Genomic DNA, 57671 nt, shown 5'->3' on the forward strand with positions numbered 1-57671 from the left:
AAGGATCAGATCGCAGGACTCGAAAAAGGTTCAATTGATTTAGGCAACAACGCCGTTACAAACTAGTGATAAGACCTCCTCAATAACGGTTACATTTCCACAACAGGTGAGCATGTTTTCTGTAAACCTTTCTAAGGAGTAACAGAGAGAAACTGGGGCACACCTCGGTTCTTTTGATAGAAACATGTACCAAATCAGTGAAACACAATGCATTAAAGTGTTATAAAGAGAGCATTAATAAAGTTACCCAGAATCTATGAAATTTCTATCAAAAGTCTCTTACTCCCTAGACGATAAAATCGCAGTAGATGAGTTGCTCAGCGGGGTGGAAAACCCTGACGATATTGCTTGTCTTATTTGCTACTGCACAGAAGAGTATTCGACACTCGCTGTGCAGAGATATTTCGTAGATGCTCTCCCGAACACTCCCATACATGGCTGTACTACTTGTCACGGCATTATGACCGAAACTGGTTTTCATTCTGGTCCAGTCATTGGCGTCCTCATTATTTATGACTCGGGGATCAACGCCTATGGTACGGGAATCGAACATTTCAGCGACTCCATAGACCGCAGTACCTTCAGCGCGATAGACAAAGCACTCAAGAACGCCAACCGAGAAGGTGAAATTCCTGATCTTATCTTGCTGCATTCCACACCGGGTAACGAAGAAAAGGTGATGGCGGCTATCGATAAGAAATTTGGTACTGAAGTGCCAATTATTGGTGGCAGTGCTGCAGACAACCAGGTTTCCGGAAATTGGAGTATCTTCACCGAAGAGTCGCTGTCTATAAATGGTGTGTCTTTAACGGTAGTGTTTGCGTCTCAGTCCATCTATTCCTCTTTCAGCGCGGGTCATACGCCTACGCGGTATTCAGGCACCGTGACCAAAGTAAGAAACCGAATTTTGTTGGAGATAGACCACAGGCCAGCCGTCACCGTTTACAACGAATGGACTAATTTCCACTTAGATGGCAGTGATGATGGCTACATATTCGAAAAGTCGTCAGTCTACCCATTAGGCAGGAAAGTCGGCTCTTCTTACGATTACCCATATTTCAAATTGTCTCATTCGATCAGAGAGACGGAGTGTAATGGGATTGAGCTGTTCACAGACATCAGTGAAGGCGACACCATCTACCTGATGCAAGGGTCTAAGCAGCAGTTGATTAGCCGCGCCGCGAATATCATTCACTCCTCATACTACAACGACATGGATCTTGAAGAGAAACTAGGGGCGATCAATATCTTTTGTGCAGGCCCAATGTTGAACCTTAAACAAGATATGGATGAGGTTTGTGACCAAATAAATCAAGCACTTAATGGGCTCCCATACATATGTCCATTTACGTTTGGTGAACAAGGCAGGCTCTCTGGTGGCGAGAATGCACACGGGAATTTAATGGTATCGTCTGCAACGTTTTATAGGTTGAAAAAGTAATGGGTTCTGAAGGTCAAGAAGCGCTGCAAGAAGCACGTATTGAACTGCAAAAACTAAAAGCCCGTGAGCGAAAGCTGGCTGAAGAGAACAGGGTGATCTTATCAACCATCTCTGCGATCAGTAAGGCAAGTAACATATCTGAGATATTCTCCAGTCTCGAGTTCGTGCTCAAAAAATACATTAAGTTTGATGACTTTATCGTGGTATCAAGGGTAGGGAACGAAGGCAGTTTCAAAACCCTGCTAAGCAATAACAAAGTCTTCGAACAGATGAATTGGAGTGATTGTGGCAAGTTATCTCGAGTGATCAATGGAGAATGCGCCATCCTTTTTGAACCCAAGTCTCTGGGTGAATTCAATTCCTTACATCCCATTATCCTCGATCAAATCAACTCTGTTCTAATTACTGGTATCGATAGCGGACTAACACAATCCGTCATCATCTTTATCCACTCGAATACCAAGCACTTTAGTATTGAAACTAAGGCCACACTAAACCGTTTTCGACCGTTGATAGAGCGTGCTGTTTTCGATATTGAGAACAAAGAAAAGCTTGAAGCAACCGTTCGAGAACGTACCGCAGAGCTTGTCACAGCAAGAAAAGACGCAGAAAGAGCCAACAAGGCCAAGTCTGAATTCCTCGCGATGATGAGTCATGAATTAAGAACACCGCTAAATGCCATAATTGGCCTAATAGACACCCTAAAATCCACATCATTGAACGAAGAACAACAGTCTATACTGCTTAATATGAGCACATCATCTGAGCTATTGCTGGCAATTATCAGTGACGTATTGGATTTTTCTAAGATTGAATCTGGGTGTTTCTCGTTGGCTCCTCAATGGAGCAACGTAAGAGACACTGTAACTTTTGTATTATCTGAACAAAAGAAGACAGCAGACGATAAAGGTTTGCCGCTAACAGTAACTAGCGATATCCCTGAAGGTGAACTTCATTACATCGACCCAAGTCGCTTGGCACAGATCCTATTTAATTTGATCGGTAACGCGATTAAGTTCACTGAGCGTGGGCATGTCCATGTTTCTATAAAGTACCAGCAGAGCTCTTTCTATATAACGGTGGAAGACACAGGGATTGGCATTAGCTCGCAACAACTTTCGTCGCTGTTCAGTCCATTTGTGCAAGCTGATAGCACAATCACACGTAGATTTGGTGGCACAGGTTTAGGCTTGGCCATCACTAAAAGACTGGTTGAACTGATGCGCGGGCGCATATCGGTAAAGAGTGAGCCTGGAAAAGGCTCCAAATTCGAAGTACAGTTGCCAGTGCTTACTAGAGTTACGAATAATCTGGCTAACAAAGAAGACGAATCTTCACGAGAGTTAAGAAGCCGTTATTCAGTGTTAGTTGTCGAAGACAATCCAACGAATCAAATGGTGATAAAGTTAATCCTTACAAGACAAGGCCACGAGGTTTTCATCGCAAGTAATGGTGAAGAAGCGATTGGCTTTATTGAAAGAGGCAACGAATCAATAGACATTATCTTAATGGATGTGTCGATGCCGGTCATGGATGGATTAACCACAACCAAATACATGAGAGACGCAAACATCAAAACACCAATCGTTGCGCTAACAGCACACACATCAGTAGAAGACAAATGTTCGTGCTTAGATGTCGGCATGAATGATTTCGTGACCAAGCCAGTAAGAACTAAAGAGATCACAGAAGCAATTGATCGATTAATGCTTGAAGTCTAATAAACGTATTCTTAATCGAAGATTAGGAAATATGTTTATTAGGTATTTTATGGTAAATAGCCTTACTGTTAAATAGAACATCGATTTGGTAGATAAACAAGAGGCAGGGCATCGCACAAAGATACCTGCCTTATAAATACCAAACACCATTTAACATAATATACATAATACGCACCAAAAATGAGATTGAAATCTGAGAGGTTTCAGGGCCTGTTACTCGCGTAATTTTACGTACAGCGCCGCATGAATCTATCTATTTAATTACTGGCTGGCTTTGACTCCGCGTTAATTGGATTAAATCGTGATGGCTTTATCACATGTCTGCTCAAACTTAATTAAGACTTCTAATTACGGATGCCTCTCCAAAGTTAGTCCAGAGTCTCTGCTGGTTGAGTGTTAAAAGCTATTACCCTGATTTTGCTTACCAAAAAAAGAACCTAGATGATTAACGCTTCCACTAACTCTCGGTCTATTGTCCGTACTACCAATAAACTGAAAAGACTTGGTTACTCTTGTTCGCTAGATTTAACGGTCCCAAAAGACCAAGCGAACTCCCGAATCATCTAGTCTTGTTTACCTATGTTGGCTTGTTCTTCACCAAATTGAATCAACTATCAACGTCATCAGTAACATCCGTACTCGTTTTTCAAACCACTAACTTTGAATTTTCTGATGCCCAACGGTCATTGTTACCAAACTGCGTTGCCATCCAAAACGAACTTCTATAAACGACTTGGCTAATCGCAAGTTACAGTGCAACATAAATTCTATTAACCTCTGTCTGGACTTTATTAACTTGTCTCATAACTGCGATAATGACACTTCTATTACCAACAAGTCTTTAAAATCAGATCTTTAGGCTAGTTCTCAATTAGTTAGAGTATCTTTTGTTTGTTAACATATTCTGGAACAGAATAACTTATTATCTTAGAAGGCTTTACATGAAAATCAGTACAATCGCCCTATCGCTATTCACCGCTTTTTTTGGCATCAGCTCGCAGGCGCTTGCTAGTGAAAACGAAAACTCGCCTAGAGAGCATGGTCATTTTTATGCTGGTGTTGATATCGGCTTTTATAATGAAACTGAATTAGAATATCGTGGCAGCGCCATTGAAGATTCATCTGATCTATCAGACTTTAGCTATAACTTGGTTGGAGGCTACGAATTCAATACACATGATGTCGTCAAACTGGGGCTAGAAGCCGAGTACCGAAAAATCGGAAAAGTTAGCTATAACGACTTAATGGATATTGAAGGCCATGCTTTCTTCGTAAACATTAAACCAAAGTTTATTGTTGAAGGTGACGTATTAGATCTGTATGTATCTTTATTAGCCGGTGTTGGCTCTATGGATATGGAAGCGAAAGCTTTTGGAGTATCAGACTCTAAGTCTGAAGCAGCCTACCAAGTTGGTGCTGAGCTTGGTGCGATGGTAACAGACAACATCGATATCCATATTGGTTACCGCTATGCAAACGTTGAAATTGAATCCATCGATGTGTCACCTCAAACCGCTTACCTAGGTGCAAGGTACCACTTCTAAACTTGATTCACTCGTAGGCTCAATACTACTAAAGCCGTCCTTTTAAAGCTCGGCTTTAATTTTGATCACCTATTTCCCTACTCGACCTCTACTTTGACAAGACAATTCAACCATAAATAAAGTTACGTTGTATCTTCTGTAAAAAGTTACAACTTGAAAGCTTTGCCCTAACGCAAAATAAACCACTTTAACAGGCTACTATTTCGTGTTTAAATTTTTATCTATCAAACAGTTATACGAATAAATTTGGTGATTAAGCAATCAAATGCTATGCATTCAATCCTTAAAAGTAAATTAAAGTGTTAACATCAGGCAATTTTGTAAACTAGGTGTTTGATATGTTGCCTAAACTTTATAAGTTCAGATCGCTCCACGACAGAAACATACAATCTATTTCCGAGTGTTCGTTGTGGTTTGATTACGCTAAAACTTTTAATAACCCTTTTGAATCTAACCACGCATTCAACAAAGAGCTTCAACAAAACTTTAAGATCATGTGTTTCTCTCAGTCGAACGACCACCCAATACTATGGTCGCAGTATGGTGACAACTTTAAAGGCATGTGTATCGAGTATGATCTCAACTGCTATAACGGCGAGGCCAATCTCAACTGTTTTGAAGTCCAGTATGAAGACGAACCGAATATGTTCCGCCCGGCATCGCTAAGAGGTTTACAAACATCAAGACTGGGAGCTGAGATATTCAAAATTAAGCATTCTAATTGGCGTTATGAAAAGGAATACCGCTGGGTATTACCTGATGACGAGATGATCGGAAATAAACTCTACCTTAATAGAGAGTGCCTAAGCTCGGTGATTCTGTCAGAGCACGCTCCTGCCGACAGGAAATTGAAAGTTCTGATGACTTGCCAGCGCCTTGGTATCCCTGTTAAACACGCAATAGCAAAGCAAGAGTCGTTTACCTTCGAAGTGGTCAGTTAAGTAGAGTGTAATCCTACTGTTTAGCGCCAAAACAAGACATTCACATAAAGTTACAGCGCAACAAAAAAGAGAGCGACATTAATGAGACTCTCTCTTTTTATTACATGTTCACCGTAAGCTTTCCCAATCCTTTATCTTGCATCTGCTCAATCGTCGCGATAGACATTTGAACAGTTGAAAACCAATAAGGTCGGTGCTTAACGTTAAATAGTTCACTATTATCTAACGCCTCGAAAACAGAATATTTTCTACCTTGAGCCAAAGCTGCACCATAAACCGTTCGCTCAAGTACTGGAATGTCATTCACTTCCTCTAGAAGTGCCCTCTTGATGAACTGATTTCCAGGGCTCCAATCTATAAATTCAACGAGGTTTTTTAGTAGCTTAAGCTCTAGCTGCTCGACCATTGATTCAAGAAACTGTGTGTTTGGCATCACCTCAGTACAAGCATAATATTCGTCATGCTTGTCACTTGCTTCACGATAACCAAGCATCGTTTTTACCAATGCGTCTTCAAACGTTGAAGAAAAGTGGTTACAAATTAAAAACAAAGGCAGAACTCTCAACACACCAAGTAAAATACCTACGTTAGGATCTTTAACCGACGTTTCTTGAAGTCGAATTCGAGTCGCATTTGACGTCACGACCAAGTGTTGCCAAACCTTAGGTGTGATGTGTTTAATGTTGCCATCATTCCACTTAATCAGCTGTTGACTCATTAACAATGGGAACAATAAACGACAATTTTCTATTCCTATTTGTCGTGCTGCAACTTTTGGATCGAGAATTACCTTAGATTTCTTTCCATATTTCTCTGAAAACTCTTGATTGGAAACAAACTCGATTAAACTTGAGCTCAATGGCCTACTTTTCGCGGATATTTCATGGAGTTTGGAAAAGTTTAAAGATGGCGAATACGCAACACTAGCGAACTGATTGTAATCGGGTAAGTCTGAAAACAACGAACTTATTAAGGTACCTTGAAGCTTCTCAAGCATTAGCGCAGAAGCGGCATTGCTGACATCATCGATAACGTATCGTAAGGTTTGTTGCTTCGCGTCGACTTTTTCACGATGAGCATTGACTCTATCCTGCTCGCAGCGCAATAAAATACGTTGATTGTGAGATATGCGGTCAGATTCATCAAATATGACACTATCACAATACCTATTTTCCAAACTTAGTAACGTGTCTACTGTAGATTGTGCGAGCTTATATTCAGGTGAGATTAACCATCGATTAAAGCGAGCTTCAACATTGATTGAGACCTTCCTTGAGATCTCAACTACTTCAGGGGTATAACTTTTATTTGCTAACAACAACCGTGACTTTCCTTTGCCGTAAATGCTCTTGTATCGGCATATCCTGCCTTTATAACAAAACTAATATTAATAGAAATTAGAGATTGGTTCACGAAATTGTTTCAATAAAATTAAGGATATTTAGTTATAGTGCGTTGAGAGTGGCTAGTGTGTGATATGTAGCCGGATATACTTTTCTGGAAAGCTGTATTTGAACCTTTTCTTCGTCGGGAGGTGTTTTTTCGCCTGCTTGCAAACTTTACTATCTCCAGACGTTCTCACCTTTTTGATTCTTGCATAACCTTTAGAGTGCTTCATCTCAATCATCAGATCGCAATAACCCTCGAAATCAACATTACTCTTGTTGAGCCCTTTCATGACGGTGACTTTTATCTTTTTAGCTACAGGATTAACCAATGCATCGTCGGGAAAAGCGACTGGGGATAAAAAACATAATAGTAATACTAGATATCTCATACTGCTCTCTCTTTGTTGAGGGTGAGAACAGTATGCGGAGATTTAAGAGAAATGAAGGATTAACTTAGTATGAGGATTGACCAGCTAACGCGTAACTCTCAACGATTACGCTTTCTTTGAGCCTTTAGACTTAAAACCATTATGCGGGAACACGTTACGAATACGTTGCTGTACGTTTTTAGGAACATCTTTAGTGAACTTGAGATTGTAACCAGAACGTTTTGCATACACTTTTAGCTCGCCTTTAAAGGTATTGTTATGACCAATCTCTTGAAGGTTGTGCTTAAAGCTCGGTGGAAGATGCCCTTTAACTTGTTCGATCGCCCCGTCGCTAAATTTAATTTTCAATACCGGTCGGTCGACTGCTACTAACCAAAAAACTAATACCGCACCGATTAAGATTACGTACATCATAATGTCACCACTACTGTTGATGGTTATTTATCGTCAGAAAGGAGCTTGCTTAAGTCTTCTTTGAGGCTAGTCACCGTCTTGCTGGCCTGTTCACTACGAGACGCTTCGCTAACCAAATACTCGATGGCATCTGAGAGCGTACAACCTAGCTCGTTCGCACGTTGAGATAGCTTTTCCCATACACGGTAATCAAGGTCGATTGATTTCTTCTTTGTATGAACTTGTTCAGCATTGAAGTGGCGTTTTCGCTTAGCTCTGATCGCTTGTTTAAGCTTGTTATCGAGCTCAGGAGACATGTTGTTAGATATCCACTCAAGGACACCTGTAGGTTGGTGTTCAAGCTTCAATAAGGCTTTAACAGCAACGTCAGCTTCACTTGAATCTATGTGGCAGGTGATCGACTCGCCTTCTTTCCATTTTTTGACCAGATAGTTCCATTTCCAACCACATTCCAAGTTTTCAAGTTGCTGATATTTCATGTCTAATCTCGAGAGTTAATCCTAGTGACAGCGTAACCCAAAATAGGCAATTTAACAATTATGATCTTGAAAGAATAGACCAAGATCATACTTATATTAGCTTAGTGATTAGTAACTACCACATAGAGCTACAAGCGAGATCGGTTTTTCTATATACTCCCTACCTCATTATCATAATCAGAAACTTAAATGACTCAAGTAGATTGGCGACATGTTACGCCTCAGTACGACGAATATAGCGCTCAATTAGAGCAATTCCCTGACATCTCGCCTTTCCCGTTTTCAGATATTCAACATAGATTCAAAGATGCGTTAACCCGCTTTGTCCGTTTGTCTAACCTTTCGCGTGTTTTACTTGTAAACGCTCCAGACAATTCGATCTATCGTCAAATGATTGTTGAATCTCTAGTCACTGCTTTAGATGATCACACTCTACCGGTTATAAAAACTGAGTCTTTAAATGCTGTCTCTCTGTTTGACCAAGTTCAGTCAAAAGACGGTAAGGTTGTAGCGACAAAGCCCGGCCTACTGGCTAGAGCAAACAACGGCTATCTGATCGTTTCAGCAAACTTGATCTTGGCAAACCCTGGAAGCTGGTTACTACTTAAATCAGCACTGCTTGGTGAAGCCGTAGAACCAATCAGCAGCAATCCAGAGCACTTGAACCAATCCCCGACTTTGCCTTTGACTTACAACATTAAGTTGATTGTTGTTGGAGACAGAGCTCAACTAGGTGACCTTGATTACCTGGACAGCGATATTCAAACCGGTTTTTGCCTATTTAGCGAAATTGAACAAGATATCAAGCTCTCTGAAGAGACTTTGACTCAATATCTTGGTTACCTTAAGTGGCTTCAACAACGCTATGAATTGCCAACCATCACGCAACAAGCGTTGACGGGCATTCTCACGGCCGGAGCAAGAGAGACTGAAGATCAAAGTTATATTCCATTATGCCCTATTTGGCACAATGCGTTATTGAACGAAGCTCTGATTGAAGCCGACAATGGTGAGATTGATATTCACCATATCCAACAAGCTCAACAGCACAAATATAACCGCGAATCTTACCTACCAGAACGCGCCCTTGATGATATTCGAGATGGCCAAGTCATTATCGAAACCGAGGGCGAACAAGTTGGTCAAGTTAATGGTCTGACGGTTATCGATGTTCCAGGACACCCGATCTCTTATGGTGAACCTGCACGAATTTCCTGCGTTATTCACTTTGGTGATGGGGATATTGCCGACGTTGAGCGCAAAGCCGAGTTGGGTGGTAATCTTCATGCTAAAGGTATGATGATCATGCAAGCATTTGTGAGCAGCGCACTAAACCTTGAAGATCCGTTGCCATACGCTGCTTCTGTTGTGTTTGAGCAATCGTATTGCGAAGTAGACGGCGATAGTGCTTCTCTTGCTGAGCTTTGTTCTCTGGTGAGTGCTTTGTCTGAATACCCTATCAATCAACAAATTGCGGTTACAGGTGCAGTTGACCAATTTGGACGTGTGCAAGCTGTTGGCGGGCTAAACGAGAAAATCGAAGGCTTCTACCATGTGTGTAAGCACAACGGCTTAACAGGCGAACAAGGTGTGATCCTTCCAAGATCGAACTTAAGGCATCTTGCACTAAAGCCTGACCTTATTGAAAGCATTAAGAATGAAGAATTCCATATTTGGTCTGTGTCTAATGTAGACGAAGCAATTCCTCTCATTATGAACAAGCCATTTAGAGACGATGAACAAGAAAGCGTTCTGAGTAAAATCGCGGAACGTATTGAAAACTTTGAAAGACATGAGCACCCTATTGGAATCGTTGGACGCATTAAAAACTGGTTTGTCTAGTACTGATCGGACTTGTTTAGCGTACACCTGTTCACTAATATGCACCTATCAAAAATCGGAGTAATTGATAATGCAAAACAAACGTGATTCTTACACTCGCGAAGAGCTTCTAGCATCAAGCCAAGGCGAACTATGGCCACAAGGCCCTCAACTACCAGCACCGAACATGCTAATGATGGATCGCATCACTAAGATGTCTGAAACTGAAGGTGATTACGGTAAAGGTTTAGTTCTTGCTGAGCTGGATATTACTCCTGACCTATGGTTCTTCGATTGTCACTTCCCGGGTGACCCAGTAATGCCTGGTTGTCTAGGTCTTGACGCAATGTGGCAGCTTGTTGGCTTCTACCTTGGTTGGGTTGGCGGCGAAGGTAAAGGCCGTGCTCTAGGTGTTGGCGAAGTGAAATTCACTGGTCAAATTCTACCTACTGCGAAAAAAGTAACTTACGAGATCCACATGAAGCGTGTTGTTAACCGTCGTCTAGTTATGGGCCTTGCGGATGGTCGCGTACTTGTTGATGGTAAAGAGATCTACGTTGCTAAAGATTTGAAAGTTGGCCTTTTCCAAGATACGTCAGCATTCTAATCTAATAGTTAGATTTTTAGTAAAGCAGCCCATGGCTGCTTTATTTTCGTTCCAATAAATTTAGTTATAGTGCATTAAAGTATCCCGTATTAAGCTTGAAACAGGATAAATCCACCAGCGATACGCTTATGATAGCGAAACTAGAATGCTACATAGCTCTGGGAGTCTTTGTGTTGTTCTGAAACTAACAAGGCTCCAGCCGTTGTAATCAACAGACAATGGAGCCCTGACCTTGAATTCTTTACGCCCTATCTACTTATAGAGACCTGATTGCTTGTCATCTTTGGCGTCACGCCATCCACCTAACCAATAAGACCGAGAATCCATTTGGCTATATGGGCAAGCTTCTTGCGACCGTCCATTTAAACCAGCCTTGTAGCCTTGAGATTGTGCTCGTTCTAGTCGATCACGCTTTTGTCTCTTCATAGTGCAGTCCTCATACGGGTGTTCCATTTACTAACATACAATGATTACAACTTTACGGAGTTTTTGTGACTCCAACTTTAAGAATCGGTCAAATTTTCACTTTTCTCAAGGCGAAAAAAAGCCCGAGTTCAGAATTGTGAACTCGGGCTCAGGAGATAAAATTATTTAAATTTTCTACGGAACCCTAATAGACCAAGAACAGTCAAAGTTAACCAACCTAGACTACCGCCTTGACGATCAACTTTTTCTGTATCAGCGCTGCGAGTTTGGATATCAGCTTTACCTTTACCAGCGATAGGAATCAACTTAACAGCAACAACCTCTTCAACTGCATTAGTTGCTGCACCGCCACAATACGAGTTATGTGACGTTGTATCGTATGGTTGTGTTGTTCCACCAACGGTACACTTGATAGCTGTAGCTGAGATCACACCTGCATCATTGATATCGGAAGCATCAATAATTCTGAACTTGTTGTTATCTCCAGACGCGTTGCCGTCATTTGTTAGATCATCTAACCACCAAGCTTGGCCATTAAAGATGTCTACACGACGCTCATCTTTCGAGGAGTCGACATTGTATGGGTAGATAAAGCCTCTATGTCTACGCTCACTACCATCAACTTCACGAGTCGTTTCCGCATCAATTTGGCCTACAAATTCATTGTAGTTATTTACCGCTTTAGCTTCACCGCTTGAGCCACTGAAGAAGATACCGCCAGACAAATACGTTGCTGTTGGGTTTTTAGCATCCGTTACAATAAAAGGCTTATTACCTGCACTACCGTTCTCTGGCACATAACCATTACGTTTGGCATAACCAACAGCGAACAAGTTGTCGTTAATATCAGTCGCGACAGAGTTACTGTATCTCGCATCATCGTTAGACGAGCCTGACTTAACTTCTGCACCACTAATAACTTTCGTTGTCCAAGAACCTGAAATATCTAATGAGTCACTCACAAAGACACTAGCGTTCATGTCTTGAAGATCGCCACTACCATCAACTGTGTTATAGCCTACACCATAAAAAACAGAGCTTGACGTATCAATTGCAATTGACCGCATGCTGCCTTGGGCAAAGTAGTCACCTTGTTGGGCGTTGCCACCTCTAACCCAATCGATTTCCTTTGTATCAGTTCCATCCCAGATTGCTGCTTTTGAACTAAATGTTGTATCCGATGTGCCTGTCTTAGGCCCTTCCGTAGATACACTACCTACGTTATAAACAGTACCGCTTACCGTTATCGCTCGCCATGCACGCGTTTCAGAAGATCCGGTAGGTTTCGCTGTCGTCGTAAGCAACGCGTTATTGCGAATGTCGCCTTCAGATTTAACACCTAGCGGTTGAGCATTATCATCTAGAGAGTTAATTACCGTATTACGAGTGTCAAAAGTATCACCACCTTCTACAAATGCTTTTGCATTGACGTAAGTAAGGTCATTTCTTTCCTTACTCCAAGTATCGTTCCAACGGTTTTGCGCCCAGCTTTCACATGTAGAATATCCTAGTTCTCGGTAGCAATAGTTTTCGAAATCATCGAACTCTTGAATGTATTGGAACGGAGCATCCATGGCAAAAGGCACTTCTTCGCGATAACTTACAGCCTCGACCGTATTGCGAGTTTCACCAGCTAATTTAAATGTCGTATCAGCACAGTTAGTTGCGGTAGCGTCAAAACATCCTAGTGCAAGGTCGTTCGTTCCGTCTGTAGCAGTACCAGGCTGAATAGCTACACCGAATATCTCTGATGTGCCAGTAATCGAAGGCGTCACTTCAACTACCTTGTAAAGCGCAGCGTTCGCGTTAGTTGCAGCAAAAACTAATGCTGCAACTGTTGTTAATTTAAATTTAGTACAAGTCATTATTACTTCTTAACTTTCCTGTTGTAGTGCCTCGAGCTCTTCCCAGCGCTCAAAAGCAACTTCAAGCTCCTGCTCTGCTGCAGATAGCTTATCTAATACTGGTTGTGTCTGCTCTACAGATTTTGAAAAGAAGCTTGGATCGTTGACTTCTTCCTGAAGAGTTTCAATTTGAGTTTCCAATTCTTCCAAACGCATTGGTAGCGCTTCTAGTTCTCGTTGTAGCTTATACGATAACTTCTTAGGTTTAGCCTTAACTGGCGCAGTTTTGGGAGTTTCCTCAACTACTTTCTCAGGCTTTGATGGCTTTTCAACCTGTCGGTACTCTAATGCTTGCTTTCTTTGCTGCTGAGCATCGTGGTAACCACCAACAAATTCTTCAATAACGCCATTACCCTCAAAGATCCAACTTGTCATCACTGTGTTATCAACAAACTGACGATCGTGACTCACTAAAAGCAGCGTACCCTGATAGTTGGCAAGCAAATCTTCTAAAAGTTCCAAAGTTTCGATATCTAGATCGTTGGTTGGCTCATCGAGAATCAACAAGTTGTTCGACTTAAGGAAAATACGCGCCAATAACAGACGGTTTTTCTCACCACCAGATAGTGCTTTAACAGGAGTGCGAGCACGTTTTGGAGAGAATAAGAAATCTTGTAAGTAGCTTAGAGCATGACGCTCACGGCCACCTACGGTCACTTCTTGCTTACCATCCGCGAGGTTATCAATTACAGACTTCTCAGGGTCTAGAATTTCGCGGTATTGGTCAAAGTAAGCGACTTCAAGCTTAGTGCCACAATGCAAACGACCTGAATCAGGCTTAAGCTGGTCAAGAAGCAGCTTAAGTACCGTACTCTTACCACAACCGTTAGGACCAATCAGAGCGATACGATCGCCACGCATGATGTTGAAGCTGAAGTCCTTAACAATTTCTTTGCCTTCAAAGCCAAAGTTAAGATTCTCAGCTTCAAATACAATCTTGCCTGAACGCTGGCCATCGTCGATTTGGATAATCGCTTTGCCCTGCACTTCACGACGGCTCAAACGTTCTTCACGTAGCTTCTTAAGCGCACGAACACGGCCTTCGTTACGAGTACGACGAGCTTTGATGCCCTGACGAATCCAAACTTCCTCTTGAGCAAGCTTCTTATCGAATTCAGCGTTTTGCATTTCTTCAACACGAAGCGCCTCTTCTTTCTCAACAAGGTAATTTTCGTAATCGCCCGGGAAAGAGCTCAATTTACCGCGATCAAGATCGACAATACGTGTTGCCATCGATTTAATGAACGCACGGTCATGCGAGATAAAGATGATTGAACCGCGGAAGTCTTTCAGGAAGCCCTCTAACCATTCAATGGTTGCAACATCCAAGTGGTTAGTCGGTTCGTCGAGTAGAAGCACGTCAGGGTCACATACAAGCGCACGAGCAAGTGCCGCTTTACGTTGCCAACCACCAGACAAATCTGTCAGTTTGGTTTCAGCAGTCAGCTTAAGTGCTGCCAATACGTTACTTACACGATCTTCAAAACGCCATGCATTAGCATGATCCAGTTGTTCTTGAACGCGAGTAAGGCGGTTTAGATTCTTTTCACTTGGGTCTGTCGCGATGAGATCCAGAAGATCATGATAGATCTTCAGCTGTTCGCCGATTTCAGCAAGGCCACCAGCAACATAGTCATAAACTGTACCTTGTTCATTACGCGGTGGATCTTGTTCTAGACGAGACACAACCACATCTTGCGTGATTTGCATCTTACCGTCGTCCATGATGATGTTTCCAGATAGGATTTTCATCAATGTCGACTTACCAGCGCCATTGCGCCCTACTAAACATACACGCTCGTTTTCTTGCAGCACGAAGTCCGCACGATCTAATAATGGGTGATCACCAAACGCTAATTGCCCATTATGAATTGTAAGTAATGCCATTCTTCTTTAACCAATCATTAAGTTCTAACAAGCCAAATGGCCAGTTAAGCTCTGAGCTTTGAGAAAGGTCAGAGCTTTCAAATTTGAGCACCGGAATAGTGACCCCGTAACGGGAAAAGAGCTCATCATCAAATGCAATGTCAACAACGTTGACGTGATGGCTAATGTTTAACTGTTCCGTGAGTTGGAATGCCATCTCACATAGATGGCACTCTTCTGTACTGTAGAGAGTCAGCACTATATATCCTTATACGATCTCTTAACTACTTATGTGTAATCAACCAGCAGTTATGAATGTGCTTATTGCGAGAGAAGTCCAATGGAAGTGTCTTCGCTGAGATATTCTGAGCCTTAAGACCTAACTCATCTAGAGCTTCCAAGTCCATTTTGAAGTGACGCTTGTTGTTAGAGAACACAATCGTGCCTTCTTCACGAAGAAGACGTTTAAGGTTTTCCATCAGCTGAATGTGATCACGTTGAACATCGAAAGATTGATCCATACGCTTAGAGTTTGAGAACGTAGGTGGATCAATAAAGATCAGGTCGTAAGAACCCTGCTCTTTAACCAACCACTGTAAGCAATCAGCTTGCACAAATTGATGTTGACGACCAACACGGCCATTAAGCTCCATGTTCTGTTTTGCCCACTCAAGGTAGGTATTAGACATATCAACCGTTGTTGTAGAACGAGCGCCACCTACAGCAGCATGAACAGATGCACTGCCTGTGTAAGCGAACAGGTTTAGGAAATCTTTACCTGCGGCCATCTCACCGATACGACGACGAGTGATCTTATGATCTAGGAACAAGCCTGTATCTAGGTAATCATGAAGATTAACAATCAGCTTAACGCCGTATTCGTTCACTTCTAGGTTAGATGAGTCTTGAGCCATCTTCTGGTATTGAGAACGGCCTTTCTGCTTCTGACGAACCTTAAGAACCACATTGTTTGCTTCAACGCCCGTTACTTGAATAGAAGCACGGATGATATCGGTTAAGCGACGTTTTGCCTTCTCTTCCGGAACATCTTTAGGCGCTGCGTATTCTTGAATCACAAGGTGACATGGGTATACATCAATCGCTACATTGTATTCTGGTAGGTCAGCGTCGTAGATACGGTAGCAATCTAATTGCTCTTTCTTAGCCCACTTGCCAATTTTACCGATGTTCTTTTTAAGACGGTTCGCGAAATCAGGTGCAATCAATTGTTCTTGCTCGCCTGATGGACGCTCTGACATCGGACGATCTGAAATTGAGTAGTTCTTTTGGTGACACGGTAACGCACCGTTGTTCAACTTGAACTGTTTATCTGCACGCATGCGTAAGCAGCTTAGTAGCTCGTCTGAGCTAGAGAAGATAGATGCGTTACAGCCACCAAATTCAGCTTTAAGCTGTGCACCGAATGCTGTGTAAAGTGCAATAAGACCCGGCTCTGTACCTAAACGCTCACCATAAGGTGGGTTAGAAACAATCACACCATCAGTAAACTCGGTAGGACGCTTAAGTTTTGCAGCATCACCTACTTCGAATTCAATCAACTCTTCAACACCAGCACGACGAGCATTGTCACGCGCTGTTTTGATCATGCGTTCGTCATTGTCATAGCCATAGAACTTACATTCTACTTTCTTAACGCCACGACGGCCTTGGACGTTCGCTTCTGCTTTAACTTCAGCCCAAAGCTCAGGCTCGAAATCTTCTAGTGATTCAAAACACCACTTCTGACGTTTAACACCCGGTGCTAGGTTTGCAGCCATCATTGCAGCTTCAATCACTAACGTACCTGAACCACACATAGGATCTAAGAAAGGTTTCGTTGCATCCCAACCACTACGAAGAAGGATTGCAGCAGCTAGTGTTTCACGCAGCGGAGCACGACCTGATTCTGGACGGTAGCCACGTTGGTGAAGACCGCTACCCACCATATCAACACCAAGAATCGCTTTATCACGGTGTAAACGAACGTGGATACGAATGTCTGGGTTCTCTTTGCTAATAGAAGGACGAGGTAAAGACTTCTTCTCAAAGCAATCAACAACGGCATCTTTTACTTTCATCGCACCGTATTGGCTATTACGGATTTCGTTGTTCGTACCATTGAAGTCAACAACAAAACGCTTAGAGCTATGGAATTGATTTACCCAGTTAACCGCAGTGGTTGATAGGTACAAATCCATGTCGTCCATACAAGTGAATTCAGAAAGGACACGTACAAATCGAGAAGCCAAACGGCTCCACAAACAACAACGATAAATTTGCTCATTGGTCGCTTTGAATTTAACACCTGCTTGAACAGGTTTTGCGTTTGTAATCCCTAGTTGGGTTAGTTCTTCAACTAATAAATTCTCAAGGCCGTTTGAGGTAACCGCTAGATATTGATTCATAGTGTTCTTTTATTGATAAAAATGAGTTCGATTATACCTGAATTTGTAACTAGAGCATCACACTAAACACGTCTTTTCATTGAATCTTTCGACTAACTGGCTAGCAAATGCACAGTCTTGAAGCGATCGCTTACCCACATCCCCTTAGAACATAAGACCTATCAAACCAACTTCATTTCTGACCACTTATTAACCAAAGTAGCAATGTGAATTTATATTCACCTCAGAACTGGTATATACCAAAGGAGATTTATGGATGAAATTTAGCTACAAAAGACCAAAAACAGGGAATAAAGACGGTAGATTTACTCTTCTGGCGATGAAAACGGACAGAAATTAAGGTGAAAAAATAGTCGTAAGTTCACTATTTAAATGGTTAAGCCGTGATGTATTTATCAGGATGAGGTTTTTTAGGCACAAAAAAATCGGCTAATGAGCCGATTCTGAGGAAGGTTTATACGTTTGTGTGCTGCGATGCGTGGTTGAAATGATGTGCTAGATTAGAGGTTAACCTACCATCGCTATGTGTGTCTGATGAAGGATAGCGTTCGCGTCTACCATTCTATCGTGCATCACCTTGATTGAGTCTCCAAATCGCAGTCCTTTTGAAGGCGTTAACAGGAACTCTTCTAGGTCAACAAATGCACATAGGCTCGCACACTCTCCCACTTCTAATACAATGAAATACCCTAAGCTATGCTCGTTATTCATTTGTACAATATCCCCTTCTTGAGGATATTCATGGCCAGTACCTTGTGAGTCGAAGAACCAACTCTTAGGCTGTACAGGCTTATGGAAACGCTTTGCTGCCACACAATAGAGTGCTAATTCAGCTTGACGAGGCTCAGACAGTTCTAAGCCAGAAATTTGTTCTTTGAAGGTTTGGTATGAAGATGCGTCATCAACGGTGAATTCATTATCTCGAAACGCGCAGTCCACCAGCTTATTGCGGACCAGATTCGTTTTGAAAATCATATCCTCTCCGAGGTTTAGCATTAATAAACATTGCTGCTCATCGTAATACCAACTCCATGTATCGCTAGGTTTAAGCATCATTTCGTCTCACACTGTTGAACCATTCCATTAGGTAAAACGCAAAATTACCTTCAATTACAGTAATTTTACTGAGCAATAGGCAAAAAAAAAGAGGAAATGAATTCCTCTTTCTTGTCGCTTTTCTCTACAACTCAGTGAGTTACAGTGTCTCTTTTATTAAGACGATGCCAGATTGCGCTTTTCAGAAATAAAAGCGTCTTGCCGTTTAAAGATTTTTAACGATGTCGCCAACTAGGCCTGGGCCTTTGTAGATGAAACCAGAGTAAACCTGTACAAGCTTCGCGCCCGCCATCATTTTCTCTTTTGCAGCAACATACGAGTCAACACCACCTACTCCAATGATCGGCAGTTTGTCACCCAGCTCTTCGTGAAGTTTACGAACTACTTCAGTACTACGAGATTGAACAGGACGTCCACTTAGGCCACCCGCTTCATCACAATGTTTCATACCTTCAACGATTGAACGATCCAATGTTGTGTTTGTTGCGATCACACCATCGATCTTATTTTTGATCAATGATTCACAAATTTGGCGAATTTCGTCGTCGCTTAGATCCGGAGCAATCTTAAGAGCAAGAGGAACATATTTACCATGCTTCTCTTCCAGTTCAGATTGTTTCGTTTTAAGTTCAGACAATAGATCGTCTAGAGCTTCGCCGTATTGTAGAGAACGAAGTCCTGGAGTGTTTGGTGAAGAGATGTTCACAGCAATGTAACCAGCGTATTGATATACCTTCTCCATACAGATCAAGTAATCTTCAGCGCCCTTTTCAATTGGTGTGTCTTTATTCTTACCAATGTTAATGCCTAAGATGCCATCGTAGTTCGACTTCTTAACATTCTCAACAAGGTTGTCGACGCCTAGGTTGTTAAAACCCATGCGGTTGATGATACCTTCAGCTTCAACAAGACGGAATAAACGAGGTTTGTCGTTACCCGCTTGCGGACGCGGAGTCACTGTTCCTACTTCTACGAAACCAAAACCCATTGCGCCAAATGCATCAATACATTCGCCGTTTTTATCTAGGCCAGCAGCAAGGCCAACTGGGTTTTTAAAAGTAAGACCCATGCACTCTACAGGTCGGTGAGGTAATTGTTGGCGATACAAAAGATCAATAGGTGTGCCTGTGAAGCGCTTGAAATTTTGAATTGCAAGATCATGTGCCTTTTCGGCATCAAGTTGGAAAAAGCCAGTTCTGGCTAGACGGTAAAGCATTGTGCCTCCGATAGAAAAAAGCCCCGTGTAAACGGGGCGCTATTATTTACTTATTTACCCAACTATTCAATCTATTACTGTCTGTAAGGGTAAGATAATCAAGTTTGCTAACGAATGAGGTTCATTATTAAGCAAACGTTATCGTTTCTTCAAGTTATTAAGCCATTTCTAATCTCAACCTTAGTACAGCCATCAGGTCACTTAACAACAAACAACGTTTGCGTCGAAGTTTGTTCTTCAAAAGTCGTTAGGCCTATTGTTTCCACTTTACCGAAACGAAAAAGGCAGACCTTTTGGCCTGCCCTTATACTTTTTCGTCTTATCTAGTAACTAGTCTTTTGACATGCAGTTTAGATTCAACAGCATCAATTCACGCAGTGCTACTGAGAACTTAGCAAACTCATGAACAGAACCTACTTTGAATTCGTTTAGGATGCTTTCCCAACGATGTAGAGAAACAGAGTTACTTTCCATCCAGTCATCAAGCGCTTTAATCACATCGATATCTGAAGCACAACCACAGTTAAGTACTTGACCAGTTAACTGGCGTTGCTGCCAATCCAGATCTTCTCTGAATGCTGCACGCGCCAGTGCTTGCCAGTTGTTTTCTATAGCTTGGCCATTGATTTGCTTCAAGAACCAGTGCAGTGACAAACGGTCGCCTAGGTTGAAGTAAAGCTTAGACGCTTGCTGTACTGTTTTACCTGTTTCACGAGCCACTGTAGATATATCCAGTGCTGAGTACAGGCTAGACAAACGAGCCACTGAATTAGCCAGCTCAGCGTTTACACCTTGGTCAATCCATACTTGAGCCATTGCTTGATGCTCTTCTACTTCTGAAGCCACTAGGTTTTCATCCAGCTTCTCAGTAATTGCGACGACATCACCTTGGTAAAGCTCAATCAATGCATTCACTGACTGTTTACCGGTACGGTTTCTTAGCAACCAGCGTGCTAGACGACGAAGCGTACGACGTACATGGTAAAGCAATTCGTATTGAGCTTCAGAACTTGAGATGTTGTCCAGTTCACGGATGCTCTTCAATACCTTACCCAGGCCGTAGATTTCACGTGATGCCGCGTAAGCATTCGCAATATCAACGATGTTCGCGCCCGTCTCTTCTTGCAAGCGAGTCACGAAGTTACAGCCCATCTCGTTAACCATTTGGTTAGCAAGCGCAGTCGCAATGATCTCTGCACGAAGTGGATGGTTATCCATGTGCTGAGAGTAGTTACGGCGTAACTCTGTTGGGAAGTATTGCATCAGTTGTTGAGCATGGAACTCATCATTCGCAATGTCATCACTCACAAGATCTTCTTTTAGAACCATTTTACCGTAAGCGATCAATACTGATAGCTCTGGTCTTGTTAGTGCTTGGCCCTGCTTCTCACGTTCTAGCAGCGTTTCGTCATCTGGGATGTATTCCAAACCACGGTCTAAGTACCCGGCTTTTTCCATTGTGTGGATAAAGCGGATTTGCTCTTTCACTAAGCCTACACCTTGATGCTCAGTAACAGAGATAGACTCAGCTTGGCAGTAAGCGTCGTCTAGTACGATTTCACCTACTTCATCTTCCATAGATTCAAGAACTTGGTTACGTTGCTTAACGGTAAGATCACCATTAGACACCAAGCCATTCAAGAAGATCTTAATGTTAACTTCGTTATCCGAGCAATCTACACCACCAACGTTATCGACAAAGTCAGTATTAACTCGACCGCCCGTTAGAGCGTATTCAATACGACCCAATTGAGTCATACCCAAGTTACCGCCTTCACCAACAACCTTAGCTTTCAGGTCACGGCCATCGATACGTAGCACGTCATTTGCACGGTCACCCACATCGGTATGAGTCTCACTAGAAGACTTAACGTAAGTACCAATACCGCCGTTCCAAAGTAGATCAACTTTCATAGACAAGATCGCTTTGATCAAGTCGTTTGGTGCCATTGATGCTTTCTTGGTACCCAGCATTTTCTGAATTTCAGGTGTCAAAGAGATAGACTTCGCTCGGCGAGAGAAGATGCCACCACCTTGAGAAATCAGGTCTTTATTGTAATCTTCCCAACTTGAACGAGGCAGATTAAACAGACGGTCACGCTCTACCCAGCTTGATGCTGATTCTGGATTCGGGTCAATGAAGATGTGCATGTGGTTAAACGCAGCTTGCAAGCGAATGTGCTTAGATAGCAGCATACCGTTACCAAATACGTCACCCGCCATATCACCCACACCAATGGCAGTGAAGTCTGTGCTTTGACAGTTAATACCCATTTCGCGGAAGTGACGTTTAACCGATTCCCAGCCACCTTTCGCCGTGATACCCATGGCTTTGTGGTCGTAACCGTTAGAGCCACCCGATGCAAACGCATCACCTAGCCAGAAGTTGTACTCTTCAGCTACTGAGTTCGCTAGATCTGAGAATGTCGCGGTGCCTTTATCGGCTGCAACAACCAAGTATGGGTCATCTTCATCGTGACGAACAACGCTCTTAGGTGGGATAACCTCACCTTCAATGATGTTGTCTGAAACGTCTAGCAATGCACGGATGAAGCGCTTGTAACAACGTTGACCTTCAGCAAAGATCTCGTCTCGGCCAGACATCATGTGTTGACGCTTACAAACGAAACCACCTTTAGCACCAACCGGTACGATAACCGTGTTCTTAACTTGTTGCGCTTTAACTAGGCCTAGAATCTCAGTACGGAAGTCCTCTTGACGGTCTGACCAACGTAAACCACCGCGTGCTACTTTACCGCCACGTAAATGCACACCTTCAATGTCTGGTGCGTAAACGAAGATCTCAAACGCAGGAACCGGCGCAGGGATATCTGGAATCTCGCTTGGTCTCATTTTCAGAGCCAACCAAGGTTTAGACTGCTTATTCTCGTCTACTTGGTAGTAGTTAGTACGAAGCGTTGCAGTGATCATTTCCATGTAGCGACGAATGATACGATCATCATCCAAGCTTTCTACATGATCCAACTGTTCAGTGATCTTCTTAATAAGATCTTGTTGGCCTTTTACGCTGCCCTTCAGTTTCGGGTCAAAACGCTTGCCGAATAGGCTCACTAGCCCTTTCGCTAATTCTGGGTAATGAGACAATGTGTCTTCAATGTATTGTTGGCTGAATGGGAAACCAACTTGACGCATGTAACGAGCATAAGCACGTAAGATTGAGATTTCACGGCCAGAAAGACCAGCGCCAAGTACTAAGCGGTTGAAACCATCGCTGTCTAACTCACCCGCCCAGATTGCCGCAAAGGCTTGTTGGAAAAGATCGCGAGCTTCACGAAGATCAATGGTCTTATCGCTCTTGTGCAGCATAGAGAAATCAAGGATCCAATAGGTCACACCGTTGGTTTTACGCACTTCATATGGAGATTCACCGATAACGCGTAGGCCAAAGTTTTCAAGCATTGGCATAACATCAGAAAGGTGAATTGGCTCATCGCTGTGGTAGAACAACTTCAAACGAACGGCTTTTGAATCTGCCGCTTCTTCTTGAGGACGGTAGAAAAGCATACCCAGTTTGTTGTCTTCACTTAGCGCTTCTAAACGTTCAATGTCGGCAACAGCAGAACCTGGCATCATGTCTTCTTTGTACGAACGTGGGAATGCACGCATGTACTCTTTCGACAATGGAAGACCTTTGCTTTCACCGAAGTTTGCAATGATAGATTCAGACAGACGGTCATCCCACGTAGACGATACTTCCATTAAATTTTGCTCAATTGTTTTCACGTCCACATCCATGTTGTTGTTATCAACACGAACAATATAGTGCGTTCTTGCTAGCGGGCTTTCAGAGAAGTACGTTGTAAATTCAACCTCTTCTTCACAACCAAAGTACTGTTTCAAGATGCGCTGTGTTTGGCGACGAAGCTCAGTGTTGTAACGATCTTTTGTCACGTAAACCATGCAGCTAAAGAAACGACCAAACGGGTCTTTGCGAACAAACAGACGCAGGAGATCGCGATCTTGCATTTGAACCACACCGGTACCCACTTCAAGTAGCTCTTCTTCTCGTGCTTGAAGCAGTTCATCACGTGGGTAATTTTCAAGAATGTTGTGCAAAGCTTTGTAAGAGTATGAACCCTCACGGTAACCACTCGCATCTAAGATTCGCTCTACTTTCTCACGAACAAGAGGAATCGTTTCAACGGTTTGGTTATAAACGGCAGATGTGTAAAGACCAGTAAAGCGGTGCTCACCAATGACCTTACCGTTCTTATCGAACTTCTTAATACCAATGTAATCATTGTAAGCTGGGCGGTGAATGCGTGAAGCCGTGTTGCCCTTGGTTACGATAAGAACATAAGGCTTTTTCGCTTCAAGGCGTGCCGAATCAGAAAACTCAGATAACTTAACGTTACGTACACGGTCTGAGTTCGCAAACAAACCAAGACCTTGCTCCTTGGTCGGTTGCAGCTCAGTGTCGCCGTTAACTGAAACTAGGTCATATTCCTTATAACCCATGAATGTAAAGTTGTGTTGGCCTAACCAACGAAGAAACGCCAACGTTTCATCAAAGCGCTGGCCGTCTACTGGAATGCTCTCTTTTTGCTGTTCAACTTGATTGGTCACTTCTTCAAGTCTTTCAACCATCTTCAACCAATCGTTCACGACTAAGCTAGTGTCGGTAAAGATATCCAGCAACTCCGTTTTAAGTGCTGTCATTTCAGCTTTACTACTCAGACGGTCAACTTCGATATGGAAAAGCGATTGGAATGCACCTTCGTTATTGCTTACACCGACAACACTGCCCTTATCTGAGCGAGAGATTTGTGTTGGGTTATGAAGCATAAGGTGAGAAGAAAGGTCTAGGCGAGTCAATGCCATTTTTACGGAATCAACAAGGAATGGACTGTCTGGAACGACTATCTCAACGATAGTATGAGTAGACTGCCAACCTTGACGACTTACCGTCGGGTTGAATACGCGTACAGAGATTTCGTCGGCTTTCTTTTCATTGATGTGATGCCATAAGCTAACTACAGCACCATATAAATCGGATTCGTTTCTCTGAGTTAGATCGTCGTGAGAAACGTTACTAAACAAGTGTTGAGCAAGTTGAGTTACGAGAGGTCGATGAGCAAGGTCAAGTTTGTCTTGAATCAGCTTGTAAACTTTTTCAAGTAAAACTGGAACCACAGTTTCACGTGCGGTCATAGTCACACTCCACAATTAGAATTATATTTTATTATTAGGGGGATCACTTAATCTGGTGTTTGAAACGTGCCGTTGAGCGCTTTTCTACTAACGAGTTAAGCAAAGGTAATGCATTCATTTATTGTAAAAGCATTATTGAGAAATAGTTAATTGTTTTGGAGGTGGTAAGAGGTGAAATGTTTGATTATGTGATTAAGATTCCTTTTAACTCACTAGGCATGCCAAGGTTTACAGAGCTTCTAACTTAATAAACTTATTTTTTTGGTCAGTTGTCAGCCTAAACTGCCCTCTAACCCCTATTTGTGTAAGAAATGGTCTAAATCGAGTTGCAGGTAACTGTAAGCGTAAACCTGTTGTTGTTATCACTTGAACTTTACTTGCCGTACCAGAATAGCTGGCCAAAAACTGCTGATATGAGATGTTAAGTTGGAAAATATAGCGATTCATACGATACCTGTATAAATATACAGTGCCAGTGTTTTTTGGCACTTTTAGATGTCTGACGGTGAAACTGAACTTGAAGCTGCTCTAGCTTATCGAAAATTCGATGAACCAGAAACAAAAAATCAGTGGCAGATATTCTCTACCACTGATGACCTTTCGTTGTAGCAAACAGTTTATTAGTAAACCGCTTATTAGCAAACAGTTACCTGAATGCGCGCTGACTTAAGCCTCTAGTGCTTTCGTCACTTTCTCAAACAAGTCTTTTGCTAGGTTGTCCATGTTCTTTAACGTCTCTAGTTCTTTTTTGATAAGAGCTTGACGTTCATCATCGTACTTACGGAACTTAAGTAGCGGGTCAATCAGACGTGAAGCCACTTGTGGGTTGCTGCTGTTTAGCTCACGTAAGATCTCGCCAGCAAATGCATAGCCTTGACCAGACTTGTCGTGGAATTGAACCGGGGTCATGTTTAAGAATGAACCGACCAAGTTACGGGTACGGTTCGGGTTCTTCAAACTGAACGCCTGGTGCGACATCGACGCTTTGATCACTTCAAGTGCGTTTGAACTTGGGTTTGTACCTTGCAATGCAAACCACTTATCCATAACAAGACCATCGTGTTTCCACTTGTCACTGTAATCCACCATCAAGGTTTCACGACATGGTAGTTGTGCACTGTTTGCCGCGCCCATTGCTGCCATCGTATCTGTCATGTTATTCGCTTGTTGATACATCGCAACAACCAAGTCATTACCCTGCCCAGTATGAGCTAAGTAACTTAAGCAAACTTTACGTAGAGTACGCTTACCAATCGAATCGTGATCGATCGTGTATTCTGTTAGTGCGTGGCTGTGATAAACCGCCGCTAACTCGTCTTCAAGTTCTGCAGCTAATGTAACTTTCATCGAGTTAAGAACCGATGCGACCGCATCAATATCAACACGCTCATACCAACCTGATACTTCATTGTGGCTTGGTAGAGAGAGCATTTCTGCAATAAACGCAGGCTCTAGTGAATCACTCAGCAGTACGCCACGGAATGCATCAACAACAGAATCAGAAAGCTCAAACGCTTGACCCTTTTGAACCTTCTCAACGTTACTGCGGATGTACTTCGCTAATAGCATTTGACCCGCATCCCAACGAGAGAACTCATTGCGTGCATTTACCATTAGGAAGATCAGTTCTTCATCTGAATAGTTGTACTCCAGTTTCACTGGCGCTGAAAATTCACGAAGTAATGATGGGATCGGTTGCTCAGAAACGTTTTCAAACACGAACGTTTGCTCTGCTTCTTTCACATCTAATACATTATGAACTGGCTTACCGTTACATTGTAACTCAACAACTTCACCCGCAGCTGTGTACAGCTCGATATCAAGAGGAATATGCAGAGCCTGCTTTTCCGTTTGCTCATGAGTTGGCGCTGTTACTTGGCGAGTTGTTAACGTGTACTGTTTCTTCTCTGCGTCGTACTTACTTTCAACAGACAGCGTCGGCGTACCAGATTGGCTGTACCATAAACGGAACTGAGATAGGTCGATGCCCGACGCATCTTCCATTGCCGCGACGAAGTCTTCACATGTTGCAGCCGTACCATCGTGACGTTCGAAGTAAAGCGTCATGCCTTTTTGGAAACCGTCTTCACCCAACAATGTGTGGATCATTCGGATCACTTCACTGCCCTTTTCGTACACAGTCAATGTGTAGAAGTTATTCATTTCTATCACTTTTTCTGGACGAATTGGGTGAGACATCGGACTTGCGTCTTCAGCGAATTGTGGCCCGCGAATAATACGAACATTGTTGATTCGGTTTACTGCGCGAGAGCCAAGATCAGATGAGAACTCTTGATCGCGGAATACGGTTAAGCCTTCTTTCAAGCTCAGCTGGAACCAATCGCGACAAGTCACTCGGTTACCGGTCCAGTTATGGAAATATTCATGGCCGATTACTGCTTCAATACCTAGGTAATCTGTATCCGTTGCAGTTTGGTCGTTTGCTAGAACGAACTTCGAATTGAATACGTTCAAGCCTTTGTTTTCCATCGCACCCATGTTGAAGAAATCAACGGCTACGATCATGTAGATGTCTAAGTCGTACTCTAAGTTGAAACGTTCTTCGTCCCACTTCATTGAGTTGATCAAAGAAACCATCGCGTGGCTCGCACGGTCTAGATTGCCTTTATCAACAAAGATTTCTAGGTCAACTTTACGACCCGATTGTGTAGTGTATGCGTCACGAAGTACATCAAAGTCACCCGCTACTAAAGCAAACAAGTACGCTGGTTTTGGATGTGGGTCTTGCCACTTCACCCAATGACGACCGTTTTCAGCTTCACCTTCATCTACACGGTTACCATTACTTAATAAGAATGGGTTCTCTGCTTTGTCTGCAATTACCGTTGTAGTGAATTTCGCCAACACATCTGGGCGATCCATGTAGTAAGTGATACGGCGGAAACCTTCAGCTTCACATTGAGTACAGAACGCGCCACCCGACTTGTACAAGCCTTCAAGTGCACTGTTCCCTTCAGGGTTAACTTCGGTAACGATGGTTAGAGTAAATTCTTTTGGAAGGTCATTCAGCGTAAGTTGAGTTTCAGACTGTTCATATTGAGTCCACTCTTTACCTTCTACCAAAACAGAAACCAACTTCAAGCCTTCACCATCAAGTACTAATGTCGTGCTGTCTTTCTCCTGCTTAACACTAGAAACAGCCGTAACAATGGATGCTGAGTCGTACAAATCGAAAGTAAGATCGATTTCAGAAATCGTGTGAGATGGTGATTGATAATCTTTACGATACTTGGCTTGAGGTGTATGTGCCATGACGGGTTCCTTTTGATCGTTATACGTAATTATTTTTTAACTGTATATATCTAAAGGTTGAGCGCCAATAAAACAAGGGGAATATTAAAAAAAGGAGGCATTGTAAGAAAATGCCTCCATGTTTTGCTATTTTATCAATCAAATCAGACAGGAACGCCTAAGAAATGAACTGTGCACAATATTATCAACGAGTACGCCGTTACTGCTAAAACTCACGATTATCGAATGCGATTGAGTACCGCAAACATATCTCCCTCTTCACCTTGCAGCGTTAACACATCGCTGTTCAGTGTATATCGAGTGCCGTGTTCACCGTTCTCATAAAGTAACACTAGTTGATCGCCTTCTGTGTAATACACCCCGCGACGAATGACTTCACCACCTTCTTCATCTGATACTCGGAACATGAATATAAAGTCCGGCTGAAGCACTAAATCCATTTTTTGAATGTTACTCGCACGTAGATCGCTTCCAGACAGTTGGGCACTTGACCAGATTCCCGCCAATGCATTTGGCAAGGCCTTAGTGAACATAACACCGTTAAGATTCAGCATGTTGTGATTACTGCTGTACGCGTAAACCTGAGGTTCTGAGGTATTCAAACCCAAAATAATCGTGTCTTCATTGGCGTTATACAAACCTTCCCAATGATCGACACTGTAGTCTTTCTTTTGGATATCGATAGTGAATGAGTAGTTTGAATCAAGAGTGAGCTTGATCGCTCTAAAGTTTTCAGTGCCTTGCTCAGGATCAGGATTCATCAAATACCAATCACCAAGCAGCAAAGGAAGGTCAAAATGAGATAGATTACTATCACTTTTTGATTGTTGGTTACTCGAAGCGACCTCGCTCCCAAAAGCCACAAAACTTAAACAAGATAAAAATAGTAGAATCCATTTCATAAGCGTCCCCTCGTTTTCTTTAAGCTTAGGCACGTAATGAATAGAAAGCGAAAAAATATGATCTAAGTCACTAAATTTTAAGTGCGAAGTAACTTAAATGTCATTATCACTCGAAAAATAATACTTAAGTTTAGTTATTTTTACAGTGTACTTCACAGCCGAAAATCAAATAACAGTGGTTCTGCAGCAAGTTAAAAAGCGAGGAAGCATGCCGTTAACATGACATTATTCGAGGCAAGAACACAGGTACAAAAAAAGCGAGCCTAAGCTCGCTTTTCAAATAGTACGTCTTTAAACAATCACCTTATAACAGGTATTTTGTTTATTTCTTGATCATATCCAGCATGATAGCAACTGATTCATCAAGATAAGCATCCGGGGCTTCGTAGTCTTTTGGAATATCATCCAACGTTTTAAATGCCTCTAACTTAGCGGCTTTTTGACGTTGATTGATACGATCTAGACGAAGCGCATCCGCATCATCGCTCTCTTGCTGACGTACCTTTTCATTCAAAGAAAGGTCGTTATCGTCTTTATCTGCCTTATATTTTTCAATATCTTGCGCGATAAAGCCAAATTCCATGTCTGTCGCAATACGAGCTTGGTGTTGAGCTGTTAAAGCAGCAATTTGCTCATCGTTACGCTGTAACACTGAGTAGTTTGCTTTATCAATGCTGTCCCAAGGTAGAGCATTGTCTTCAACACTTTCACCAGTATCTGCCGGGTCTATTGGCGTTGGGTAAGCAATATCAGGTACTACACCTTTGTTTTGCGTACTGCCACCATTGATTCGGTAGAATTTCTGGATTGTGTATTGAACGTAGCCCAACTCTTTATCGAACAAATCATAGATATGATTCAAAGAACGATGTTGTTGTACCGTACCTTTACCGAAAGAGTTTTCACCTAGGATGATTGCACGACCGTAATCCTGCATCGCTGCTGCAAAGATCTCAGATGCCGAAGCACTGTAGCGATTCACCAATACCGTTAACGGGCCTTGGTAACTGATTTGACCATCAGTATCGCTGTTCACTTTGACACGACCGTAGCTATCACGAACCTGAACAACAGGTCCTTCTTTGATAAACAAACCAGAGAGTTCAGTTGCTTCAGTCAGTGCACCACCACCGTTGTTTCGGAGGTCAACAATAATACCTTCAACACCTTGCTCTTTAAGCTCGGTGATCAGTTTATCGGTATCTTTAGAAAGGCCAACGTAGAAACTTGGTACTTCTAATACACCAATTTTCTTGCCGTCTTTCTCGATCACTTCTGATTTAACAGCGCGGTCTTCTAAACGAATCTTATCGCGAACAATTGTGACAACGTGACTTTTTTCATCTTTACCATCTGGCAAGATCTGTAGCTTAACTTTGGTCCCTTTAGGGCCTTTAATAAGTTGTACTACATCGTCTAAACGCCACCCGATAACATCAACAATTTCTTCGCCATCTTGACCAACACCAACAATGCGGTCTCCATCACTCAATTGTTTGCTATTTGACGCAGGGCCACCAGCAACTAAAGATCGAATAACGGTGTAGTCGTCTGTCATCTGAAGTACAGCACCAATACCTTCTAGAGATAGATTCATCTCGGATTGGAATTGCTCTGCATTTCTTGGAGAAAGGTAACTGGTGTGCGGATCAACTTCTCGCGCGAATGCGTTCATGTAGATTTGGAAAGCATCTTCGTTGTGCGATTGCGTAATACGCTTCATCGCATTGTTGTAACGCTTTTCCAAAACTTCTTGAATCTCTGGCCACTCTTTACCAGTAAGTTTTAGATTCAACGCATCGTATTTAACGCGTTTTCTCCAAAGCTCATTCACTTCAGCGATATCTTTTGGCCATTCCGCTTCACTACGATTGAGCTCAATACTTTCATCGGTATCAAACTTAATCTCTGTATCTAGCAAAGACAATGCATATTGAAAACGTTCAAAACGCTTCTGCATAGACAAATTATAAACATCGAATGCAATCTGGTTATTGCCTGCTTTCAGTTGATCATCAATTTGTGTAGATGACGCAGCGAAAGAGTCAATATCAGCTTGAGTGAAGATATTACGATTATAATCCAGCATCTCTAAGTAACGATTAAAGATAGCTTGAGAGAAATCATCGTTGAGATTGAAGTGTTTATAGTGAGAACGAGTAAATCGAGAAGTAACACGTTTACTAGCAGTTTCGTGTTGGACCTCAGGAGCGAGTAGAGGTAAATCGTCCTGATCTAATTTGGCTTCAAGAGCCTGAGCTGAAGCTGCTAGCCAAAAACTAGCAGCAATCAGTGTCAATTTTGAACGGCATTTCATGCGTAGGAGTATCTCCTTTAAGCGCGCAAGTGCTCCGCTTTAACAACCATTTGTAGGCCGTTTGCTAACTGAACACGCACATCTTCCTTATTGATTTCAACAATGGTCGCAGCCATGTTTCCTTTACCCATGTTCACATTTACTTCTTTGCCAGCGATGAATTCGTCAGCGTTCAAAGCGCGTGTTTCTACAGGCTTTTCTACTTTTGGTGCTTTAGGCGCTTGACGACGAGGCTGTTGAGCTTTCTTCGCCTTAGGTTTCGCTTTGCCTTCTTCACGAGCTTTTTGTGCTTGTTCTTTACGACGAGCCTGAACTTTCGCTTTGCTTTCTGCAAGTGTAGCTTTAGCGTGTTCAACGTGCTCTTCTTCTAGTGTGCCACACGCGTTGCCGTCTAGGTCAACACGTTCTGTGCCAGCTTTTACGCCGTGCAGGTAACGCCATGATGATGTGTACTGTCTTAACGCTGCACGAAGCTGAGTCTTACTTACTTTTTCGTCTTCATTTAGACGTTCAGCAAGATCTTGAAAAATACCAATTTTAAGTGGCTTCGCTTCACCTTCTAGAGTAAAGCATTTAGGGAAACATTCAGCAATATATGCGATAACTTCTTTGCTGTTTTTTAACTTTTCAGTGTTTTCCATGTGGGTTCCTGGTTTTTGCGGTTTTCCGCGAGCATTAAGAAAATATTTTTACGTATTATAGAGAGATGCTTGGGAAAAACCACAGTAAGAGAATAATTTATGCCTTGTTCGCGTGCGAATTAAGCAGCTTTTCCACTTCTGCCATGAAAAATGTCAATCCGTCCTCGTCAATTTGAGAAAAACGACCAACATTTGGGCTATCAATATCAAGAACGCCCGCGATTTTTCCGCCAATCGAGAACGGAATAACGATTTCTGAGTTACTTGCAGCGTCACAAGCGATGTGACCTTCGAACTCATGAACATCATGAATGCGCTGAACTGTATTCGTCGCAACCGCAGTTCCACACACTCCACGCCCTACCGGAATTCGCACACAAGCAGGTTGACCTTGGAAAGGACCCAGTACAAGTTCGTCTTTTTCCTTAGCTTGATCCTGCTTCATTAAATAGAAACCCGCCCAATTCAAGCCATCCAATTCCATGAATAATAATGAACTGATATTAGCAAGATTAGCAGTTAGATCGGTTTCTGATTCAATTAATGCAACGGCTTGTTTGGTTAAGCGTTGGTAATGTTCTATTTTCATATTAACTTCCAATTAAATTGAGACTTCCATTATCAAGAGAACGCAGTAGAATGCGGCCATCAAACTAAATAGGACTTATTCTCATTACAATGAACAATTCAGAAGACACTATTAGCCGTTCTTGGTTAATAACTCAAGTAAAAAAACACAAGTCCAAATTACTGTTTGCTAACATTATTGCCATATTTGCAACTCTCATTAGTGTCCCTATCCCGTTGCTCATGCCATTAATGGTTGATGAAGTATTACTTGATAAGCCCGCTTCAGGCTTAGAGATGATGAACCACCTACTTCCATCTTCATTACAAACACCGACTGGCTATATAGCACTAACTTTGTTGTTAGTGATTATCATGCGCTCCGTTAGCCAAGCGCTGAACATTCTGCAAGGGCGCCAGTTTACGCTTGTGTCCAAAACAATTACCTATCAAATGCGCAGCAAGATGATAGATAAGCTTGGCCGCATCAGTATTCGACAATACGAAACCAAAGGCAGTGGCGGTATTAACTCCCACCTAATAACAGACATAGAGACAATAGATAAGTTCATTGGCTCGACTCTTTCTAAATTTATCATCAGCTTCCTGACCGTGTTCGGGACAGCGATCGTGCTGTTGTGGTTAGAGTGGCGTTTAGGATTGTTCATTTTATTGGTCAATCCTGTTGTAATTTATTTCTCCCGTAAACTAGGCAGCAGGGTCAAACACCTTAAGAAATACGAAAACCAATCTTTCGAGCGCTTTCAAAACCGTTTGGTGGAAACCTTAGACGGCATTTACCAACTGCGTGCGGCGAATAAAGAACGTATCTTTCTCGATGAACTTAAGGTTCAAGCAAACCAAGTAAGAATCGATGCAGACAAATACGCTTGGCAATCTGAAGCTGCTGGCCGTGTTTCGTTTCTGCTGTTCTTACTAGGTTTCGAGCTTTTCCGTGCCGTCGCTATGCTAATGGTGTTATTCAGTGACTTAACCATTGGTCAGATTTTCGCGGTATTTGGCTACTTGTGGTTCATGTTAGGCCCGGTCCAAGAGCTACTAGGGATTCAATTCTCTTGGTATAGCGCGAAAGCGGCACTACAACGCATCAACGATCTTCTTCAGTTAGAAGAAGAGAAGCGCCCTATCAGTAAAGTGAACCCATTTACTGAAGATCAAGAAGTGACAGTTGACATCGAAGACGTTACATTCTCTTACACATTAGAAAACACTGTTTTAAATAGGCTATCGCTGCACATCCCTGCAGGTAAAAAAGTCGCTTTGGTCGGTGCGAGTGGAGGGGGTAAATCTACGTTAATCCAGTTGCTGATTGGGGTTTACCAAGCAGACTCAGGTTGCATTCGCTATAACGGTGAAACAACCGATGACATCAGCTTTGATGTAATACGCAATCAAATTGCCGTTGTTTTACAACAACCTATACTCTTTAACGATACATTAAGGCATAATCTGACCCTTGGTGCTGAATACGACGAAATGTCGTTGTGGCGTGCGCTTGAAGTCGCTCAAATGCAAGATGTCATCAAGCAACTGAGCAATGGCTTAGATACACAAATTGGTAGGAATGGCGTTCGACTGTCTGGTGGTCAACGACAACGCTTAGCAATAGCTCGTATGGTGCTGAGCAATCCTAAGTTTGTTATTCTTGATGAAGCGACATCTGCACTCGATACAGCAACAGAGTCAGCACTGCATAAAGCGTTGAGCGAGTTTTTGAAAGATCGCACAACTTTGATAGTGGCTCATCGATTATCAGCGGTGAAACAAGCCGATCTAATCTATGTTTTAGAAGATGGACAAGTCACACAGACGGGAACACATGGTGAATTGGTTGAACAACAAGGACTCTATCAAACACTCTACGGCAGTGTGCAATCGCACGCCTGATGTTTGTGGCTCTGAGTCTTTAAGTCGGGTTGCTAACCTAACTTACGTTTCAACTTGGGAGGTCGCGTGACCTCCCCATCCGTAACCAACCCTTTATCAACAAAACACCAATGCGACAGCAGCTCAGTGCGTCTTTGCCAGGGCTGCGAACTTCCCGTAGATAAAATGGACATCCCTTTAGGGAAATCAGCTTACTGCCCAAGATGCGGAACTCAGCTTTATAGAGGCGGTACCCCTAGCCTCTCTGGAAACCTAGCAATCGCAATTACCTGCTTATTGCTGTTTATCCCATCGCACTTTTTTGAATTCATCAGTATTCGCCTGATTGGCGTCATGATACCCGCGACGTTACCATCGGGTGTTTTTACCTTAATGGGCGAAGGCTTTCCTCTACTTGGTTTGCTGATCCTGTTCTGCAGTTCGATCGCTCCGTTGCTCGTGTGCACCTCGGTACTCATCACTCATGCATCACTGCGTCTTAAGATCTTCACCCCCTTTCGTTATGCATTAGCCATTATTCAGACTCTCAAACATTGGATGATGTTGGATGTGTTTCTGGTAAGTTTGGCGGTCTCATGTTTCAAACTGCAAGATTACTCTGACATTTTCGTCGGCCCTGGTTTGATTGGCCTGATTCTTCTGCAGCTTTTCAGCGTATTACTAGTAAGCCGTATCAGTGTACGTCGCTACTGGGAAGCTTGGGCAAAAGAATCCGAATACTCTTTTGCTGAGAGTAAGAACGTACACTGTCACAACTGTCACCTATCTCAGCCTGACGGTCATACTTGTGTGCGTTGTCACCATGACTTATACCACCGCAAGCCCTACTCTATACAGAAAACTTGGGCTCTGCTATTTGCCGCATCCGTGGCTATCGTGCCAGCCAATGTCATTCCTATTTCTATTCTTATTACCAACGGTCAAAGGCTAGAAGACACCATCATTTCCGGTGTCGCTTCGCTGATTAATAGCGATATGTATGGCATCGCTGCGATCATTTTCATTGCCAGTATCGTCGTGCCAGTCGCGAAAATACTGGGCCTCGCGTACATCTTAATCTGTATCAAGATGAAGCGCGCCGTTTACCACAGGCAACGTATGACCATCTATTTCATCGTGAAATGGGTGGGGAAATGGTCGGTAATGGATCTGTTCGTTATTTCGATCATGATGACCTTGGTCGACCGCGGGCAAATTTTAAACTTTACACCAGGTTATGGTGCAGTCGCTTTTGGCGTCGTAGTTGTTCTCACGATGCTAGCAGCGGAAAGCTTAGATCCTAGGCTAATTTGGGATAACTACACCTCTAAAGATGAGTCAGTGAATGAACAACGATAACCAATCACAAACGTCATATTCACCAGAAGTAAGGAAAAACAAAGGCATCTCCCCTTTGTGGATTCTGCCGATATTAACCGTCGCCTTAGCCGGTTGGTTGGTCATGAAATCGATACACGATGCTGGGCAACGTGTGCAAATATACTTCTCAGATGCCGCAGGTTTAGTCGCAGGTCGAACAACGATTCGTTACCAAGGCTTAGAAGTGGGTATGGTGCGCGACATCACTTTATCCAAAGATCTATCGAGCATCTATGTCGATGCAGACATCTACCCTGAAGCGAAGAAGCTACTCTCAAAAGGCACTCGTTTCTGGCTTGTAAAACCGACAGCAAGTTTGTCGGGTATCTCAGGATTAGACGCACTTGTTTCAGGTAACTATATTGCTATCCACCCGAGCGAAACCAAACAAGACCCAGAAACCATTTTCCAAGCGTTAGAATCCTCCCCTTCTGATTTACTGGCTTCTGAAGGTTTGAATATTTCACTGACGACCAAAGATCTGGGTGGCGTATCTGTTGGTTCTCAAATCGTTTACCGTAAAATCCCAATTGGTGAGGTTTACAACTACCAGTTAAACGACAACGCGAAATCCGTTACGATTCAAGCGTCGATTAAAGATGAATACAGCCATATCATTACCGACCAAAGCCGTTTTTGGAATGTCAGTGGCTTAGGTGCCAGTATTGGCTTTTCTGGTGTTGATGTTCGCTTAGAGAGCCTAAGTGCATTGCTTGGCGGTTCAATTGCGGTCGACTCTCCAGGAGAAGGCCAACCGGTTGAGATGAATACTAAGTTCAAACTCTACCCAGATCTGAAAACAGCGGGTCGAGGTATCCCTATCAAGATTGCCGTTCCCGATGATAATAAAATCAGTGCAACGGGTGCTCCGATCATGTATCGCGGCATTGAAATCGGTCAAATCACTGATTTATCGCTAAGTGAAGGGCGTGAAAACGTCGTTGCATCTGCCGCTATCCAACCGGCATTCAGTGACTTTTTAAACAGCGGCAGTAAATTCGTTCTAGAAGAGGCTGAACTGTCGCTTACTGGCATGAAAAACATTGCCAATTTAGTGACAGGTAACTTTTTAACCTTGGTACCGGGTGAAGGTGAAAAGGCGCGTCGATTTACTGCAATCCGCAAAAATGAATTCAGTCAGGAACAAGAGAAATCCGTTGCGATTCGCTTAACGTCGAACAATTCGTTCGGGTTAGATGTCGGTACACAACTTCTCTACAAAGGCATTGCCGTTGGCTCTATCATCCATGTGGGATTAGTTGATGGTGTTGGTACGGGCTCTGAAAAACACGAAGTCTTCATGGATGCACTTATCGATAATGAGTATGCGCACCTTATCAAAAGCCACAACCGTTTCTTTGTGACAGGTAGTGCGACTGCAGAGCTAACCGAATCAGGCTTGAGTGTTACGGTCCCACCAGCAAAACAGCTTCTTACCGGCTCGATTAGCTTTGTGAGTGAAGGTAAATCTGAAGCTCGAACGGACTACCAACTTTTCCAAAGTAAGTCGTTAGCAGAAATTGCTAAGTTTAATCAGTCTGGTTCAAAGACACTTTCTTTGTTTGCCAGTGAGTTACCTTCAATTTCTAAAGGCAGTCCACTCCTCTACCGCAACCTACAAGTGGGTAGTATTTCTGATTTTCAGCTTGCCGACGGTGGCGTAAGAATCAAAGTCACAATCGAAAATCGTTACACGCACTTACTCAACAAGCACACTGTTTTCTGGAACCGATCAGGCGTTGAGGTTGATGCGTCGCTATCGGGTATCAGCATTAAAGCGGCACCAGTTAAAACCCTTATCCAAGGCGGTATTGCTTTTGACTCTCTGCCGGGAATCGACAACAAACTTGGTGACGTGTGGAAGCTTTACAAAGATTCAAAATCTGCTCGAAAATTTGGCCGCGCGATTACTATCACCTCTTCTGGCGATCAAGAAGTCAACAAGGGCATGGCGATCAAATATCAAGGTGTCACTGTTGGTGAGGTTACTTTGGTGATTCCGAACTTCAACAAGGGCGGCATTGAAATTACTGCGCGTATTTTACCTGAGTACGTCGACAAGATTGCCGTGACGAACAGTCACTTCTGGTTGGCAGAACCTGAGATTGGCCTTAATGGCATCAAAAACGTCTCTGCGCTGCTCTCTAAACACATCAACGTAGACCCGGGCAAAGGTGAAAGAAACACGAAATTTGAGCTTAGCAAAGGACCTGTGCAGCCTGAAGGCAAGATATTCCAACTGCAAAGCGAAACGCGCGGCTCAGTATCTGAAGGTACACCTATCCTATTCCGTGAACTAGAAATTGGCAGTGTTATAGATGTTCAGCTGGGCGAGTTTGCTGATCGCATCATATCTACGATTCAAATAGAACCTGACTACGCGTATCTAATCCGCGCAAACACCGTGTTCTGGAACGTGTCGGGCGTCGATGTCTCTATCGGCCTGTCAGGCGCAAACATCAAAGCCGGAACGGTAGACAGCTTGTTAAGAGGTGGTATTACATTCTCAACGCCACCGACAAATGAACTTCAACCAGTAGCAAGCGAAGATCAGTCTTTCTACCTCTATCCTCAAGCCGAAGATGAGTGGAAATCATGGAGAACCGCAATTCCTCGCCCATAGAGAGAATCCCCTGACGTTTCAAGAAGATTAATTCTTCATCAAAATGCAGCCATTAGGCTGCATTTTTGTTGTTTGCTGCAAATATGGTTTAGGACGGCCTCATTTTGCTTTAAACTCCCCGCATTAATGCAATAAATCGAGATACTCTTTTGCACGCTAACGTATATATTCCTGAAGAATTCCTAACGCACATCGAAGCAATCATGCCTAGTCACCTAGATATGGCTTCTTTTGTTGCGTCATGCCAAAAACCACTTCGTAAAAGTATTCGAGTCAATACATTGAAAATCAGTGTTGAAGATTTCCTAGTACGAGCAAAAGAGAAAGGCTGGGAACTGGAACCTGTACCTTGGTGTGAAACGGGCTTTTGGATTACAGCGGACGAAAGTGAAGCGCCACTAGGTAATACGGCAGAACACATGTCTGGTCTTTTCTACATCCAAGAAGCCAGCTCGATGATGCCACCCTCGGCACTTTTCCAAGGCGAAGGTGATTACCAAGCGGTGCTAGACACTGCGGCTGCACCCGGCTCTAAAACAACGCAAATCGCTGCGCTAATGAATAATCGCGGTGTATTGGTTGCCAATGAGTATGCAGCAAGCCGTGTGAAAGTCCTTCACGCTAACATCGAACGTTGTGGCGTTCGTAATGCCGCTCTAAGTAACTTTGACGGTCGAGTTTTTGGTGGTTGGTTACCAGAACAGTTTGATGCTGTGTTGCTAGACGCACCCTGCTCTGGCGAAGGCACCATTCGTAAAGATGCCGATGCGATGAAGAACTGGACGTATCAATCAGTGGTCGACATTGCCGACACGCAAAAAGATCTGATTGAAAGTGCATTCCATGCTCTTAAACCTAATGGTGTTTTGGTTTACTCAACGTGTACGCTTAGCACCGAAGAGAACCAACAAGTGTGTCATCACCTAAAAGAAACCTTTGGTGATGCGGTTGAATTCGAATCTCTGGAATCACTATTCGACAACGCAAAAGCAACCACGACAGAAGAAGGCTTTCTTCACATCTTCCCACAGGTCTATGACTCTGAAGGTTTCTTTGTTGCACGTATCCGTAAACTAGCGTCTGTTACTCCACCAGAAGTTAAAAAACGTATGGGTAAATTCCCATTTGAAAAAGCATTAAAGAAAACTCAGCAAGAAGTCGCTGAACAACTAATGAGTACTCTCGATATCGAATTGCCAAGCGATACTCAGGTTTGGATTCGCGACAAAGACGTTTGGCTATTCCCAGAAGCGCTAGAGCCGATGATCGGTGAGTTCCGTTTTTCTCGCATGGGAATCAAGATCGCTGAAACCCATAAAAAAGGTTACCGCTGGCAGCACCAAGTAGCGACAACGCTCGCAACAGGTAATGAAGCTAATGTTGTAGAGCTTAGTATTGAAGATGCTCGTGAATGGTTCATGGGCCGCGATGTTCGCCCTGAAAACTTGTCAGGAAAAGGTGAAGTACTAGTGAAGTACAATGGTGCAATCATCGGCCTTGGTAAGTGGGTTGGCAACCGAGTGAAGAACGGTTTACCACGCGAACTCGTGCGCGATAAGAACCTTTTCTAAAAGCGTTCGCACTGAGTACACCTTAATAAACAAAAAGCCCAAACAACGTTAATTGTTTGGGCTTTTTCTATTCTATCGGCCATATAACTCAGTGTGCGAGCGCTTGTAAATCAACAGCTAATTATATAAATATCAATTCAAGTCACTATTTCCAAAAAGAAAAATCGCACTTTAGAGAATCTAAACTAGACTTCAATCTAACAGTCAAAAGATTAAAACGATTAGCGTAGGCTCTTCGGAGCCCTTTCCCCTAAGCCCAAACAGGAAGGTTTGGGCTTTTTTTTGACCGAAAGGACCGCTTACTTAACTAAGCTGATACCTTCTTTGTCGATAGTGATCTTGCCAGATTTGTATAGACCACCAATTGTCTTCTTGAACGTACCTTTGCTGGTTCTGAATGCAGAGAAAATAACTTCAGGAGAAGACTTATCATTCAAAGGCAGGTAACCGCCTTTCTTCTCAAGCAGGTCAAGAACCTTAGTGCTTAAGTCATCCATCTTAGCCACACCAACCTTCTGAAGAGACAAATCAATCTTACCGTCTTCTTCACGAACGTTTTTAATGTAGCCTTTTAGTGTTTTACCAATGAACAGCTTACCGATGATGTCAGATGGGAAAATCATACCCCAGTGTTCACCGTTCACGATCGCTTTGTAACCTAACTGGCTGCGCTCAGCGATAATGAGATCGACTTGCTCATTTTGCTTATAAGTCGCAGACGTGTTGTCTAACCATTTGTTGAACTTCGTTGTACCAACGATACGGCTCGATGCTTTATCGATATACACATATACTAAGATTGACTGACCTTCGTTTAAACGGCCACGCTGCTCGCTGAAAGGAACAAGAAGGTCTTTACCTTTCACGCCCCAGCTCATGAATGCACCAGTGCTGTTAACACCTTCAACCGTCATCAAACCAAACTGGCCTACTTGAGCTATTGGTTTTTCAGTCGTTGCAGCGATCTGGTTGTCAGAATCTATGTATAAGAAAACATCTAGCTTTTGACCAATTTCAACACCTTCAGGAGTAAATCGTTTCGGCAGCAACACGGTTCCATAGTCGCTCGCGTCAAGGAATACACCGAAGTCTGCTTGTTTTACTACTTCTAAGTTGTTTATTTGACCAATATTAATCATCAAGGTTGTCTCTACTTTAAATTTGGCGGAGATTATACGTGATCTCTGATATGCTTTCGCTAGTTTCATTCATATTTTTACATTCTAGGAGACATCGTTGATCACCGTTGATAAACAAGATGCGATAACACTTAAAATTAACCATGCCATGGCTAAGACCAAAAAGCTCGACATGGACGTTTATCTATTCATTCCCGGTGAACTTGGACTGACTCCTGAAGTGCTTTCTGAAAGTGCCTTTTTCTACAGCTCAATCACTCAAAAACGTGCCTACTATAGTGACAAAACACTTTTACCTTTGGTACACAGTCGCTTGGCAAAACGTGGACGCTTATCTACAACACAGTATCGTGTCAGTTTGAGTCTGTTTGCCTACCAATATGTTATCGCGTTAGATAAAGCAGTCAGCAGCTTAAATAAAACTGATAGTGACGACGTAACGGCTGATGAAGTAGATGAAGTCATTGAATTGGCTTTAGATATCTTGAAGAAGCTACGCCGAAGCATCCCTTACGAAGAAAATCTCAAGCGCTACTACGCTAATATCGATAACTACCTATCTTGGTATACCGAGCAAAAGTTCCTATCGCTAGTTTCACACATGCCACGAGGTAGTGAGTATTCAACGATTAAAGAAAGACTCTTAACGCTTTGTGATAAAGAGACCGCGCACCGTAAACTGAACCGCTACAACTCAGCAAGAGTTCGAGAGGACGTTACCCGCTTGAGTAACAAGATGCGTTTGCTGCGTCGTTTGATTGAACACCCTATCGTGCTTAAAGAAAAGACAACGTCGATGGGTAAGAACGTTAAGCGTGCCGTGAAAGGCATCGCGACCGGTTTGGTGATGGTTGTCGTGACCACTACTGTGATCTTGGCTCGTGACTTTCTTGGTGAGATTACCGCCTCTTTCATCGTGGCAATGTCTTTCATTTACGCACTGCGTGAGATCTTTAAAGATGACTTGAGAGACATCCTTTGGCGCTGGCTGCGTAAAGGCAAGCCAAAATGGAAGCGTCGTTACTATGATCCAACGACCAACAAGTCAGTAGGCCATAAACTGGAATGGTTGGACTACGCAAATTTTTCTAAGCTTGCAGATCGCATTCAGTCGATCCGTAAAAAGCGTGTGGTACAACGTGAAGAGCAAATCTTGCATTACCGCTCTCATACTGAGATGTCGACATCGACCTTTATGAGTGGTTATGAGGAGACTCGTGAAACGTTATCGATCAGCCTCAGAGCGCTGACACGGTTGATGGATAAAGGCTCAAACAAGATCTACCGCTTGAATGAAGGACAAGTGAGCCGCGAATCAGTAGAAAAGCGTCATCTTCTCAACCTGATCATTAAAGAGAACAACCATGATAACGAACCAACCTACTACCGTTGGAAGATCGTTATGAACCGTTCAAAAATAGTTGATATTGAGCAGATCACTCAAGAGTCATAGAGCCGTTATAAAGTTCTCTATAACGGTATGTGGAAACCATTCACATACCGTTGTTTTATCTCTTCAACGTTACCCATGACTTCTAAACCAAAATCTATTATTTAATCGCTATTTTCTTGAAGGGACTTTCTTAATTGAAAGCGTAAGCGTGAACTCCGCCATCGGCTCGTCACCATGTAAAGATGGGCAAGTCGCGATAATGGTTACGGGTTGATTGACCCGTTCTCCGGTCGACATGGTTTCTGCCAGCATAGTGTTGATCAGCTCACCGTCGTTACAAGTGAAATGCACATCACCTTCAGGGCGCTTCAAAAAGTTACCCGTCACCTCTTTAAAAGCCAACGAGATCTTTTCACCTTGCTGCTGAGATTTGCTCATCGCAAGAAACCCACCCGCGACATCCGCACCTACAGCCAAAACGCCAAAGTACATACTGTTAAGGTGATTCTTAGTACGCCTTCTAAGCGGGATTTTCACTTCAACATGTTGGTTGTCCAACGCGAGTAGTTTTGGTCGGCACAACCAGATAAGTGGGACTTTGAAAAAGCCAAACATGCTTAAGTAGAAATTTGCTTTTTGTAGAGGGGTCAACATTCGGATTACCTAGTCAAATCAGTCATCAGACCAGTTAATCGATTAGCGATAGAGATGTCAAAAAAATGTTACAAAAAAGAGATATCATCGCATAATGATATCTCTTTCATTCTCAAAGCTTTAGCGCCTTAAGTCGGCTTATCAGGCAAGCTAATCGATTTACGCAGTCACGACCGTTTCTACGCATTCAAGATCAGCTATGTAACCTTGTAGACGTGGGTAATCCACTAAGCCTTGAGTTACTAGCAGCACTGGCTTCTTCGCGTTCAGGGTTGCTTTAACAATCATATCCAACAAGGTAATAACCGCTTCGTTTTGTGGGTCAAAAGCGTGCTGCTGAGCTTCATTGTGTTTGTCTACGCCTAAAGTGAAAGACGCTAAGCTATCAACGTTTACCACTACACCATCGAAGTAATGCAGTAAACGTTCGCTCAGTAGCACTGCAGACGGCACATCGCACGAGAACAGTACTTTCAAACCGTTAAGGCCGCGTGGTAGCCCTTGCTCGGCAAGCAGGTCAATAATCTTAGCGGCATCGCTTAACGCACGAACGTAAGGCACAACTACTTCAACGTTGATGCCCTGCTCACGTAATGCCTTAATAACCTGACATTCTAAAGCGAAAGCCTTGCTGTATTCTGGTGTCGCGTAACGAGCAACGCCACGAACACCTAGTGCAGGGTTAATCTCTTCTGCTTCACAGTTCCCGCCAAGCAGCGAACGGAATCCATAGCTGTCTGCACTGCTTAATGCGATACGAACAGAAGTGTGATTTGGCTGAACGGCAGCTTGAATGGCAATCACTAAGGTCGAAACAAAATGCTCATCGACTGTTTTATCGCCAAGGATCGCTTCTAAAGACGTTTTTTCAATATCAGTCAAAGTATCTAAGTGACTCTCGATACTTGGGTGGTAGAAGACACGATCCATCACTAATTCTGATAATGAAACGTATAAGTGGTTAGAATTATTATTATCGTTGTAAGAAGGCAGCACATCACCTAAGACGAGTTCTGGGTGCAAAGTGCTTTGATTTTCTTGAGTCATTGCTGCTCCAGCATTTTTATGTTGTGTTCAAACGAAAATACCGATAGCTGCCTGTTAATACAAGTGAAAATCCCTTATTTGACGCTGGCCTGCTGATAAAAATAAGAATATTAGCAATAACTGAGATAACTTTGACTCAATAGAGTTTATTCCTCTGTTCAATTCCGTTATCTTAACCACTTCGCAATAGAATAAAAAAGCTATCACATGCCATTAAAAACTGATGAGTTGAGAACCCAAGCTCTGGGTCCTATGCCAACTCCTGCCGAACTAGGCAATGCACACCCTATTACTGACGACGTTGCTGAGCGCATTAAAAATTCTCGCCGCCAAATCGAAGATATCCTAACTGGTCGTGATAACCGCCTATTAGTTATCGTAGGCCCTTGCTCTGTTCACGATACAGATGCGGCACTTGATTACGCTGAGCGCCTAAGCAAAATTCAAGACCAGTACAAAGATGAACTGTTCGTTGTAATGAGAACCTACTTCGAGAAGCCTCGTACTGTTGTAGGTTGGAAGGGTTTGATTACAGATCCTAACCTTGATGGTTCATACGCACTTGAAACAGGCTTGAACAAAGCTCGTAAGCTTCTGCTAGATATCAACAAGCTTGGCCTAGCTACCGCGACTGAATTCCTTGATATGATCACAGGTCAGTACATTGCAGACCTTATCACTTGGGGTGCGATTGGCGCTCGTACAACTGAATCTCAGATTCACCGTGAAATGGCTTCTGCACTGTCTTGCCCTGTTGGCTTCAAGAACGCGACCAACGGCAACATCAAGATTGCTATCGATGCAATTCGTGCAGCACATGCTTCACACTACTTCTACTCTCCAGATAAGAACGGCCGCATGACGGTTTACCGTACTTCTGGCAACCCATACGGTCACGTTATTCTACGTGGTGGCGATAAAGGCCCTAACTTCGACGCTGAATCTGTAGATACTGCATGTAAGCAACTGGCTGAATTCGATCTACCTCAACGTTTGGTTGTAGACTTTAGCCACGCTAACTGTCAGAAGCAACACCGTAAGCAGTTAGAAGTTGCACAAGACATTTGTGAGCAAATTAAATCTAACAAGAACCAAATTGCAGGCATTATGGCAGAGAGCTTCATTATTGAAGGCAACCAGCCAATGACAGACATTAACAACCTAGAATATGGCAAGTCGATTACTGACCCATGCCTAAGCTGGGAAGATACTGCAACAATGCTAGACATGCTTGCAACAGCAATTAAAGATAGAAACTTAGCTTAAGGAAACAACACAATGCCATCATTTGACATTATCTCTGAAGTAGAAGCAGTAGAACTGCGTAACGCAGTAGACAACGCAAACCGTGAACTATCGACTCGTTTCGATTTCCGCGGCGTTGACGCAAGCTTTGATTACAAAGATGAATCAGTAAAATTGACTGCTCAAGACGATTTTCAACTGAAGCAAATGCGCGATATCCTTCGCAGCAACCTAACGAAGCGTAATGTTGATCCTAACGCGATGGAAGCGAAAGCGGCAGACCAAACAGGTCGCACTTGGCACCAAACGGTTATCTTTAAGCAAGGCATTGAAACTGATGTCGCTAAGAAGATCGTTAAGCTAATCAAAGACAACAAAGTTAAAGTTCAAGCTTCTATCCAAGGCGACAAAGTTCGCGTTACTGGTAAGAAGCGTGATGACCTACAAGCTGTTATGGCTCTAGTTCGCGGCGGTGAACTTGGTCAACCTTTCCAGTTTGACAACTTCCGCGACTAATTTTTGAGTTTGAGTGACCGCCTATTTGGGTTGCTCATTCATCAGCACAATGTCGTGTTTGAAATAGCAAAAAGCCACTTCTTTTGAAGTGGCTTTTTATTTATCTGGTCCAGCTTTAGTTTTATTCCGAGCCTCTAGCCGATTTCAAACAACCAGAAAGCTCTCATTTCAACTAGAAGCAATTACCTCAACTGAGTACTTGGGCTGCTGACAATTTTAGGTCTTTGCCGACCAACAGATTAAACTCTACGCTTGCTGGTGGAATAAACACACACACTCGTAATTTCTCTGCTCTTGCTTGCTCAAGCTTTGTTGATAGCTCTCCGCTGTTGGCGTAGCTCTCTCTTTCTGCATCTCGGCGGCACAGGTCGATAAATTCAAATGGACAATCGCTCGGTGAAAGTACGAGCTCTGCCTCCTGCATCAAACGTAAAGCCTTCATAGACAACAGCTCGACATCTTGCTCGAATTCAATCCAAGTGACCTGCCCTTCGCTATCAATGCCTTCGGTTAGCGCTTGCTGGTAGTAAGACTCTAACTGCTCTCTGTCATTCACCTGCTCGATAAAGCTGGATGACAAGAAACGCTCCCAAAATTTACGACGCTCGTCGACGGTTGGGAATGACTCTTTGATTGAATTGCGTTTTGATGCACCGAAGTCTGCTATCAAACCTATGTTTTGTGGCAATACCGTTTCGAGTTTTTCTCTGATATTTCTTACTAAAACAGGTGATGCCCCGCCACTAGAGATGGCAATTTGGATTCTGCCGCGATTTATCATCGAAGGTGTGATGAAGTCGCAGTAAGGAAGATCGTCAACCACATTGACTAAAATGCCCAGTTTTTTCGCATCATTATACACTTGGTGATTCAAGCTTGGGTTGTCTGTTGTGGCCCAAACCTGCAAGTAATTTTTCGATATGATCTGTGACGAGTAAAAGTTTTGAACCCAGTGAAGCTTGTTCTCGTCCACAAGCTGCTTTAAGTAAGGCGCTACCTTGGGAGACACCAAAGTCACATCCGCTCCCGCTCGTAGTAAGCTATCGACTTTACGGCAAGCAACCTCACCCCCACCAACCACTAAGATTGGCTTATTTTCTACATCCAAAAACATTGGGAAATAACGCATGTTCTTCCTTGAGACTACTTCAATAACTATTCAGCCATGCTACCAAATTTGGAGCATATTCATAACTATCGAAGTGTAATAAAAATATTTATTGACCAAATTTCAACATTTCTTAAGTTTAATATTTCATCATTGTGATGTTTATTCAGAATATTTATCTAGTCGATTATCAATATAAAAATCTAAATCTCGTTGCACCAACAGTGTGAACCGTTGCACTATTTACATTCACTTAACATTTGGTCATTCTAATTGTGTTCGGATTTGTGATTTCATTCAAAATTCTTTTTAAATTATACATTTGTGAAACTACGGATCCTTTCCTAACCTTATAAACAGTTGTTTAAATCGCACACAGTTTCATTTGCAAAATGCAACTCGTTTAATTTGAACAACAAGGTCATAGAAAACGCAACACATAAGAGAAACTCAAACGAGCACGAGTATCAGGTGTCACCTGGTTAACAAGGAAGGATACAAATGACAAATAAACTAACACTTCTTGCTTCAGTAGTAGCTGCATCAACTGCGATGATGGCAACATCGGCATCAGCGGCAGAAAGCACTCTGGACAAAGTCACATCTCAAGGTTTTCTAACTTGTGGTGTAAGTACCGGTCTTCCAGGGTTCTCTAACCCTAACTCAAAAGGTGAATGGGAAGGAATTGATGTTGAGTATTGTCAAGCTCTTGCAGCGGCTGTACTCGGTGACAAGACTAAAGTTAAGTATGTACCTCTAACAGCAAAAGAGCGTTTTACTGCGCTTCAATCTGGCGAAATCGACGTACTATCTCGTAACACAACATGGACATTACATCGTGACACTGCTCTAGGTCTGAACTTCGTAGGCGTTAACTACTACGATGGTCAAGGCTTCATGGTTAAGAAAGAACTTGGCCTAACAAGTGCTCAAGAGCTTGATGGCGCTTCTGTATGTGTTCAATCAGGTACAACAACTGAACTTAACCTAGCCGATTACTTCCGTAACAGTGGCATGTCTTACAAGCCAGTGGTATTCGATACGGCAGCACAAACATCGAAAGGTTTCGACGCAGGTCGTTGTGACGTACTAACAACTGACCAATCTGGTCTATACGCACTTCGCCTAAACCTAGCTGATCCTAAATCTGCAGAAGTACTTCCTGAAATCATCTCTAAAGAGCCTCTAGGCCCTGTTGTTCGTCAAGATGATGATCAATGGTTTAACGTTGCTAAGTGGACACTTTCAGCAATGATTAACGCGGAAGAATACGGCATCTCCTCTAAAAATGCAGACGAAATGCTTAAGTCAAAAGATCCAAACATCAAACGTATTCTTGGTGTAGACGGTCCTAAAGGTAAAGGCCTTGGCATTCGCGACGACTGGGGTTACCAAGTAATTAAGCAAGTTGGTAACTACGGTGAGAGTTTTGAGCGTACTGTTGGTACAGGTTCTCCACTTCAAATCTCTCGTGGTGTAAATGCATTATGGAATGCGGGCGGCTTTATGTACGCTCCACCAATCCGTTAATAAATTTTCAAGCATCAATTAGGGCGGAGTTTTCCGCCCTATTTATTAAATGGATTTGAGGTTATAGTAGTATGAAACCTAATGAAACTATTTCTCCAGCTCAGGCAAAGCCACAGCCCAAAAGTGCCAACTTATTTTACAACCCCACTTTTCGCTCCATCATTTTCCAAATTATCGCCGTCGGGGCGCTTTGTGCTTTCTTTTCCACGATTGTAAATAATGCACTCACAAACTTAGATTCCCGTGGTATCACCACTGGTTTTGATTTTCTCTCACAAGAAGCTGGTTTTGGTATCGGCTTAACACTGATTGAATACGACGAGACCTACTCATACGGTCGTACATTCTTTATCGGTCTTCTCAATACCGCTTTGGTTTCAGTATTCGGCATCATGCTAGCTACAGTGCTGGGCTTTAGTATGGGTATCGCTAGGCTCTCTTCAAACTGGCTAGTTAGCCGATTTGCAGCTGTCTACATTGAGATATTCCGAAATATCCCTCTGCTATTACAAATCTTTTTCTGGTATTTCGCCGTTCTACAAGCCTTGCCTTCTGCTCGTCAAAGTATGAGTCTAGGTGAAGCAATTTTCTTGAACGTACGCGGGTTGTACTTCCCTGCTCCAGTCTTTGAGCAAGGCAGTAGCATTGTCATCGCATCATTGATTGTCGGTATTATCGCTACGTTTATTATCAACATCTGGGCTAAGAACAGACAGAAACTGACCGGCCAACAAACACCGATGTTGCGAATTGCCGCTGCGTTGATTTTAGGCTTACCGTTGATAACTTACTTTGTTATGGGCATGCCTATCTCTGCAGATTACCCTGTGTTGAAAGGGTTTAACTTCAAGGGTGGTGTTACGATAATCCCTGAGCTTGCTGCATTGATGCTCGCTTTAAGTATCTATACAGCAGCGTTCATTGCTGAGATTGTTCGTTCAGGTATTAACGCGGTAAACCATGGGCAAACTGAGGCTGCGATGTCTCTAGGCATCCCACGTTCTAGAACTCTAAAGCTTGTCATTATTCCACAAGCATTAAGAATCATTATCCCACCACTAACCAGTCAGTATCTAAACCTGACCAAAAACTCATCACTTGCGATGGCCATTGGTTATCCTGATCTTGTCTCTGTATTTGCAGGAACAACACTTAACCAAACTGGACAAGCTATCGAAGTAATCGCGATGACAATGGGCGTCTACCTAACCTTGAGCCTATTAACGTCCGCTCTAATGAACATATACAACCGCAAAGTAGCATTGGTGGAGAGATAAGATGAGTACACATCAATTTCAACCTGATCTTCCGCCTCCAGCGAATACCGTTGGGCCAGTCGGTTGGTTAAGAAAAAATCTATTTAATGGACCTGTTAACAGCGTCGTCACTGTGATTCTTGCTTACTTTGCTTTCACCCTATTATGGGCAATAGCGGATTGGGCATTCATCAGTGCCGACTGGATAGGAACCACACGTGATGCCTGTACTAGCGAAGGCGCTTGTTGGGTTTTTATCAGCGTTCGTTGGGACCAATTCATGTATGGCTTCTACCCAGAAGCTGAACTGTGGCGACCTCGCCTCTTCTATGCAACGTTGGCCATTTTTGTAGCCTTACTGGCTTATGAAAAAACACCTAAACGTACGTGGATTTGGTTGTTCTTCGTCAACATCTACCCATTTATCATTGCTGGCTTGCTATACGGTGGCGTCTTTGGGTTAGAAGTTGTTGATACCCATAAATGGGGCGGCCTACTGGTTACACTGGTCATCGCACTTGTTGGTATTGTAGTGTCACTCCCTATTGGTGTTGCACTTGCTCTTGGGCGCCGCTCAGAGATGCCGATCATTCGCAGTATGTGTACCGTATACATCGAAATTTGGCGTGGCGTACCGCTCATTACAGTTCTATTCATGGCTTCAGTAATGCTGCCACTCTTTTTATCAGAAGGGACAGAAACCGATAAGCTCATTCGAGCACTTGTAGGGGTAGTTCTATTCAGTGCAGCCTACATGGCCGAAGTAATTCGAGGTGGTCTACAAGCAATACCAAAAGGCCAATACGAAGCAGCTGATGCTCTGGGGTTAAGCTACTGGAAAAAGACTGGGCTTATCATTCTACCTCAAGCTCTTAAAATCACGATTCCTTCAATTGTGAACACCTTCATTGGTTTGTTTAAAGATACCAGTCTTGTTTTGATTATTGGTATGTTTGATGTACTAGGAATTGGCCAAGCCGCGAATACCGACCCTGAATGGCTTGGGTATTCAACAGAAAGTTATGTATTTGTCGCGTTAGTGTTCTGGGTGTTTTGTTTTGGCATGTCGAGATATTCGATATGGCTAGAAAACAGACTTCACACCGGTCACAAACGATAATTAACAAGATCAAGGACGTATTATGACGCAGCAGACAGAAAACAACTCTCAAGGTCTTATGATCGAGTTGAAAGACATGAACAAGTGGTACGGTGAATTCCACGTACTTAAGAACATCAATTTAGAAGTTAAAAAAGGCGAGAAAATCGTTATCTGTGGCCCTTCAGGCTCTGGTAAATCAACGATGATCCGCTGCATCAACCGATTAGAAGAGCACCAAAAAGGTCATATCTTCGTTTCAGGTAATGAATTAACGGAAGACCTAAAGAACATCGAAGCCGTGCGTAGAGATGTCGGCATGTGTTTCCAACACTTCAATCTGTTTCCACATCTGACGGTATTAGAGAACTGTACTCTGGCTCCAATCTGGGTCAAAAAGATGCCAAAAGAAGAAGCCGAAGCGATTGCAATGAAGTACCTAGAGCGCGTAAAAATCCCTGAGCAAGCAGACAAGTTCCCAGGTCAGCTTTCAGGTGGTCAACAGCAGCGTGTAGCTATCGCTCGCTCTTTGTGTATGAACCCTCAAGTGATGCTGTTTGATGAGCCAACGTCGGCGCTCGATCCAGAAATGGTTCGTGAGGTGTTAGACGTAATGGTTGAGCTTGCAGAAGAAGGCATGACGATGCTTTGTGTAACGCACGAGATGGGCTTTGCTAAAGAGGTCGCGGATCGCGTTATCTTCATGGATGCCGGTGAAATCATAGAAGAGAACAACCCTGTCGATTTCTTTGAAAACCCACAATCAGACAGAACGCAGAACTTCTTAAGCCAAATCTTACACCACTAATGTGTTATGATGCATAAACTACAGAGGTGGCTTAGGTCGCCTCTTTGTTTTCAGTGTTATAATTAGTTTTTCAAGATTATAAACAGCGATTCAGTGCGATTAAAATTGAACAACGAACCTTAACTGCACTTTAAGAAATACTTTGTTACACCTTCAGAAACACTTAACCGACTATTTTGATTATTATTTTACGTATACAAGAGGAATGAGAGACTTGATTTTTCGAACTTTCACCCCCATAAATGTACTAATAACTATTGAAGTCACCTTACGAGGAAGATTATGAACAGCCCTATGTTTTCACGCACAGCATCTCAAGAAAGTGCTCTGCAAACCAATAAAGTGTTGCGTAACACCTACGCATTACTGTCTATGACACTACTTTGGTCTGCTGTTGTAGCAGGCGTATCCATGGCGATGAACCTTCCTCGCCCGGGTCTTATTATCATGCTAGTTGGCTTCTACGGCCTACTTTTCCTAACAGAAAAGAACCGTGACAACAGCATGGGTCTAGTCTTCACATTCCTATTTACAGGTTTCTTAGGCTACACCATCGGTCCAATCTTAAACATGTACGTTGGCGCAGGCATGGGTGATGTCATCCTAACTGCACTTGGCGGTACAGCACTGGCGTTTATGGGCGCATCAGCTTATGCACTAACAACTAAGCGTGACCTGTCGTTCCTTAATGGCATGCTATTAGCTGGTTTCGTAGTACTACTTGTAGGTATGGTTGCAAACATCTTCCTACAAATGCCTCTACTATCATTGGCAATGAGTGGTATGTTCATCCTGTTCTCGACTGGTGTTATCTTGCTTACAACGCAAAACATCATTCGTGGCGGTGAAACAAACTACATCTCTGCAACGATCAGCTTGTACGTATCGATCTACAACATCTTCATCAGCCTACTAAGCATCCTAGGCATCATGGGCAGCGACGACTAATCGTTCCCATCATTGAAGAATATCTAGCCCAAGAGCCTACCTCTTGGGCTTTTTTGTATCTATAAGTACGATATTTCATTGGATAGCTACAATTTCTGTTGAGAAAGACAAACTTGGTCATGTACCCTATCCGCATAGTTAATTGGATTCTGGATTAAACATGTTTGAATATAACGGCAAGCAAATCGAAACCGACGCTCAAGGCTACCTATTGTATTACACGCAATGGGAAGAAGGCATGATTGAAATTCTTGCTCAAGACGAGGCGATTGAACTTACAGATGCACACTTAGAAGTCGTACATTTTGTAAGGAGCTTTTACGAAGAGTTCAACACCTCACCAGCGGTTCGCATGCTCGTTAAAGCAATGGAAAAAGCTCACGGCCCAGAAAAAGGCAATAGTAAGTACCTTTTCAAGTTATTCAAAAAAGGCCCTGCAAAACAAGCGACCAAGCTCGCCGGTTTACCTAAACCAGCAAAGTGCTTGTAAAACCTAACCCGCTTTAGGTCATTAAGTTACGTTCAATATAAAATACTGTAGTGCTACAACTACAGTATTTTAAACGCCCCTATGCGTACGTCTTGGCGCTCACTATCTTTAACTTGATGCATCACAACGTTGTCTACTGTTGCGCTCGAAGGGCCAATATAGAGCCAAGCATGTAACTTCTCAATTTGCTGACTCTCTCCGACAACTAACACTTCAACTCGACCATCATTTAAGTTCTTTGCATAACCTGAGAGACCCATAGCTTGCGCCTGCCTACTGGTGTGGTAACGGAACCCAACACATTGAACTACGCCTGACACGACAAAAATATATTGTGAACTTTCCATAACGTTGCCTCATAAATTATATGAATGATATAGTCGAGTTTCTATTCATTCACCGCTTATTGGTGGACTTACTTCGAGTATAACGATTATGAAAGAAATCCCATTTCGTTGGATTGACAAATATCTCATTCACCTAAAAATCCAAGAAAAGTTCTATCTACTCTTCTTATTGCCTCTTCTCGCCCTGGTTATATTAACTCTCGTTTTAGATAGTGCCGCGGACTCTTTACTTGCTCACCTTTATCAAGAAGAAATGCTCTTGATGAAAGGGCTTATCGAAGCGGGTCAACTCACTAAATATCAAGTAGCTCAGCTTGTCAGCAGCTCTGAAACTATCTCTTTAGGCTACGGTGCTGGTTCTGTTTCAGTGATGAATGGAGCGTTCAGCCTAGTTGCTAACCATGACCTTTATTGGCGGCGCGATGTTCTCTATGAACAAAGCTCTGAACACGCTTGCGAATGGCGACTTAACTTGCCGCATGAACTACTTCTTAGTTCGTGACGAGTTCAGTGAAATCGCGATTACAATCGATAAAGTTGCGGAGCGTGAACAAAACATGGTTCTATCAATCCAAGAGTCTGTCGCTCTCATGCAGCAGATCAGCTCGGACTTGAACCAGTCAACACAACAAAGTTCAGACATCTCAGGTAACCAACAAGAACACCTGAATAGCTTAGCAAGTGCAACGGAACAAATGGCGGCTACCATTCGCGAAGTCGCTACCCTTGCTCATGCGTCTAGCTCACAAACGATGGACGCTCGCGGCGTTGCTCAGAGCGGTCAAGTCAAGGTTTCAAATACACTGGAGTCTATCTCTAGCCTATCTCAAGAGATCCAGTCCGCTTCACAAGCAGTAGAAGAACTGGATGCCAACGCGGCGCAGATCGATGAAGTAGTCACAACCATCAACGGTATTTCTGAACAGACTAACCTGTTAGCGTTGAACGCAGCTATCGAAGCCGCACGTGCTGGCGAGCAAGGTCGTGGATTTGCTGTTGTTGCCGATGAAGTTCGTGCCCTTGCCGGTCGTACTCAGCAAGCAACGGTTGAAATCCAAAGCATGATTGAATCATTACAACGTAACAGTCAATCACTGACCAAGCTGATGGAAGTCACGGTGAACAATGCTAACGAAGGCCAAACACTGATGTCAGAAGTGAACGTCGAGATCGGTTCATTAGCGGAAGAAAACCAGTCTATTTCAGATAGCAGCACTCAAATTGCTACCGCGGCTGAAGAACAAGGCGTAGTCGCTGACAACATTGCACAGAGTGTTGAAGAGATTCGTCATCAGTCAGACAGTATCTGCGAGATGATCAGTAAGAGTAATTCCAATGTTGACCAACTTCGTAAACAAAGCGATACGATGGAAGGTTTGCTGACAGGTCTTAAAGCTTAATACTGATATCCACCACAATGTGTTGATTAATCATTACTAGGGCTGCTTCTGCAGCCCTTTCTTATTTGCTTTTCACCTGCACTTCCCCGACAATACCCCTCCTTCAAATTCAACAAACAGAGTAAATTATGACTCCTTCAATTCATCTAGCTAAAGGCCGAGATAAATCACTACGCCGCAAACACCCTTGGGTATTTTCACGCGGTATCGATAAGGTCGAAGGCGAACCAAAACAAGGTGAAACTGTAGACGTATATGCTCAAAATGGTCAGTGGCTTGCAAAAGCGGCTTACTCACCAGAATCTCAAATTCGAGCTCGTGTTTGGACATTTGAAAAAGAAGAGATCAACAAGGCGTTCTTCGTAAAACGAATTCAAGACGCACAGTCTTTACGAGAAGACATTATCGAACGTGATGGTCTAACGGGCTACCGCCTAACGGCCGCAGAGTCTGATGGCTTACCAGGTATCACAATCGACAAATACCAAGACTTTCTTGTTTGCCAACTGCTAAGTGCTGGCGCTGAGTTTAACAAAAGCGTATTGGTTGAAGCGTTAATCGAGTGCTTCCCTGACTGCAACATCTACGAGCGTTCAGACGTGGCAGTTCGTAAGAAAGAAGGCCTAGAACAAGTTGTCGGCGTTCTTCATGGTGAAGAGCCACCAAAATCTATCGTGATTGAAGAAAATGGCGTTAAAATCAGCGTGAACATTATGGAAGGCCACAAAACAGGCTTCTACATGGACCAACGTGATAGCCGCAAAGAATCGATGAAGTACGTTAAAGGCAAAGATGTCCTTAACTGTTTCTCATATACAGGTGGCTTTGGCCTTTACGCACTTAAAGGCGACGCGAAGCGTGTTATCAACGCTGACGTATCTCAACTTGCTCTTGATACCGCTAAATTCAACGCTGAACTTAATGAGTTTGATATCTCGAAAAAGCGCGCTGTATTCCTAAACGCTGACGTTTTCAAACTGCTTCGTGAGTACCGTGATCAAGGCACTAAGTTTGACGTAGTGATCATGGACCCACCAAAGTTTGTTTCAAGCAAGAATAACCTAACTTCAGGCGCTAACGGCTACAAAGACGTTAACATGCTTGCGATGCAAATCCTGAAACCAGGTGGCACTCTACTCACCTACTCTTGCTCTGGCTTAATGGGTACTGATTTGTTCCAAAAAATCATTGCTGATGCAGCATTAGATGCAGGCCGCACTGTTAAATTCGTAGAACGCTTCGAACAAGCAGCCGACCACCTAACAGACACTGCCTACCCAGAAGGTTTCTACCTGAAAGGCTTTGCTTGTAAGGTTTTATAATAGCGACTAAAAATAAAAACCACCTTACACAAAGGTGGTTTCTGTTTGGGCTAGAGACCGAAGCTTATGCTTCGGTCTTTTTATTTACCCATCGGTATACTTTAGACCACTTTGGTCAAACAAGTAGTTGGCTAGGTCATCCGTCGCTACTCCCTCAAACTCAATCGATACTGAATCACCACCTTTAGTAACGGTAACAACAGAACCACCATTACCATTAGATGAGACTGAGTCCTTAATATCACCTAAAAGAGAATCGATTTCACTTGAGTCTAACTCTTCAAATAGTTCAGAAAGGTCAATTTTATCGCCTTCATTCACATCAAAGTCTTTGATGACATCAGCGCTTCCATCTAAGTCTCTGTCTAACCAGGCGAATAAATCGGCTCCTTCCCCACCGGTCAACGTATCGCTGCCTTCTCCGCCAAATAAGAAGTCGTCACCCAAGCCACCATCTAAAGTGTCATCTCCACCTTGACCATACAAGATATCGTTACCGTCACCACCTGACAATTCATCATCAGCATCATTTTCTGACGCAGTGCCGAACTCTTCTTTGTGACTAGTGACGTAATCATGAATCGTCTTAGCATCAACGTCAGCTAAACCCGAACTGAGTTTTTGAGCTACATATTCTTGGAGCGTTAGCTCTGTCGAACCGTCATCAGCAAACAGCACTGGCTGATCACCAAACAATATGTCATCACCACTTTGTGCGGTGATCGTATCTTCTCCCGGAACAGCCTGAACCGTATCTCCAGCGATTGCTTCAGCAAGGTCTTCAACTTTGATGTTGTGGTCAACCACTTTGTCTGTATCAAACATTTCTAAGGTGTCTTTGTCGACATTACCACCAAGGCCAATAGCCTGTACCGCAGACAAACCAGCTAAAATATTAAACATGTGAACGGCTTGTGGGGTCACCTTATTGCTGCCTGTATCGGAAGCGCTGTATTTATCCCTAAATACAAGCTCATTACCATCAATTTTCAACGTACCAAGCCTAACGCGACTACCATTGTTATCTAGATAAGGTGAATATACGTGCGCATGGTTATGGCCATGACCATTATCATATTCAACAACCTTAACACCATTTACTTCTATGCTTCCTGATGGCTGCAAAGATGCTAGGTCAAAATCGGAACCAAGGATATCTTGTAAGCTTAGAGCGTCACCCTTAGATTTATCCGCATACATCCAGAACTGATCAAGTTCATCATCGTCCAAATCATCCTCTGTTGCTTGGTTAATTTCACCATCAGTGATAAAGAACGAATGATTAGTCGCGTCATTATCTGGTAGTGAATTAAACCAGTCTATCGCAGAATCGAAGCCAGCCTCATAGTTGGTTCGTCCTGAGTTGTCATCAATTATCGTGTTGAGGGCGTTCTCAAACTGAGTTTTAGGGTTAGCTG

General features: G+C 43.1%; 44 protein-coding genes and 1 pseudogene (1 of these 45 running past the window's edge). 21 read left to right on the top strand and 24 right to left on the bottom strand.

Going from position 1 to position 57671, the window contains the following annotated elements:
- Window positions 1-256 precede the first annotated feature (256 nt).
- The 4 genes from ACED46_RS09270 to ACED46_RS09285 all read left to right on the top strand — a co-directional run bounded on the left by ACED46_RS09270 (window position 257) and on the right by ACED46_RS09285 (window position 5647).
- Window positions 257-1441, top strand: a complete 1185-nt coding sequence (locus tag ACED46_RS09270; RefSeq protein ID WP_017059646.1) for an FIST signal transduction protein — start codon at window positions 257-259, stop codon at window positions 1439-1441.
- Window positions 1441-3162, top strand: coding sequence for an ATP-binding protein (locus ACED46_RS09275; RefSeq protein WP_017059647.1), 1722 nt, complete (start codon window positions 1441-1443; stop codon window positions 3160-3162). The genes ACED46_RS09270 and ACED46_RS09275 overlap by 1 nt, the downstream gene beginning before the upstream one ends.
- Window positions 3163-4103: 941 nt before the next feature.
- Entirely contained in the window at window positions 4104-4706 is a 603-nt protein-coding gene (locus tag ACED46_RS09280) for a porin family protein (protein WP_017059668.1), read from the top strand.
- Between the two features lie 338 nt (window positions 4707-5044).
- Window positions 5045-5647: a DUF2971 domain-containing protein gene (locus ACED46_RS09285; RefSeq protein WP_017059669.1), complete on the top strand. Its 603-nt coding sequence runs from the start codon at window positions 5045-5047 to the stop codon at window positions 5645-5647.
- A gap of 100 nt (window positions 5648-5747) precedes the next feature.
- Here the strand turns inward: ACED46_RS09285 and ACED46_RS09290 are convergent, their stop codons facing one another.
- From ACED46_RS09290 to matP, 4 genes are all read right to left on the bottom strand, one after another.
- The gene (locus tag ACED46_RS09290) at window positions 5748-6968 is read right to left on the bottom strand and encodes a hypothetical protein (protein WP_017059670.1); all 1221 of its coding nucleotides are present in this window, start codon (window positions 6966-6968) and stop codon (window positions 5748-5750) included.
- 144 nt (window positions 6969-7112) lie between these two features.
- Window positions 7113-7424, bottom strand: a complete 312-nt coding sequence (locus ACED46_RS09295) for a hypothetical protein (protein ID WP_017059671.1) — start codon at window positions 7422-7424, stop codon at window positions 7113-7115.
- A gap of 105 nt (window positions 7425-7529) precedes the next feature.
- Complete coding sequence (locus tag ACED46_RS09300) at window positions 7530-7838, bottom strand: DUF3634 family protein (RefSeq protein WP_017059672.1); 309 nt, start codon at window positions 7836-7838, stop codon at window positions 7530-7532.
- A gap of 23 nt (window positions 7839-7861) precedes the next feature.
- Window positions 7862-8317, bottom strand: a complete 456-nt coding sequence (matP, locus tag ACED46_RS09305) for a macrodomain Ter protein MatP (RefSeq protein WP_017059673.1) — start codon at window positions 8315-8317, stop codon at window positions 7862-7864.
- A gap of 189 nt (window positions 8318-8506) precedes the next feature.
- Between matP and ACED46_RS09310 the strand changes: the two genes are divergently transcribed.
- Together ACED46_RS09310 and fabA are read left to right on the top strand one after the other, a co-directional pair.
- A complete protein-coding gene (locus ACED46_RS09310) occupies window positions 8507-10159 on the top strand; it encodes a Lon protease family protein (protein WP_048615970.1) in 1653 nt (550 codons plus the stop codon).
- A 70-nt stretch (window positions 10160-10229) separates the two neighbouring features.
- Entirely contained in the window at window positions 10230-10745 is a 516-nt protein-coding gene (fabA, locus tag ACED46_RS09315) for a bifunctional 3-hydroxydecanoyl-ACP dehydratase/trans-2-decenoyl-ACP isomerase (RefSeq protein WP_017059675.1), read from the top strand.
- 252 nt (window positions 10746-10997) lie between these two features.
- Here fabA and rmf read toward each other — a convergent pair whose 3' ends face one another.
- The 14 genes from rmf to ACED46_RS09385 form a co-directional block, all read right to left on the bottom strand.
- Window positions 10998-11171, bottom strand: coding sequence for a ribosome modulation factor (gene rmf / locus ACED46_RS09320; protein WP_017059676.1), 174 nt, complete (start codon window positions 11169-11171; stop codon window positions 10998-11000).
- A 161-nt stretch (window positions 11172-11332) separates the two neighbouring features.
- Window positions 11333-13036 (bottom strand): DUF3466 family protein, encoded by a 1704-nt coding sequence (locus tag ACED46_RS09325; RefSeq protein ID WP_371721320.1) that lies wholly within the window; start codon window positions 13034-13036, stop codon window positions 11333-11335.
- Window positions 13037-13045: 9 nt separating this feature from the next.
- Complete coding sequence (locus ACED46_RS09330; RefSeq protein ID WP_371721321.1) at window positions 13046-14962, bottom strand: ABC transporter ATP-binding protein; 1917 nt, start codon at window positions 14960-14962, stop codon at window positions 13046-13048.
- A complete protein-coding gene (locus tag ACED46_RS09335; protein WP_371721322.1) occupies window positions 14940-15200 on the bottom strand; it encodes a glutaredoxin family protein in 261 nt (86 codons plus the stop codon). Before ACED46_RS09335 ends, ACED46_RS09330 begins: the two co-directional genes overlap by 23 nt.
- 25 nt (window positions 15201-15225) lie before the next feature.
- The gene (gene rlmKL / locus ACED46_RS09340; protein WP_371721323.1) at window positions 15226-17346 is read right to left on the bottom strand and encodes a bifunctional 23S rRNA (guanine(2069)-N(7))-methyltransferase RlmK/23S rRNA (guanine(2445)-N(2))-methyltransferase RlmL; all 2121 of its coding nucleotides are present in this window, start codon (window positions 17344-17346) and stop codon (window positions 15226-15228) included.
- A 507-nt stretch (window positions 17347-17853) separates the two neighbouring features.
- The gene (locus tag ACED46_RS09345) at window positions 17854-18402 is read right to left on the bottom strand and encodes a cell division protein ZapC (RefSeq protein ID WP_371721324.1); all 549 of its coding nucleotides are present in this window, start codon (window positions 18400-18402) and stop codon (window positions 17854-17856) included.
- Between the two features lie 205 nt (window positions 18403-18607).
- Window positions 18608-19618, bottom strand: coding sequence for a quinone-dependent dihydroorotate dehydrogenase (gene pyrD / locus ACED46_RS09350; protein ID WP_017063847.1), 1011 nt, complete (start codon window positions 19616-19618; stop codon window positions 18608-18610).
- A 330-nt stretch (window positions 19619-19948) separates the two neighbouring features.
- On the bottom strand, window positions 19949-24790 hold the full coding sequence (locus ACED46_RS09355) for an NAD-glutamate dehydrogenase (protein ID WP_371721325.1): 4842 nt from the start codon (window positions 24788-24790) through the stop codon (window positions 19949-19951).
- Window positions 24791-25018: 228 nt separating this feature from the next.
- Window positions 25019-25237: a DUF2835 domain-containing protein gene (locus ACED46_RS09360; protein WP_081325156.1), complete on the bottom strand. Its 219-nt coding sequence runs from the start codon at window positions 25235-25237 to the stop codon at window positions 25019-25021.
- Window positions 25238-25456: 219 nt separating this feature from the next.
- A complete protein-coding gene (gene pepN, locus ACED46_RS09365) occupies window positions 25457-28063 on the bottom strand; it encodes an aminopeptidase N (RefSeq protein WP_371721326.1) in 2607 nt (868 codons plus the stop codon).
- Window positions 28064-28281: 218 nt separating this feature from the next.
- On the bottom strand, window positions 28282-28965 hold the full coding sequence (locus ACED46_RS09370; RefSeq protein ID WP_017068918.1) for a hypothetical protein: 684 nt from the start codon (window positions 28963-28965) through the stop codon (window positions 28282-28284).
- A 322-nt stretch (window positions 28966-29287) separates the two neighbouring features.
- On the bottom strand, window positions 29288-31282 hold the full coding sequence (gene prc / locus ACED46_RS09375; protein WP_371721327.1) for a carboxy terminal-processing peptidase: 1995 nt from the start codon (window positions 31280-31282) through the stop codon (window positions 29288-29290).
- A 17-nt stretch (window positions 31283-31299) separates the two neighbouring features.
- Window positions 31300-31923 (bottom strand): RNA chaperone ProQ, encoded by a 624-nt coding sequence (gene proQ, locus ACED46_RS09380; protein ID WP_371721328.1) that lies wholly within the window; start codon window positions 31921-31923, stop codon window positions 31300-31302.
- 97 nt (window positions 31924-32020) lie between these two features.
- Window positions 32021-32512, bottom strand: a complete 492-nt coding sequence (locus ACED46_RS09385; protein ID WP_017068920.1) for a GAF domain-containing protein — start codon at window positions 32510-32512, stop codon at window positions 32021-32023.
- Window positions 32513-32601: 89 nt separating this feature from the next.
- Between ACED46_RS09385 and ACED46_RS09390 the strand changes: the two genes are divergently transcribed.
- From ACED46_RS09390 to rsmF, 4 genes are all read left to right on the top strand, one after another.
- The gene (locus ACED46_RS09390; RefSeq protein ID WP_371721329.1) at window positions 32602-34398 is read left to right on the top strand and encodes an ABC transporter ATP-binding protein; all 1797 of its coding nucleotides are present in this window, start codon (window positions 32602-32604) and stop codon (window positions 34396-34398) included.
- A gap of 54 nt (window positions 34399-34452) precedes the next feature.
- Complete coding sequence (locus ACED46_RS09395) at window positions 34453-35736, top strand: paraquat-inducible protein A (protein WP_102321147.1); 1284 nt, start codon at window positions 34453-34455, stop codon at window positions 35734-35736.
- A complete protein-coding gene (locus ACED46_RS09400) occupies window positions 35723-38380 on the top strand; it encodes an MlaD family protein (protein WP_371721330.1) in 2658 nt (885 codons plus the stop codon). The genes ACED46_RS09395 and ACED46_RS09400 overlap by 14 nt, the downstream gene beginning before the upstream one ends.
- 149 nt (window positions 38381-38529) lie before the next feature.
- Entirely contained in the window at window positions 38530-39951 is a 1422-nt protein-coding gene (gene rsmF / locus ACED46_RS09405) for a 16S rRNA (cytosine(1407)-C(5))-methyltransferase RsmF (protein ID WP_371721331.1), read from the top strand.
- A gap of 299 nt (window positions 39952-40250) precedes the next feature.
- Here rsmF and ACED46_RS09410 read toward each other — a convergent pair whose 3' ends face one another.
- Window positions 40251-41159: a S1 RNA-binding domain-containing protein gene (locus ACED46_RS09410; protein ID WP_371721332.1), complete on the bottom strand. Its 909-nt coding sequence runs from the start codon at window positions 41157-41159 to the stop codon at window positions 40251-40253.
- A gap of 28 nt (window positions 41160-41187) precedes the next feature.
- Between ACED46_RS09410 and ACED46_RS09415 the strand changes: the two genes are divergently transcribed.
- Window positions 41188-42543 (top strand): hypothetical protein, encoded by a 1356-nt coding sequence (locus ACED46_RS09415; protein ID WP_017063834.1) that lies wholly within the window; start codon window positions 41188-41190, stop codon window positions 42541-42543.
- 108 nt (window positions 42544-42651) lie between these two features.
- On the opposite strand, the gene ACED46_RS09420 is transcribed toward ACED46_RS09415, so the two are convergent.
- Together ACED46_RS09420 and ACED46_RS09425 are read right to left on the bottom strand one after the other, a co-directional pair.
- Entirely contained in the window at window positions 42652-43137 is a 486-nt protein-coding gene (locus ACED46_RS09420; protein WP_017059696.1) for a PaaI family thioesterase, read from the bottom strand.
- A gap of 159 nt (window positions 43138-43296) precedes the next feature.
- Window positions 43297-44184 carry a putative PEP-binding protein gene (locus ACED46_RS09425; protein WP_017066315.1) on the bottom strand — a complete coding sequence of 296 codons (888 nt, stop codon included), beginning with the start codon at window positions 44182-44184 and terminating at the stop codon, window positions 43297-43299.
- A 207-nt stretch (window positions 44185-44391) separates the two neighbouring features.
- Between ACED46_RS09425 and ACED46_RS09430 the strand changes: the two genes are divergently transcribed.
- Both ACED46_RS09430 and ACED46_RS09435 read left to right on the top strand, forming a co-directional pair.
- A complete protein-coding gene (locus ACED46_RS09430; RefSeq protein ID WP_017059698.1) occupies window positions 44392-45450 on the top strand; it encodes a 3-deoxy-7-phosphoheptulonate synthase in 1059 nt (352 codons plus the stop codon).
- A gap of 12 nt (window positions 45451-45462) precedes the next feature.
- Entirely contained in the window at window positions 45463-45945 is a 483-nt protein-coding gene (locus ACED46_RS09435; RefSeq protein WP_017063832.1) for a YajQ family cyclic di-GMP-binding protein, read from the top strand.
- 187 nt (window positions 45946-46132) lie between these two features.
- Here the strand turns inward: ACED46_RS09435 and ACED46_RS09440 are convergent, their stop codons facing one another.
- Window positions 46133-47074 (bottom strand): bifunctional precorrin-2 dehydrogenase/sirohydrochlorin ferrochelatase, encoded by a 942-nt coding sequence (locus ACED46_RS09440; protein ID WP_017059700.1) that lies wholly within the window; start codon window positions 47072-47074, stop codon window positions 46133-46135.
- A gap of 480 nt (window positions 47075-47554) precedes the next feature.
- On the opposite strand from ACED46_RS09440, the gene ACED46_RS09445 reads away from it, so the two are divergent.
- From ACED46_RS09445 to ACED46_RS09470, 6 genes are all read left to right on the top strand, one after another.
- Window positions 47555-48583, top strand: coding sequence for an amino acid ABC transporter substrate-binding protein (locus ACED46_RS09445; RefSeq protein ID WP_017059701.1), 1029 nt, complete (start codon window positions 47555-47557; stop codon window positions 48581-48583).
- 71 nt (window positions 48584-48654) lie between these two features.
- Window positions 48655-49860, top strand: coding sequence for an amino acid ABC transporter permease (locus tag ACED46_RS09450; RefSeq protein WP_371721333.1), 1206 nt, complete (start codon window positions 48655-48657; stop codon window positions 49858-49860).
- A gap of 1 nt (window position 49861) precedes the next feature.
- Entirely contained in the window at window positions 49862-50959 is a 1098-nt protein-coding gene (locus tag ACED46_RS09455; RefSeq protein WP_017066317.1) for an amino acid ABC transporter permease, read from the top strand.
- A gap of 22 nt (window positions 50960-50981) precedes the next feature.
- Window positions 50982-51746, top strand: a complete 765-nt coding sequence (locus ACED46_RS09460; RefSeq protein ID WP_017059704.1) for an amino acid ABC transporter ATP-binding protein — start codon at window positions 50982-50984, stop codon at window positions 51744-51746.
- Between the two features lie 282 nt (window positions 51747-52028).
- On the top strand, window positions 52029-52694 hold the full coding sequence (locus ACED46_RS09465; RefSeq protein WP_017057206.1) for a Bax inhibitor-1/YccA family protein: 666 nt from the start codon (window positions 52029-52031) through the stop codon (window positions 52692-52694).
- Between the two features lie 160 nt (window positions 52695-52854).
- Window positions 52855-53184, top strand: coding sequence for a TusE/DsrC/DsvC family sulfur relay protein (locus ACED46_RS09470; protein WP_371721334.1), 330 nt, complete (start codon window positions 52855-52857; stop codon window positions 53182-53184).
- 59 nt (window positions 53185-53243) lie between these two features.
- Here the strand turns inward: ACED46_RS09470 and yccX are convergent, their stop codons facing one another.
- Complete coding sequence (yccX, locus tag ACED46_RS09475) at window positions 53244-53531, bottom strand: acylphosphatase (RefSeq protein ID WP_017059706.1); 288 nt, start codon at window positions 53529-53531, stop codon at window positions 53244-53246.
- An 88-nt stretch (window positions 53532-53619) separates the two neighbouring features.
- On the opposite strand from yccX, the pseudogene ACED46_RS09480 reads away from it, so the two are divergent.
- Window positions 53620-54931 (top strand): annotated as a pseudogene (locus ACED46_RS09480) (methyl-accepting chemotaxis protein).
- A 128-nt stretch (window positions 54932-55059) separates the two neighbouring features.
- On the top strand, window positions 55060-56253 hold the full coding sequence (locus ACED46_RS09485) for a class I SAM-dependent methyltransferase (protein WP_017059708.1): 1194 nt from the start codon (window positions 55060-55062) through the stop codon (window positions 56251-56253).
- An 84-nt stretch (window positions 56254-56337) separates the two neighbouring features.
- Here ACED46_RS09485 and ACED46_RS09490 read toward each other — a convergent pair whose 3' ends face one another.
- On the bottom strand, window positions 56338-57671 hold the end of the coding sequence (locus ACED46_RS09490) for a tandem-95 repeat protein (RefSeq protein WP_371721335.1). 13531 nt of this gene lie beyond the right edge of the window; only the last 1334 of its 14865 coding nucleotides appear in the window; its start codon lies off the right edge, out of view; it ends in the stop codon at window positions 56338-56340.

It is taken from the genome of Vibrio sp. 1S139, from assembly GCF_041439475.1.
In the GTDB taxonomy this organism is placed as follows: Bacteria; Pseudomonadota; Gammaproteobacteria; order Enterobacterales; family Vibrionaceae; genus Vibrio; species Vibrio crassostreae_C.

Excerpts from the sequence above, each read along its gene's own strand:
- ACED46_RS09270 (WP_017059646.1), top strand. The coding sequence starts at position 257 with ATGAAATTTCTATCAAAAGTCTCTTACTCCCTAGACGATAAAATCGCA.
- ACED46_RS09275 (WP_017059647.1), top strand. The coding sequence starts at position 1,441 with ATGGGTTCTGAAGGTCAAGAAGCGCTGCAAGAAGCACGTATTGAACTG.
- ACED46_RS09280 (WP_017059668.1), top strand. The coding sequence starts at position 4,104 with ATGAAAATCAGTACAATCGCCCTATCGCTATTCACCGCTTTTTTTGGC.
- ACED46_RS09285 (WP_017059669.1), top strand. The coding sequence starts at position 5,045 with ATGTTGCCTAAACTTTATAAGTTCAGATCGCTCCACGACAGAAACATA.
- ACED46_RS09295 (WP_017059671.1), bottom strand. The coding sequence starts at position 7,424 with ATGAGATATCTAGTATTACTATTATGTTTTTTATCCCCAGTCGCTTTT.
- ACED46_RS09300 (WP_017059672.1), bottom strand. The coding sequence starts at position 7,838 with ATGATGTACGTAATCTTAATCGGTGCGGTATTAGTTTTTTGGTTAGTA.
- matP (WP_017059673.1), bottom strand. The coding sequence starts at position 8,317 with ATGAAATATCAGCAACTTGAAAACTTGGAATGTGGTTGGAAATGGAAC.
- ACED46_RS09310 (WP_048615970.1), top strand. The coding sequence starts at position 8,507 with ATGACTCAAGTAGATTGGCGACATGTTACGCCTCAGTACGACGAATAT.
- fabA (WP_017059675.1), top strand. The coding sequence starts at position 10,230 with ATGCAAAACAAACGTGATTCTTACACTCGCGAAGAGCTTCTAGCATCA.
- rmf (WP_017059676.1), bottom strand. The coding sequence starts at position 11,171 with ATGAAGAGACAAAAGCGTGATCGACTAGAACGAGCACAATCTCAAGGC.
- ACED46_RS09325 (WP_371721320.1), bottom strand. The coding sequence starts at position 13,036 with ATGACTTGTACTAAATTTAAATTAACAACAGTTGCAGCATTAGTTTTT.
- ACED46_RS09330 (WP_371721321.1), bottom strand. The coding sequence starts at position 14,962 with ATGGCATTACTTACAATTCATAATGGGCAATTAGCGTTTGGTGATCAC.
- rlmKL (WP_371721323.1), bottom strand. The coding sequence starts at position 17,346 with ATGAATCAATATCTAGCGGTTACCTCAAACGGCCTTGAGAATTTATTA.
- ACED46_RS09345 (WP_371721324.1), bottom strand. The coding sequence starts at position 18,402 with ATGATGCTTAAACCTAGCGATACATGGAGTTGGTATTACGATGAGCAG.
- pyrD (WP_017063847.1), bottom strand. The coding sequence starts at position 19,618 with ATGCTTTACCGTCTAGCCAGAACTGGCTTTTTCCAACTTGATGCCGAA.
- ACED46_RS09355 (WP_371721325.1), bottom strand. The coding sequence starts at position 24,790 with ATGACCGCACGTGAAACTGTGGTTCCAGTTTTACTTGAAAAAGTTTAC.
- ACED46_RS09360 (WP_081325156.1), bottom strand. The coding sequence starts at position 25,237 with ATGAATCGCTATATTTTCCAACTTAACATCTCATATCAGCAGTTTTTG.
- pepN (WP_371721326.1), bottom strand. The coding sequence starts at position 28,063 with ATGGCACATACACCTCAAGCCAAGTATCGTAAAGATTATCAATCACCA.
- ACED46_RS09370 (WP_017068918.1), bottom strand. The coding sequence starts at position 28,965 with ATGAAATGGATTCTACTATTTTTATCTTGTTTAAGTTTTGTGGCTTTT.
- prc (WP_371721327.1), bottom strand. The coding sequence starts at position 31,282 with ATGAAATGCCGTTCAAAATTGACACTGATTGCTGCTAGTTTTTGGCTA.
- proQ (WP_371721328.1), bottom strand. The coding sequence starts at position 31,923 with ATGGAAAACACTGAAAAGTTAAAAAACAGCAAAGAAGTTATCGCATAT.
- ACED46_RS09385 (WP_017068920.1), bottom strand. The coding sequence starts at position 32,512 with ATGAAAATAGAACATTACCAACGCTTAACCAAACAAGCCGTTGCATTA.
- ACED46_RS09390 (WP_371721329.1), top strand. The coding sequence starts at position 32,602 with ATGAACAATTCAGAAGACACTATTAGCCGTTCTTGGTTAATAACTCAA.
- ACED46_RS09400 (WP_371721330.1), top strand. The coding sequence starts at position 35,723 with ATGAACAACGATAACCAATCACAAACGTCATATTCACCAGAAGTAAGG.
- ACED46_RS09410 (WP_371721332.1), bottom strand. The coding sequence starts at position 41,159 with ATGAAACTAGCGAAAGCATATCAGAGATCACGTATAATCTCCGCCAAA.
- ACED46_RS09420 (WP_017059696.1), bottom strand. The coding sequence starts at position 43,137 with ATGTTGACCCCTCTACAAAAAGCAAATTTCTACTTAAGCATGTTTGGC.
- ACED46_RS09425 (WP_017066315.1), bottom strand. The coding sequence starts at position 44,184 with ATGACTCAAGAAAATCAAAGCACTTTGCACCCAGAACTCGTCTTAGGT.
- ACED46_RS09430 (WP_017059698.1), top strand. The coding sequence starts at position 44,392 with ATGCCATTAAAAACTGATGAGTTGAGAACCCAAGCTCTGGGTCCTATG.
- ACED46_RS09435 (WP_017063832.1), top strand. The coding sequence starts at position 45,463 with ATGCCATCATTTGACATTATCTCTGAAGTAGAAGCAGTAGAACTGCGT.
- ACED46_RS09440 (WP_017059700.1), bottom strand. The coding sequence starts at position 47,074 with ATGCGTTATTTCCCAATGTTTTTGGATGTAGAAAATAAGCCAATCTTA.
- ACED46_RS09445 (WP_017059701.1), top strand. The coding sequence starts at position 47,555 with ATGACAAATAAACTAACACTTCTTGCTTCAGTAGTAGCTGCATCAACT.
- ACED46_RS09450 (WP_371721333.1), top strand. The coding sequence starts at position 48,655 with ATGAAACCTAATGAAACTATTTCTCCAGCTCAGGCAAAGCCACAGCCC.
- ACED46_RS09455 (WP_017066317.1), top strand. The coding sequence starts at position 49,862 with ATGAGTACACATCAATTTCAACCTGATCTTCCGCCTCCAGCGAATACC.
- ACED46_RS09460 (WP_017059704.1), top strand. The coding sequence starts at position 50,982 with ATGACGCAGCAGACAGAAAACAACTCTCAAGGTCTTATGATCGAGTTG.
- ACED46_RS09465 (WP_017057206.1), top strand. The coding sequence starts at position 52,029 with ATGAACAGCCCTATGTTTTCACGCACAGCATCTCAAGAAAGTGCTCTG.
- ACED46_RS09470 (WP_371721334.1), top strand. The coding sequence starts at position 52,855 with ATGTTTGAATATAACGGCAAGCAAATCGAAACCGACGCTCAAGGCTAC.
- yccX (WP_017059706.1), bottom strand. The coding sequence starts at position 53,531 with ATGGAAAGTTCACAATATATTTTTGTCGTGTCAGGCGTAGTTCAATGT.
- ACED46_RS09485 (WP_017059708.1), top strand. The coding sequence starts at position 55,060 with ATGACTCCTTCAATTCATCTAGCTAAAGGCCGAGATAAATCACTACGC.